Origin of the sequence: Marichromatium gracile, assembly GCF_004343155.1 — a bacterium.
In the GTDB taxonomy this organism is placed as follows: Bacteria; Pseudomonadota; Gammaproteobacteria; order Chromatiales; family Chromatiaceae; genus Marichromatium; species Marichromatium gracile.
On the sequence record NZ_SMDC01000003.1, the window covers coordinates 1 to 53,857 of the forward strand.

General features: G+C 68.2%; 55 protein-coding genes and 1 riboswitch (1 of these 56 cut by a window edge). Of the genes, 35 read left to right on the plus strand and 20 right to left on the minus strand.

Going from position 1 to position 53,857, the window contains the following annotated elements; all coding sequences use genetic code 11:
• The first annotated feature begins 245 nt into the window (after positions 1-245).
• A complete protein-coding gene (locus EDC29_RS05555; protein ID WP_132228946.1) occupies positions 246-1,376 on the plus strand; it encodes a DegT/DnrJ/EryC1/StrS family aminotransferase in 1,131 nt (376 codons plus the stop codon).
• 104 nt (positions 1,377-1,480) lie between these two features.
• Here EDC29_RS05555 and thiC read toward each other — a convergent pair whose 3' ends face one another.
• Positions 1,481-3,373: a phosphomethylpyrimidine synthase ThiC gene (gene thiC, locus EDC29_RS05560; RefSeq protein WP_123139593.1), complete on the minus strand. Its 1,893-nt coding sequence runs from the start codon at positions 3,371-3,373 to the stop codon at positions 1,481-1,483.
• Positions 3,374-3,554: 181 nt separating this feature from the next.
• Positions 3,555-3,697: riboswitch (TPP riboswitch) on the minus strand.
• An 88-nt stretch (positions 3,698-3,785) separates the two neighbouring features.
• Here thiC and EDC29_RS05565 point away from each other — a divergent pair.
• Positions 3,786-4,406 carry a hypothetical protein gene (locus tag EDC29_RS05565; RefSeq protein ID WP_223806176.1) on the plus strand — a complete coding sequence of 207 codons (621 nt, stop codon included), beginning with the start codon at positions 3,786-3,788 and terminating at the stop codon, positions 4,404-4,406.
• Between the two features lie 267 nt (positions 4,407-4,673).
• Here the strand turns inward: EDC29_RS05565 and EDC29_RS05570 are convergent, their stop codons facing one another.
• Positions 4,674-5,741 (minus strand): class III poly(R)-hydroxyalkanoic acid synthase subunit PhaC, encoded by a 1,068-nt coding sequence (locus EDC29_RS05570; RefSeq protein ID WP_123139591.1) that lies wholly within the window; start codon positions 5,739-5,741, stop codon positions 4,674-4,676.
• Between the two features lie 59 nt (positions 5,742-5,800).
• A complete protein-coding gene (gene phaE / locus EDC29_RS05575) occupies positions 5,801-6,865 on the minus strand; it encodes a class III poly(R)-hydroxyalkanoic acid synthase subunit PhaE (RefSeq protein ID WP_132228948.1) in 1,065 nt (354 codons plus the stop codon).
• A 251-nt stretch (positions 6,866-7,116) separates the two neighbouring features.
• On the opposite strand from phaE, the gene EDC29_RS05580 reads away from it, so the two are divergent.
• The 4 genes from EDC29_RS05580 (at position 7,117) to phbB (ending at position 10,417) form a co-directional block, all read left to right on the plus strand.
• Entirely contained in the window at positions 7,117-8,301 is a 1,185-nt protein-coding gene (locus EDC29_RS05580) for an acetyl-CoA C-acetyltransferase (protein ID WP_123139589.1), read from the plus strand.
• A 195-nt stretch (positions 8,302-8,496) separates the two neighbouring features.
• Positions 8,497-8,979, plus strand: coding sequence for a polyhydroxyalkanoate synthesis repressor PhaR (phaR, locus tag EDC29_RS05585; RefSeq protein ID WP_062273069.1), 483 nt, complete (start codon positions 8,497-8,499; stop codon positions 8,977-8,979).
• A 187-nt stretch (positions 8,980-9,166) separates the two neighbouring features.
• Positions 9,167-9,532, plus strand: a complete 366-nt coding sequence (locus tag EDC29_RS05590) for a phasin family protein (RefSeq protein WP_123139588.1) — start codon at positions 9,167-9,169, stop codon at positions 9,530-9,532.
• Positions 9,533-9,676: 144 nt separating this feature from the next.
• Positions 9,677-10,417 carry an acetoacetyl-CoA reductase gene (gene phbB, locus EDC29_RS05595; protein ID WP_123139587.1) on the plus strand — a complete coding sequence of 247 codons (741 nt, stop codon included), beginning with the start codon at positions 9,677-9,679 and terminating at the stop codon, positions 10,415-10,417.
• Between the two features lie 129 nt (positions 10,418-10,546).
• Here phbB and EDC29_RS05600 read toward each other — a convergent pair whose 3' ends face one another.
• Genes EDC29_RS05600 through EDC29_RS05610 form a run of 3 tightly spaced genes read right to left on the minus strand, consistent with a single transcriptional unit; the run spans position 10,547 to position 14,299 of the window.
• A complete protein-coding gene (locus EDC29_RS05600; protein WP_132228950.1) occupies positions 10,547-11,440 on the minus strand; it encodes a glycosyltransferase in 894 nt (297 codons plus the stop codon).
• Between the two features lie 4 nt (positions 11,441-11,444).
• Complete coding sequence (locus EDC29_RS05605) at positions 11,445-13,187, minus strand: asparagine synthase-related protein (protein WP_132228952.1); 1,743 nt, start codon at positions 13,185-13,187, stop codon at positions 11,445-11,447.
• The gene (locus EDC29_RS05610; RefSeq protein ID WP_123143154.1) at positions 13,175-14,299 is read right to left on the minus strand and encodes a hypothetical protein; all 1,125 of its coding nucleotides are present in this window, start codon (positions 14,297-14,299) and stop codon (positions 13,175-13,177) included. The genes EDC29_RS05605 and EDC29_RS05610 overlap by 13 nt, the downstream gene beginning before the upstream one ends.
• Before the next feature lie 108 nt (positions 14,300-14,407).
• On the opposite strand from EDC29_RS05610, the gene EDC29_RS05615 reads away from it, so the two are divergent.
• The 3 genes from EDC29_RS05615 to EDC29_RS05625 are packed head-to-tail and all read left to right on the plus strand — an operon-like array spanning position 14,408 to position 18,167.
• Positions 14,408-15,814: an O-antigen ligase family protein gene (locus EDC29_RS05615; protein WP_123143153.1), complete on the plus strand. Its 1,407-nt coding sequence runs from the start codon at positions 14,408-14,410 to the stop codon at positions 15,812-15,814.
• Positions 15,811-16,950 (plus strand): glycosyltransferase, encoded by a 1,140-nt coding sequence (locus EDC29_RS05620; protein ID WP_165913446.1) that lies wholly within the window; start codon positions 15,811-15,813, stop codon positions 16,948-16,950. Before EDC29_RS05615 ends, EDC29_RS05620 begins: the two co-directional genes overlap by 4 nt.
• A complete protein-coding gene (locus tag EDC29_RS05625) occupies positions 16,944-18,167 on the plus strand; it encodes a glycosyltransferase (protein ID WP_132228956.1) in 1,224 nt (407 codons plus the stop codon). Before EDC29_RS05620 ends, EDC29_RS05625 begins: the two co-directional genes overlap by 7 nt.
• Here EDC29_RS05625 and EDC29_RS05630 read toward each other — a convergent pair.
• The 6 genes from EDC29_RS05630 to EDC29_RS05655 form a co-directional block, all read right to left on the minus strand.
• Entirely contained in the window at positions 18,164-19,225 is a 1,062-nt protein-coding gene (locus EDC29_RS05630; protein ID WP_123143150.1) for an alginate lyase family protein, read from the minus strand. The genes EDC29_RS05625 and EDC29_RS05630 overlap by 4 nt on opposite strands.
• A gap of 25 nt (positions 19,226-19,250) precedes the next feature.
• The gene (locus EDC29_RS05635) at positions 19,251-20,723 is read right to left on the minus strand and encodes a lipopolysaccharide biosynthesis protein (RefSeq protein ID WP_132228958.1); all 1,473 of its coding nucleotides are present in this window, start codon (positions 20,721-20,723) and stop codon (positions 19,251-19,253) included.
• A 6-nt stretch (positions 20,724-20,729) separates the two neighbouring features.
• Positions 20,730-22,130, minus strand: coding sequence for a GumC family protein (locus tag EDC29_RS05640; protein WP_123143148.1), 1,401 nt, complete (start codon positions 22,128-22,130; stop codon positions 20,730-20,732).
• A 15-nt stretch (positions 22,131-22,145) separates the two neighbouring features.
• Positions 22,146-23,156 (minus strand): polysaccharide biosynthesis/export family protein, encoded by a 1,011-nt coding sequence (locus tag EDC29_RS05645; protein ID WP_223806148.1) that lies wholly within the window; start codon positions 23,154-23,156, stop codon positions 22,146-22,148.
• A gap of 31 nt (positions 23,157-23,187) precedes the next feature.
• On the minus strand, positions 23,188-24,573 hold the full coding sequence (locus tag EDC29_RS05650) for a P-loop NTPase (RefSeq protein ID WP_165913447.1): 1,386 nt from the start codon (positions 24,571-24,573) through the stop codon (positions 23,188-23,190).
• 349 nt (positions 24,574-24,922) lie between these two features.
• Positions 24,923-25,981, minus strand: coding sequence for a sugar transferase (locus tag EDC29_RS05655; RefSeq protein ID WP_165913448.1), 1,059 nt, complete (start codon positions 25,979-25,981; stop codon positions 24,923-24,925).
• 394 nt (positions 25,982-26,375) lie between these two features.
• On the opposite strand from EDC29_RS05655, the gene EDC29_RS05660 reads away from it, so the two are divergent.
• The 6 genes from EDC29_RS05660 to EDC29_RS05685 all read left to right on the plus strand — a co-directional run bounded on the left by EDC29_RS05660 (position 26,376) and on the right by EDC29_RS05685 (position 31,558).
• The gene (locus EDC29_RS05660; protein ID WP_123139574.1) at positions 26,376-27,128 is read left to right on the plus strand and encodes a Nif3-like dinuclear metal center hexameric protein; all 753 of its coding nucleotides are present in this window, start codon (positions 26,376-26,378) and stop codon (positions 27,126-27,128) included.
• Positions 27,129-27,332: 204 nt separating this feature from the next.
• On the plus strand, positions 27,333-27,926 hold the full coding sequence (gene petA, locus EDC29_RS05665; RefSeq protein WP_123139573.1) for a ubiquinol-cytochrome c reductase iron-sulfur subunit: 594 nt from the start codon (positions 27,333-27,335) through the stop codon (positions 27,924-27,926).
• Positions 27,926-29,170, plus strand: coding sequence for a cytochrome b (locus EDC29_RS05670; RefSeq protein ID WP_123139572.1), 1,245 nt, complete (start codon positions 27,926-27,928; stop codon positions 29,168-29,170). The genes petA and EDC29_RS05670 overlap by 1 nt, the downstream gene beginning before the upstream one ends.
• Positions 29,167-29,898, plus strand: a complete 732-nt coding sequence (locus EDC29_RS05675; RefSeq protein ID WP_132228964.1) for a cytochrome c1 — start codon at positions 29,167-29,169, stop codon at positions 29,896-29,898. The genes EDC29_RS05670 and EDC29_RS05675 overlap by 4 nt, the downstream gene beginning before the upstream one ends.
• Positions 29,899-30,256: 358 nt before the next feature.
• On the plus strand, positions 30,257-30,883 hold the full coding sequence (sspA, locus tag EDC29_RS05680) for a stringent starvation protein SspA (RefSeq protein ID WP_025275053.1): 627 nt from the start codon (positions 30,257-30,259) through the stop codon (positions 30,881-30,883).
• A gap of 213 nt (positions 30,884-31,096) precedes the next feature.
• A complete protein-coding gene (locus EDC29_RS05685) occupies positions 31,097-31,558 on the plus strand; it encodes a ClpXP protease specificity-enhancing factor (protein ID WP_123139604.1) in 462 nt (153 codons plus the stop codon).
• 12 nt (positions 31,559-31,570) lie between these two features.
• Here the strand turns inward: EDC29_RS05685 and EDC29_RS05690 are convergent, their stop codons facing one another.
• Entirely contained in the window at positions 31,571-31,888 is a 318-nt protein-coding gene (locus EDC29_RS05690; RefSeq protein WP_123139570.1) for a DUF3301 domain-containing protein, read from the minus strand.
• Positions 31,889-31,903: 15 nt separating this feature from the next.
• Here EDC29_RS05690 and EDC29_RS05695 point away from each other — a divergent pair, with 15 nt between their 5' ends.
• Positions 31,904-32,200, plus strand: coding sequence for a hypothetical protein (locus EDC29_RS05695; protein WP_132228966.1), 297 nt, complete (start codon positions 31,904-31,906; stop codon positions 32,198-32,200).
• A gap of 7 nt (positions 32,201-32,207) precedes the next feature.
• Here EDC29_RS05695 and EDC29_RS05700 read toward each other — a convergent pair whose 3' ends face one another.
• Entirely contained in the window at positions 32,208-33,269 is a 1,062-nt protein-coding gene (locus EDC29_RS05700) for an AI-2E family transporter (protein WP_123139568.1), read from the minus strand.
• On the minus strand, positions 33,266-33,712 hold the full coding sequence (locus tag EDC29_RS05705) for a hypothetical protein (protein ID WP_123139567.1): 447 nt from the start codon (positions 33,710-33,712) through the stop codon (positions 33,266-33,268). Before EDC29_RS05705 ends, EDC29_RS05700 begins: the two co-directional genes overlap by 4 nt.
• Positions 33,713-34,013: 301 nt before the next feature.
• Between EDC29_RS05705 and EDC29_RS05710 the strand changes: the two genes are divergently transcribed.
• Positions 34,014-35,213 carry a TraB/GumN family protein gene (locus EDC29_RS05710; RefSeq protein WP_132228968.1) on the plus strand — a complete coding sequence of 400 codons (1,200 nt, stop codon included), beginning with the start codon at positions 34,014-34,016 and terminating at the stop codon, positions 35,211-35,213.
• 17 nt (positions 35,214-35,230) lie between these two features.
• Here EDC29_RS05710 and EDC29_RS05715 read toward each other — a convergent pair whose 3' ends face one another.
• The gene (locus EDC29_RS05715; RefSeq protein ID WP_123139565.1) at positions 35,231-35,809 is read right to left on the minus strand and encodes a YqiA/YcfP family alpha/beta fold hydrolase; all 579 of its coding nucleotides are present in this window, start codon (positions 35,807-35,809) and stop codon (positions 35,231-35,233) included.
• Between the two features lie 23 nt (positions 35,810-35,832).
• Positions 35,833-36,774, minus strand: coding sequence for a hypothetical protein (locus EDC29_RS05720; protein WP_123139564.1), 942 nt, complete (start codon positions 36,772-36,774; stop codon positions 35,833-35,835).
• Between the two features lie 156 nt (positions 36,775-36,930).
• On the opposite strand from EDC29_RS05720, the gene EDC29_RS05725 reads away from it, so the two are divergent.
• The 5 genes from EDC29_RS05725 to EDC29_RS05740 all read left to right on the plus strand — a co-directional run bounded on the left by EDC29_RS05725 (position 36,931) and on the right by EDC29_RS05740 (position 39,111).
• On the plus strand, positions 36,931-37,695 hold the full coding sequence (locus tag EDC29_RS05725) for a spermidine synthase (protein WP_123143412.1): 765 nt from the start codon (positions 36,931-36,933) through the stop codon (positions 37,693-37,695).
• 119 nt (positions 37,696-37,814) lie between these two features.
• Positions 37,815-37,946, plus strand: a complete 132-nt coding sequence (locus EDC29_RS17610; protein WP_255419405.1) for a hypothetical protein — start codon at positions 37,815-37,817, stop codon at positions 37,944-37,946.
• A gap of 159 nt (positions 37,947-38,105) precedes the next feature.
• Positions 38,106-38,390: a peptidoglycan-binding domain-containing protein gene (locus tag EDC29_RS05730; RefSeq protein WP_123143411.1), complete on the plus strand. Its 285-nt coding sequence runs from the start codon at positions 38,106-38,108 to the stop codon at positions 38,388-38,390.
• 25 nt (positions 38,391-38,415) lie between these two features.
• Complete coding sequence (locus EDC29_RS05735) at positions 38,416-38,739, plus strand: YMGG-like glycine zipper-containing protein (protein ID WP_005224516.1); 324 nt, start codon at positions 38,416-38,418, stop codon at positions 38,737-38,739.
• Between the two features lie 3 nt (positions 38,740-38,742).
• Positions 38,743-39,111 (plus strand): hypothetical protein, encoded by a 369-nt coding sequence (locus EDC29_RS05740; RefSeq protein ID WP_132228970.1) that lies wholly within the window; start codon positions 38,743-38,745, stop codon positions 39,109-39,111.
• A 16-nt stretch (positions 39,112-39,127) separates the two neighbouring features.
• On the opposite strand, the gene EDC29_RS05745 is transcribed toward EDC29_RS05740, so the two are convergent.
• Positions 39,128-39,469 (minus strand): hypothetical protein, encoded by a 342-nt coding sequence (locus EDC29_RS05745; RefSeq protein WP_123143409.1) that lies wholly within the window; start codon positions 39,467-39,469, stop codon positions 39,128-39,130.
• 331 nt (positions 39,470-39,800) lie between these two features.
• On the opposite strand from EDC29_RS05745, the gene EDC29_RS05750 reads away from it, so the two are divergent.
• The 3 genes from EDC29_RS05750 to EDC29_RS05760 all read left to right on the plus strand — a co-directional run bounded on the left by EDC29_RS05750 (position 39,801) and on the right by EDC29_RS05760 (position 41,609).
• Positions 39,801-40,322, plus strand: coding sequence for a retropepsin-like aspartic protease family protein (locus EDC29_RS05750; RefSeq protein ID WP_132228972.1), 522 nt, complete (start codon positions 39,801-39,803; stop codon positions 40,320-40,322).
• A 195-nt stretch (positions 40,323-40,517) separates the two neighbouring features.
• Positions 40,518-40,931 (plus strand): nucleoside diphosphate kinase regulator, encoded by a 414-nt coding sequence (rnk, locus tag EDC29_RS05755; protein WP_062273124.1) that lies wholly within the window; start codon positions 40,518-40,520, stop codon positions 40,929-40,931.
• Positions 40,932-41,069: 138 nt separating this feature from the next.
• The gene (locus EDC29_RS05760) at positions 41,070-41,609 is read left to right on the plus strand and encodes a retropepsin-like aspartic protease family protein (protein WP_123142513.1); all 540 of its coding nucleotides are present in this window, start codon (positions 41,070-41,072) and stop codon (positions 41,607-41,609) included.
• Positions 41,610-41,630: 21 nt separating this feature from the next.
• On the opposite strand, the gene EDC29_RS05765 is transcribed toward EDC29_RS05760, so the two are convergent.
• Entirely contained in the window at positions 41,631-42,935 is a 1,305-nt protein-coding gene (locus EDC29_RS05765) for a DUF3422 family protein (protein ID WP_123139556.1), read from the minus strand.
• 190 nt (positions 42,936-43,125) lie between these two features.
• Between EDC29_RS05765 and EDC29_RS05770 the strand changes: the two genes are divergently transcribed.
• Both EDC29_RS05770 and EDC29_RS05775 read left to right on the plus strand, forming a co-directional pair.
• A complete protein-coding gene (locus EDC29_RS05770; RefSeq protein ID WP_132228974.1) occupies positions 43,126-44,640 on the plus strand; it encodes a formylglycine-generating enzyme family protein in 1,515 nt (504 codons plus the stop codon).
• A complete protein-coding gene (locus EDC29_RS05775; protein ID WP_243695632.1) occupies positions 44,630-45,544 on the plus strand; it encodes a PfkB family carbohydrate kinase in 915 nt (304 codons plus the stop codon). The genes EDC29_RS05770 and EDC29_RS05775 overlap by 11 nt, the downstream gene beginning before the upstream one ends.
• Positions 45,545-45,557: 13 nt before the next feature.
• Here the strand turns inward: EDC29_RS05775 and EDC29_RS05780 are convergent, their stop codons facing one another.
• Positions 45,558-46,589 (minus strand): NADP(H)-dependent aldo-keto reductase, encoded by a 1,032-nt coding sequence (locus EDC29_RS05780; RefSeq protein WP_132228976.1) that lies wholly within the window; start codon positions 46,587-46,589, stop codon positions 45,558-45,560.
• Positions 46,590-46,762: 173 nt separating this feature from the next.
• Here EDC29_RS05780 and djlA point away from each other — a divergent pair, with 173 nt between their 5' ends.
• The 8 genes from djlA to trpC all read left to right on the plus strand — a co-directional run.
• Positions 46,763-47,575, plus strand: a complete 813-nt coding sequence (gene djlA, locus EDC29_RS05785) for a co-chaperone DjlA (protein WP_123142517.1) — start codon at positions 46,763-46,765, stop codon at positions 47,573-47,575.
• A 577-nt stretch (positions 47,576-48,152) separates the two neighbouring features.
• Complete coding sequence (locus EDC29_RS05790) at positions 48,153-48,650, plus strand: hypothetical protein (protein ID WP_132228978.1); 498 nt, start codon at positions 48,153-48,155, stop codon at positions 48,648-48,650.
• Between the two features lie 82 nt (positions 48,651-48,732).
• Positions 48,733-49,425 carry a ribulose-phosphate 3-epimerase gene (rpe, locus tag EDC29_RS05795; protein ID WP_123139550.1) on the plus strand — a complete coding sequence of 231 codons (693 nt, stop codon included), beginning with the start codon at positions 48,733-48,735 and terminating at the stop codon, positions 49,423-49,425.
• The gene (locus tag EDC29_RS05800) at positions 49,425-50,117 is read left to right on the plus strand and encodes a phosphoglycolate phosphatase (protein WP_123139549.1); all 693 of its coding nucleotides are present in this window, start codon (positions 49,425-49,427) and stop codon (positions 50,115-50,117) included. The genes rpe and EDC29_RS05800 overlap by 1 nt, the downstream gene beginning before the upstream one ends.
• A 141-nt stretch (positions 50,118-50,258) precedes the next feature.
• Positions 50,259-51,758: an anthranilate synthase component I gene (gene trpE, locus EDC29_RS05805; RefSeq protein WP_123139548.1), complete on the plus strand. Its 1,500-nt coding sequence runs from the start codon at positions 50,259-50,261 to the stop codon at positions 51,756-51,758.
• A 2-nt stretch (positions 51,759-51,760) separates the two neighbouring features.
• On the plus strand, positions 51,761-52,345 hold the full coding sequence (locus EDC29_RS05810) for an anthranilate synthase component II (RefSeq protein WP_123139547.1): 585 nt from the start codon (positions 51,761-51,763) through the stop codon (positions 52,343-52,345).
• Complete coding sequence (gene trpD / locus EDC29_RS05815) at positions 52,345-53,385, plus strand: anthranilate phosphoribosyltransferase (RefSeq protein WP_123139546.1); 1,041 nt, start codon at positions 52,345-52,347, stop codon at positions 53,383-53,385. The genes EDC29_RS05810 and trpD overlap by 1 nt, the downstream gene beginning before the upstream one ends.
• 10 nt (positions 53,386-53,395) lie before the next feature.
• A protein-coding gene (trpC, locus tag EDC29_RS05820; protein WP_132228980.1) for an indole-3-glycerol phosphate synthase TrpC crosses the window boundary here: on the plus strand, positions 53,396-53,857 show its 5' portion. The gene runs 342 nt beyond the window's last position; only the first 462 of its 804 coding nucleotides appear in the window; its start codon is at positions 53,396-53,398; its stop codon lies beyond the right edge, outside the window.

Below are 53,857 nucleotides of genomic sequence, written 5' to 3' on the forward strand. Positions count from 1 at the left end.
TCCTGGCCGCTGGCCGCTGGCCGCTGGCCGCTGGCCGCTGGCCGCTGGCCGCTGGCCGCTGGCCGCTGGCCGCTGGCCGCTGGCCGCTGGCCGCTCGTTACCCTCGTCACGCAATTGGGTTAGGATTCAAGCACAACGATCAATCGCCCGTGCCGTGATGCCTGCCGTTGCCGTGCAGAGCCATTCGAGGGTAGCACCGGCGCGGTGAACTGGTCCTTCTGCACCCGAAATCAAAGGCGAGTTGAATGCAATTCATCGATCTGAAAACGCAGTACGCGCGCATCGAGCAGGACGTTCGGAGCCGTATCGACGCGGTTCTGAGTCACGGTCAGTACATCATGGGCCCCGAGGTCCAGGCGCTCGAGGAAGAGCTTGCGACCTTTGTCGGGGTCGAGCACTGCGTCGGGCTGTCGAGTGGGACCGATGCGCTGCTCGCGGCGATGATGGCGCTCGAGATCGGGCGTGGTGACGAGGTCATCACCAGTCCCTTCACCTTCATCGCCACCGCCGAGATGATCGCTCTGCTCGGTGCCCGCCCGGTGTTCGTCGACATCGACCCGGTGACCTATAACATCGATCCCAATGCGCTGGAGGATGCGATCACCGGCCGTACCCGTGCGATCATGCCGGTTTCGCTCTATGGCCAGTGCGCCGACATGGATGCGGTCAATGCCGTGGCCGAGGCACATAATCTGGCGGTGATCGAGGACGCGGCGCAGAGCTTCGGCGCGACCTACAAGGGCAAGCGCTCCTGTGGACTCTCGACCATCGGTTGCACCTCCTTCTTCCCGGCCAAGCCGCTCGGCGCCTATGGCGATGCGGGTGCCTGTTTCACCAATGATGCCGATCTGGCGCGCCAGCTGCGCGAGGTGCGCAATCACGGCCAGTCGCGTCGTTACTACCATCCGCGTCTCGGCATCAATGGTCGTCTCGACACCATGCAGGCGGCGGTGCTGCAGTCCAAGCTGGCGATCTTCCCCGATGAGGTCGAGGCCCGTGGTCGACTGGGTGCACGCTACAGCGAACTGCTGCGCGCGCGCGGCGCGGGAACGACCGCCGAGCCCGGCGAGAGCGGTGTGCTGACCCCCTCGATCGCTCCCGACAACACCTCGGTCTATGCCCAGTACACCCTGCAGGTGGCGGATCGCGAGGCGGTGGCCGAGGCACTCAAGGCGCGCGACATCCCCACCGCGGTGCACTATCCGGTGCCGCTCAACGAGCAGCCGGTGTTCCATGTCCCGGGAGCTCCGGCGACACCGGTCAGTGCCGAGGTGGCCGAGCGTGTGATCAGCCTGCCGATGCACCCCTATCTCACCGAAGAGGTGCAGCTCGAGGTGGTCGAGGCGGTGGCCGAGGCCTGCGGCCTCGAGGGCTGAGTGAACCGACCCCGGCGGTGATCGCCGGGGGGAAGGGTATGAACCCCGGTCCGTGCGCGGCGGATCGGGCGCCCGCCCCGCAATGGGGCGGGCAGGCGTCGGGCTCAGACCTCCTTGTAGAGCTCGGCGCCGGCCTCGCGGAACTCGCGGGCCTTCTCCTGCATGCCGCTCTCGACCGCCCGGTCGAGGTCCTCGATCTTCTGGCTGTTGGCGTATTCGCGCACGTCCTGGGTGATCTTCATCGAACAGAAGTGCGGTCCGCACATCGAGCAGAAGTGGGCGACCTTGTGCGAATCGTGCGGCAGGGTGCGGTCGTGGAACTCGCGCGCGCGCTCGGGATCGAGCGAGAGGTTGAACTGATCCTCCCAGCGGAACTCGAAGCGCGCCTTGCTCAGCGCGTTGTCTTGGATCTGCGCGCCCGGTAGGCCCTTGCCGAGATCGGCGCCGTGGGCGGCGATCTTGTAGGTGATGATGCCGCTGCGCACGTCCTCCTTGTCGGGCAGGCCGAGGTGTTCCTTGGGGGTGACGTAGCAGAGCATGGCGGTGCCGTACCAGCCGATGTTGGCCGCGCCGATACCCGAGGTGATGTGGTCGTAGGCCGGCGCGATGTCGGTGATCAGCGGGCCGAGGGTGTAGAAGGGCGCCTCGAAGCAGTCGACCAGCTCCTTGGTGACGTTCTCCTGGATCATCTGTAGCGGCACGTGACCGGGGCCCTCGATCATCACCTGCACGTCGTGCTCCCAGGCGCGCTTGGTCAGCTCGCCGAGGGTCTCGAGCTCGGCGAACTGGGCGCGGTCGTTGGCGTCGGCGAGCGAGCCCGGACGCAGCCCGTCGCCGAGGCTGACGGCGACGTCATAGGTGCGCAGGATCTCGCACAGCTCCTCGAAGTTGGTGTAGAGGAAGTTCTCCTGGTGGTGCGCCAGACACCACTTGGCGAGGATCGAGCCGCCACGCGAGACGATGCCGGTGACCCGATCGGCGGTCAGCGGGATGTAGCGCAGCAGCAGCCCGGCGTGGATGGTGAAGTAGTCGACGCCCTGCTCGGCCTGCTCGATCAGGGTGTCGCGCACCAGCTCCCAGGTCAGCTCCTCGGGACGGCCATCGACCTTCTCCAGCGCCTGGTAGATGGGCACGGTGCCGATCGGCACCGGCGAGTTGCGCAGGATCCACTCGCGGGTCTCGTGGATGTTCTTGCCGGTCGACAGGTCCATCAGGGTGTCGCCACCCCAGCGCGCCGACCACACCATCTTCTCGACCTCTTCCTCGATCGATGAGGTGGTGGCCGAGTTACCGATATTGGTGTTGATCTTCACCCGGAAGTTGCGACCGATGATCATCGGCTCCACCTCAGGGTGGTTGATGTTGGCCGGGATCACCGCGCGACCGCGCGCCACCTCATCGCGCACGAACTCCGGGGTGATCTGCTCGGGCAGCGGCTGGCCGAAGGCGTTGCCGGGGTGCTGGCGCAGCAGCTTGGCATAGCGCGGATCGGCGCGCAGTTCGTCGAGCCGCATGTTCTCGCGGATGGCGACGAACTCCATCTCCGGGGTGATGATGCCGCGGCGGGCATAGGCCATCTGGGTGATGGTCTGGCCGGGCTTAGCGCGGCGGGGGGTACGCAGATGTTCGAAACGCAGGTGGGCCAGCGCTGGATCACTCTGACGGGCGCGACCGAAGGCCGAGGTCGGACCGTCGAGCTGCTCGGTGTCGCCCCGCGCCTCGATCCAGCCCGAACGCAGATCGGGCAGGCCGGCCATCAGATCGATGCTGGCATCCGGGTCGGTATAGGGCCCCGAGGTGTCGTAGACCGGGATCGGCGGATTCTCCTCCGGCTCGCCGCTGGTGAGCGTCGGACTCTGGGCGACCTCGCGCATGGGCACGCGCAGATCGGGACGCGAGCCGGTGACATAGACCTTGCGCGAATTCGGGAAGGGGCGGGTCGCGGCCTCGGAGAGTTGCGCGGTCTTGTGGACGAAGTCTTCTGGAATGGCGCTCATCGGGTTTCCTCAGGACTGGAGCGGGGCGCTGGGCTCCACGCGATTGCTGGCTCGGCCAGCATGGGCTGCGGGTCGACCTCGATGCGCCGCATGGATGTTGGCGAGCGCCGTCGGGCAGGTGTGCGGCATGGTGGGAGCGGGTCGGGCGCGGGCACCGGGTGGGGTGCCGCAGGATCGCCGTCGGCTCCATTGCCTGCTTTCCTGCGCCGGCATGATCCGGGTCAGGTTCGAAGGGTCTCTTCTCAGCCCGTTCCGGCCCCGGCGCGCGCCGCGGATCTCGCGGTCGCCGCCCGCGAATCGGCGCGGACACCCCCAGCAGTGAATGTCACTCGAAGCTATAGAAAGGACGCCATGATTTCAACCGCGAATTCACGCGGTTGCCGTGATTTCGCCATCTCTGGAGGGTCGTGCCATGCTTGATCGAGAATCCGCCGCTGTCCCCCACGTTCACGCCGCGGCCAACGGATCGCGCCCCGCTGCCGGTGTCGGTCGGCTGGTGCTGACCCCGACCGATCCGCGTGGTCGTCCAGGGATGCGGCTGTTGGTCGGTCAACTGACCGAGGCCGGCTTCATCGGTGCGCCGCTGTGGCCGGGGCGACCGATCTACCGGGTCGGTGATGATTTCCTGGCGCTGGTGAGCTTTGCCGGTTGCGCGGTGCGGATCGATCCGACGGGTGAGGGCGAGGGGCCCTGGTGCCGGGTCGGGATCCCGCGCCCGAGTGCGCGGGCGCGCCCCTGCCTGGGGCACAACACCCGGGCGCCGCGCTGTCATGAATGCCGCTCGCGGCTGGAGGACTGGCCGCGTCGACTGGAGTTGTGGCACAGCCAGCCGCGCAGCGGTTGGCGTTGCGACGGTTGTGGTGTGGTCCGACCACCCTGGGGGTGGGACTGGGGGCGACGGGGCGGGTTCGGGCGGACCTTCGTGGAGGTCGAGGCGGTGTTCCCCGGCGAGGCGGTGCCGACCCCGGCGCTGCTCGATCTGTTGACTCGGGCCAGTGGCCTGAGCTGGCGTTACTTCTATGTCCAGGGTTGAATCAGTCGCCATTCGCCAGTCGCCATTCGCCAGTCGCGGGGTTGAACCGCAAAGCCCCACAGCACGCTAAGGGGGCGAAGATGTGCGGCTGAGGCCGGGGCGTGTGTGCGAGTCCATTGGTTTCTGCACCGGCGCCGTCGGCAGGCGCTGACGCTGGCGTTGGGGTGCCGAAAGGCGGCAACCCAACCGACGCGACGCCAGCGATCCGCCGCCAGCCGCGACAGGCCCCTGTTCAGAAGGGTGCCTGTCGCGCTCGATGGCGGTGACTCAGGTCCGGGCGTTGAGCCAGTCGCCGATCGCCGGGGTGACTTCCTTCTGCGCCTTGCCGCTGACATAGATGCCGATGTGGCCGCCGGGGAAGGCCAGCTCGGTGTAGTCCTCGCTGCCGACCAGGCCCTTGAGCGCGCGTGAGGCATCCGGCGGCACCAGGTGGTCCTGCAGGGCGTAGATGTTGAGCACCGGGCAGCTGATCCGGGCCAGATCGATCTCGTCCTCGCCGATCCGCACGCCGCCGTTGATGAAGCCGTTGCGCTGGTAGAAGTCCTTGATGAACTGGCGGAAGGTCTCGCCGGCTTGATCGGGGCTGTCGAATATCCACTTCTCCATGCGCAGGAAGTTCTTCACCTTGCGCGGGTCGTCGAGCAGGTCGACCATGTTGATGTATTTCTGCCCGGTCAGGCTGAACGGCTTGAGCGAGAGGAAGGTCCAGTTGAGCAGCTCGCCCGGGATGTTGCCCATGGTGTCGACGGCGAGGTCGACATCGACGTCCTGCACCCAGGCCGAGAGCAGGTTGTCCGGGGTCTGGAAGTCGACCGGGGTGACCATGGTGACCAGGTTGTTGACCTTGTCCTGGTGGAGCGAGGTGTACATCAGGCTGAAGGCGCCGCCCTGGCAGATGCCGAGGATGTTGACGCGGTCGATGTCGTGGGTCTCGCGGATGTGGTCGACGCAGCGGTCGATATAGCCGTTGATGTAGTCGTCGAGGGTCAGCGCGCGATCGGCCTGATCGGGATAGCCCCAGTCGATCAGATAGACGTCCTGCCCGGTGGCGAGCAGCCCCTTGATGGTCGAGCGATCCTCCTGGATGTCGGTCATGTAGGGGCGGTTGACCAGGGCGTAGACCACCAGCAGCGGGATCGGTTGGCGCGCCGTGCCCTCAGGTGCCTGATAGCGGTAGAGGGTCAGCTTGTCCTCCTGATAGACCGCCTCCTTGGGGGTCACGCCGGTGTCGATCTCGCCGGCGCTGATCAGGTTCTCCATGCCCTGGCCGAGCTTGCGATTGTAGTCGAGCATCTCCTGGGCGAGCTTGTCGGGTCGGATATCGATGGGGATCACGATCTCGTTCCTCTCAGTGTGCGGCGGGTGCGCGCGGCTGCGTCGGCGGGGCGACTCGGTCAGCTGCTCGTGGTCGGTTTGGCGGTGGTCTTCTTGCGCGCCGTGGTCTTGCGCGTCGCCGGGGTGCGCTTGAGCGCGGTGGCCGGCTCCTTCGCCGGCTCGCCGAGCGCGGCCTCCACCCGCTTCTCGAGCTGGTGCAGGCGGCAGCGCAGCTGCTTGTTCTCACGGCGGGTCTCCTGCAGCCGGTCCTGCAGGGTGCGCAGCTCGCTGCGGGTGGGCATGTTCAGTGCGCCGAGGTTCTCGTCGACGATCACCGACATGCGCTTCTTGAACCGCATCTGGGCGTTGATCAGCCGACCGTGGATGCGCGCGTACTCGGGGGTGGCGACCTCCTCGGCATAGACGCTCTCGCAGCACCCCACCCAGTTGTCGTAGAGCGCGCGGGCCGAATCGATGCTCTTGCCGGACTCGACCACGCCCTGGATGAAGCTGCCCATGCGCTCGACCGACTTCATCCCGAGCCGGCTGTAGAACCCGGTGTATTCCTGCAGTGCCGACTGATAGTCCATCGAGCAGCGCAGTAGCTCCTGGTACTGTGCCTGCTCCTCGCGGGTGTAGCCGAGCCCCGGCGCCGAGAGCGCCTGATCGAGACGGTCCCTGAGCTGGTCGTGTGGCATGTTGCGCAGGAAGTCGCCGGGGACCGGCGAGAGCGAGGACATCATCCGCTGCCAGTTGTCGAGCGGCAGCTCCCAGAACGCGCTCATCCGCTGCATCGCCTCGTTGCCGCCGTCGAGACCGCCGCTGAAGCGCCGCTGCATCTCCTCCATGGCCTTGAGCCAGGTGCTCATCGGGTCTTTGCTGTCGCCACCACCGTTGACGAACTGTTCACCCAACCCGAACAGGGTCTGACCCTGTTCGATCAGCTTGTCCATGAAGGCGCGGGTGTTGTCCGGGGCCGCGGGCGACATCGCCCGCCACCATTGCTCGACCGCCTCCGACCAGGCGTTGGTCGGCTTGGCGTGTTCCGTCGCGCCCATCGCCTTGCGGCTCATCTCGGTCCAGCCATCCCAGTACTTGCGCTGCAGTTCGAGCCAGTCATCGTCGAAAAAGATGCCCTTACTCATGCTATTGCCTTCCTCAGGATCGGGTTTGAACGAACGTTAGCATGCTGATTTGTGCACTGCAACAAAGGTGCGTAGAATCCCCTTTGAAACCGGACCGGCGCATCGCCTCGTGTCCTGAACCGGATAGTACAGGCTCGCGGGGGTTGCAATCCGGCGGTCATTGCGCAACGGTGCTTCGACCGGCGGTTGCCGGTATTCACAACCATTCGCCCGACCTAATCGATCAATCCAAGCGAGAGAGCGTATACACGATGAGTGAAGATATCGTCATTGTCGACGCCGGACGTACCGCCGTCGGCAACTTCGGCGGCAGTCTCTCCTCCCTGCCGGCCACGGAACTGGGCACGGTCGTGCTCAAGGCACTGCTGGCGCGCACCGGACTCGATCCGCAGCGGGTCGACGAGGTGGTGCTCGGTCAGGTGCTCGCCGCCGGCGTCGGACAGAACCCGGCGCGCCAGACCGCGCTCAATGCCGGGCTGCCGCATGGGGTGTCGGCGATGACCATCAACAAGGTCTGCGGCAGTGGTCTCAAGGCCGTCCACCTGGCGATGCAGGCGGTCGCCTGTGGCGACGCCGAGGTCGTGATCGCCGGTGGACAGGAGAGCATGAGCCAGTCGCCGCACGTGCTGCCGCGCTCGCGCGACGGCCAGCGCATGGGTGACTGGAAGCTCAAGGACACCATGCTGGTCGATGGACTGACCGACGCCTTCGATCAGTGCCACATGGGCATGACCGCGGAGAACATCGCCAGGCAGTACGGTTTCACCCGCGAGGCGCAGGACGCCTTCGCCGCCGACTCGCAGCGCAAGGCCGAGGCGGCGATCGAGGCCGGGCGCTTCACCGACGAGATCGTTCCGGTGAGCATCCCGCAGCGCAAGGGCGAGCCGCTGGTCTTCGACCGTGACGAGTTCCCGCGCGCCGGCACCACCGCCGAGAAGCTCGGGCGGCTGCGCCCGGCCTTCGATCGCGAGGGGACGGTGACCGCCGGCAATGCCTCGGGGATCAACGATGGCGCGGCGATGGTGGTGGTGATGCGGGCATCGACCGCCGCGGCGCTGGGGCTGACCCCGATGGCGCGACTGGTCGCCTTCGCCAGCGCCGGCGTCGACCCCAAGATCATGGGGACCGGTCCCATCCCGGCCTCCAACAAGTGCCTGGAGAAGGCGGGCTGGACCCCGGCCGAACTCGACCTGATCGAGGCCAACGAGGCCTTCGCCGCCCAGGCGATGTCGGTCAACCAGGAGATGGGCTGGGATCTCGACAAGGTCAACGTCAACGGCGGGGCGATCGCGCTCGGTCATCCGATCGGCGCCTCCGGCGCCCGGGTGCTGGTCAGCCTGCTCTACGAGATGCGTCGGCGCGAGGCCCGCAAGGGTCTGGCGACCCTGTGCATCGGCGGTGGTCAGGGGGTTGCGCTGGCCGTCGAGCGCGTCTGAACCCCTCGCTCGCTCCGGGTGAACGCCGCCCGGGGCGAGCGAGGGCGCAGTGGCAGCCAGTCGTCGATGACTAGGGTAAACTGTGTGCGCAACACCGGTCGCCGATATCGCCGGCGACCATTCCGATGACCCGGAGCGGTTCGGCCGCCTCAGTCTCCAGCCAATCGCAGATCGCCGAACCGGCGACAGGTGTCAATGGACAAATCGCGCATCATCAAGAAGTACCCCAACCGGCGCCTCTACGACACCGAGATCAGTCGTTACATCACCTTGGCCGACGTCCGTGCCCTGGTGATGGGCGGCGTCCCCTTCAAGGTGTTCGACACCGCCAACGATACCGACATCACCCGGGCGATCCTGTTGCAGATCATGCTCGAAGAGGAGAGCGGCGGCGAGCCGCTGTTCAGCGCCAACATGCTGGCGCAGATCATCCGCTTCTATGGCGGCACCCTGCAGGGCACCTTTGCGCGCTATCTCGAGGGCGCGCTGGACGTGTTCGCCAGGCAGCAGCAGGAGCTGACCCAGTCGTGGGCCGATACCCCGCTCGACACCATGACCCGCATGGCGCAGCAGAACGTCGAGCTGTGGGGCGAGCTGCAGCGCGAGTTCATGCGGAGCGCCGGCTTCGATCTCGGTCGTGATCGCGACAAGCCCAAGCCCCCCGACGACAGCGACTGATCCGCCTGCCTTGCCGATCGCGCCCGGTCCACGGGCGTGCCTCAGCGCGGCGTCGGTGTCGCGCCATCCCCGAAGATTGAATTTCGTCAATGCTGAAGATTAAAAAATCTTCATTGACGCTTCCGTGTACGGGGTCTATTGTGCACTGCAACAAATGCTGCAACGCACAAACCTTCGGAGATGACCCATGAGCACGAACGAAACCTTCAAGACCTTCAACGACATGACCACCAAGGGCATGGATCGCATGACCAGCCTCGGTGAACTCAACGTCAGTATCTTCGAGAAGCTCGCCAGCCGTCAGATGGACGCGCTGAACCTCTACATGGACCACTCGATGCGGCTGATGACGCTTGCCACCGAGTCGAAGGGGTACAATGAGTTCTTCAAGGGCCAGGTCGAGGCGACCAAGGCGTTGACCGAGCGTATGATGGACGAGAGCAAGGCCACCATGCAGGTGCTCGGCGAGACCCGCGAGGAGTATCGCACCTGGCTCGAGAAGAACATGGCCGAGATCGGCGCCGACGTGCGCAAGGGCGTGGCCGCGAGCTGACGTCCGCAGACCGCGCGGTCCAGTACCGGACCGCCATTGACAATGACCCCGGCCGGAGTGCCGGGGCGTTGTGGATGAAGGATGCGGGTCCGCCCCGAGACGGGGCGGACCCGAACGACGACAAGACCTGAGGAGGAAACAGATATGTCTCGTATTGCGCTCGTCACCGGTGGTATCGGCGGTATCGGGACCGCCATCTGCAAGCGCCTCGCCGCCGATGGCTGCGTGGTGATCGCCAACCACCATCCCGCCGAGACCGAGGTCGCCGAGACCTGGAAGCGCGAGCGCGCCGCCGAGGGGTTGGAGTTCGACACCATCGCCGCCGACGTGGCCGATCCCGAGGACTGCGCACGGATGGCCGCAGCGATCGCCGAGCGTCATGGTCCGGTCGACATCCTCGTCAATTGCGCCGGCATCACCCGCGACAAGACCTTCAAGCGGATGGAGCCGGAGCACTGGAACGCCGTCCTCGACATCAACCTCAAGAGCGTCTTCAATGTCACCAAGCCGCTCTGGGAAGGCATGCTCGAGCGCGGTTTCGGGCGTATCATCAACATCTCGTCGGTGAATGGCCAAAAGGGTCAGTTCGGTCAGACCAACTACTCGGCGGCCAAGGCCGGCATGCACGGCTTCACCATGGCGCTGGCTCAGGAAGGGGCCGCCAAGGGTGTGACCGTGAACACGGTTTCGCCCGGTTATGTCGAGACTGCCATGACCCTGGCAATGAAGGACGAGGTCCGCGAGAGTATCATCTCCGGTATCCCGATGCGCCGCATGGCGCAGCCCGAAGAGATCGCCGCCGCGGTCGCCTTCCTCGCGAGCGACGAGACCGCCTATGTCACCGGCGCCAATCTGCCGGTCAATGGCGGACTCTTCATCCACTGAATTCGGACGAGGTCCGGCGAAAAAAACACCATGCCGGACCCCAATGGTCCTACAGAGTCCTCCTCGTCTCTCTCACTATGAGACGTTTGCAGCCCGGCCCCGCGCCGGGCTTTTTTTTGTCTGCCCGAATCAGCGCGCGCGGTAGCGCAGCGCCAGGAGTCGCTTGAGTGCGGCGAGTGTCGGGGTGGTGTTGATCAGCAGCGGCAGCGCGCCCTTGAGGTTGCCGCGGTTGACCAGGCGGAGGAAGTCGCCCGGCGGTAGCGTCTCGCCGGCGAGGCGGCGACGCAGGATCTCGAGCGAGTCGAGGTGGCGCGGGGCGAGCTGGTCGCGATGCTTGGCGACGAAGCGTCCCAGTCCCTCGAGCACCCGGGTACGATCCCCGGAGATGCGTGCCAGCTCGTGGTCCTTGAACTGCACATAGCTCGCCTCGCGCAAGCGGTAGGCGGCGCCGCGCGCCGTCACCAGTCGTACCCAGGTGTCGTAGTCCTGCAGTGCCGGCAGCGCCGGGTCGAAGCCGCCGATCTCGCGCAGCCACGCGGTGCGGGTGAGGACCTGATTGCCCAGCCGGTTGTAATGGAGCATCGCCTCGAGGTCGATCCGCCCGACATCGACCCGGCGGGTGATGTCGCCCCGTGGGGTGCGCTCGCGGACGGAGCTGCTCACGCACGACCACTGCCCCTCGGCGAAGCGTGCCAGCAGCCCGCTCAACCGCCCTGGGAGGAAGGCGTCGTCGTCGTCGAGCCCGGTGATCAGCGCGCCGCGCGCATCGGCGATGGCGCGATTGCGCGCGGCGCAGGCCCCGCCCGGCTCGGGCTGGCGCAGATAGCGCAGCCGCGCGCGTGCCGGGTGCGCCGCGATCCGCGCCGCGGTGTCATCGGTCGAGGCGTCGTCGACCACGATCAGCTCCAGGTGCGGATAGTCCTGGGCGAGTACCGAGTCGATCGCGCGCATCAGCAGCGCGGCGCGGTTGCGGGTCGGCAGGTAGACGCTGATCAGCGGGTGTTCGGCGAGGATCTCGGGCATCGGGTCAGGGCAGGGGTTGGTCGCGCCAGGCGGCGAGCCCGGTCGCGCCGCGCGCCGGGTCGAGCTGGGTGGCGAGGTTGAGCAGGGCGAGCAATTGTGCTCGGGGGCGCTGGTCGGCGGTGGCGAGGAGCGGCCGCCAGGCGCCCGGGTCGAGCTCGGGGCAGTGTTCGAGCTGATGGCGCAGCAGCCCGATGAGCGGTGCCCTCGGGTCGAGGCCGCGTCGGCGTCGGATCAGCTGCTGGAGCCTGCGCGCCGGTCGCGGGTGCGCCTTGGCCAGCGTCTCGAGGCGGTGATGGATGAGAAAACGTGGCGAGCCCAGCGCCCCCGGGACCCCGGCGCGGGGTAGAGCGGCCAGCGTCGGGTCGAGCCGTTCGAGCAGGGCGCGATAGAGCCGGTAGTCGCGCTTGAGCGCGCGCGGCGCGGCGAGGGCGGCGCGCAGGAAGGGCAGTGAGTAGAAGGGGGTGAGGCTGGGGAACCAGTGACGGTTGCGGTCCTCGCCCTCGAACAGCCAGCGCCGGGCGCGCTCGTGGATGAGGAAGCGGGCATGGAGGGCGTTGCCCTCGTCCTCTGGATAGGCGGCGAAGTGCGCGCGCAGGGCGCGCTCCAGGTCCGCGCGCTCCAGTCCCGTCAGGGCGGCGCACTGATCGAGGGTGAAGCGCCCGCGGCGCGCCACGATGTAGTCACAGGCCGCGCGCGCGTCGCGCAGCGCCAGCCCGGCGCCGAGGTCGGGCAGCAGCTTGTCGCCGCCGTCGCCGGTGACATAGCTCATCGTGCTGCCGTAGCGCGCGCGGAGGTGATCGAAGAAGGGCAGGTGGAAGGCGAGATCGAGGTCGTTGAGTCCCTGCTTGATCTGCAACAGTCGCAGATAGTCGGCGCCGGTGCTGGGCGGTACCTCGAAGCAGTGCCAGGGGCGATCGAGGTGTTGCGCGACCGTCGCGGCGAGCCGTTGTTCGCTCGCGGCATACCAGCCGGCGCGCGCCATGCTCGCGCAGCTGAAGGGGGTGCCGGTGGCGGCGAGACCGGCGGCCACCGTGCGCGAGTCGAGCCCGCCGCTGAGCGCCAGCACCGGCGTGTCGGCGCGTCTGCTCAGTCGCTCACAGGCGGTGATGAAGTGATCGGCGAGTACCGCGGCCTGTTGGTTCAGGCTCGCGTCGCTGTGCGGCGTCTCGACGCTGAGTCGCGCCAGGGTGCGGCGCTCGGTGTTGGCCCCGGCGTCGATCCGCAGCAGCGTCGCCGGGGCGAGCAGGGCGATGGCGCGCCACGGCGTGCGCTCGCCCAGACCGTGACCGAACAGCAGCATCTCGGCGGCGCCCAGCGGGTCGGTGGTGCGATCGGGGTCGGCGGCGACGGCGCGGGCGATGTCTCGGCTGACGAGGATGGCGCCGGGGCGCTCGAGCAGATAGAGCGGGCGGCGTGCCAGCAGGTCGTTGACGATCAGCCAGCGCTCGCTCGCCTTGTCGTGGATCAGCAGCACGAAGTCGCCGTCGAGCGTCTCCAACGTTGCGCCGGCCGCCGCCCAGTCCTCGTCGAGCAGTGCCTCGATCAGGCGTCGTGGCGGTGCGTGGTCGCAGCCCTCGATCCAACCGTCGAGCAATACCCGTGTGCGATGATCCTCCCAGCTGCGCGTCGGCTCGCTCGCCGTCGGGTCGAGCTCGAGTGACGCGCCGGGAGCGGCGAGCACCGACTCTCGGGGTGTGAGTCGGTGCAGCCGCTGCGCCGGGTCGATGCGCAGCGTCAGGCCGGACATGGCGTGGTGGTCTCCGGTTCGAGGTCGGCGAGTCGGCGGGCCAGTCGGTCGGCGAGTTCAGCCGTACTTGCCTGCTCCGCGACCGCGAGACCGAATCCGGGGACACCCGCGAGGTTGCGCTCGAGCAGCGTGGTCAGATCGGCGCTGTCCGGGTCGGGATGTGCGTAGTCGCTCATCGCCTCGAGCGGCCCCATGCCCCCCAGATAGAGCCGCTCGATGGCGACCAGCTGGCGCAACAGGCGCGTCGCTGCGAGCGGTGCGCAGTCCTGCCGCTCCCCGGGGGCCAGCACGAAGAGCGCGTCGGGCCGGGCGCTGGAGAGGATCCGCGCGCTTGGCAGGTGTCTGGTCAGGTCCTGGGGGAAGGCGGGGTTGATCAAGGGTTGCAGCAGCGGTTGCAGCTTTTCGCTGATCGTTCGCGAGGCGACGTGCTGCAGCCGGTCGAGCAGCCGCCGCAGCGGCTGCGAGCGGATCGTTCGCGGTGCGTCGGGGCCGTCCAGCCGTTCCGCCAGCCAGGGCAGGGCGCTGAGATGATGGCGGCGGATGACCAAGCGGTGTTCGAACAGGTGCGCCCGCCCCTGGTGCAGCAGCAGCTTGTCATCGGCGAGATAGTCCCAGCCGCGATCGAGCAGCTCCAGTGTCAGGTGGGTCTTGCGGCTGCGTCTGGGGCCGAGCACGAGTGCGGTGCGACCGTGCGGATCGCGCAACGCCGCGGCATGGAGCAGCAGCCCGCCGCGCCGGGTCGCGCTAAGATGGATGGCGAACAGCAGCGCGTTGTAGAAGCGCTTGATGGCCCCGGCGCGGCGCGAGACCAGGAGGCGCACCGGGGTGCCCGGGTCGAGGATCAGGTCGGGATGGCCGCGATGGCTGTAGAGTAGGACGCGCCGCCCCTCGAACCAGACCGTGGAGACCTGCTGAGGGGCGACCCGCGGGGTGAGTTCGCGCAGCATGGCTGCGCTCTCCGGCAGCGGCGCGCAGAGGACGTCGGGCGCACCCCCGGTGGGCTCGACCCGGAAGTGGCCGAGCCGCTTGCGCACCACGGCGACATGGCTTGTGGAAAGCTGCTGCAGCCGAACATGGACCAGTCGGTGCAGCTCGAGTTCGAGATCGGTCATGCGAGGACATCCACGACAAACTGGTTGCAGCATACATCAGGGCGTGACCGACCATGACTCCGGCCTTGCCGGGCGGCGGGTCTGGGCGAACGCCACGGGCAGGGTGAGATGAGACGATCGAGCAGAGCCGCCGCCAACCCGCTGTGGGGCGGTTTCATCGTGCTGATGGTGGTCGCGACCCTGCTGCCGCTGTGGACCCCCTGGCCTGCGCTTGCGCTGCTCCCGGGGGTCGCCCTCGGCGCCCTGGTGCTGCTCGGGCGCGCGCCGAGCTGGGGGCTCTACGCGATCGTCTTCCTGATCCCCTTCGGTAACTTCCGCCAACTCGGCGGTCCGCTCGCGGACGTCAAGATCCACTGGGTGCTGGCGCTGGTGTTGCTCGTGGTGCTGGCGTTGCGATTGCTTCGCGAGCAGCAGGCCGTCGGCCTGCTGCGCTCCAATCTGTGGCCCTGGTGGGGGCTGTTTCTCGCCGTCAGTCTGTTCTCCACGCTGTGGTCGGCCTATCCGCTGGAGGCCGGTCAGCAGGTGGTGCTGACCCTGGTGGCGATGGCCTTCTTCGCCCTGGTACTGGTCTTTCTCGATGCCCACGCGCTGGTGCGACAGCTGCCGGTGGTGATCGTCGCTTCGGTCTCGCTCGGCTCGATGTTCGCGCTGATCGGCTATCTGTTCGGTGTGTCCTGGTTCGCGATCGAGGTGGGTGACGACTTCACCCGCAGCACCGGCGTGACCAGCGACCCCAACAATCTGGCGATGCTGATCATCTTCGTGTTGCCCTTCGTGGTGTTCTGGCTGGCCCATGGCCGTCGGCCACTGGTCCGGCTGGCGGCGCTGGTGCTGCTGGCGATCAACCTCGGTGCCATGGTGGTGAGCTTCTCGCGCAGCGGCGGGCTGGTGACGGCGCTGTTGCTGGCGACGCTGCTGGTGGTCAATGCGCGCGGACTGCGTCCGCGTCATCTCGGGTTGCTGTTCGCCGGCGGGGCGATGGCGTTGCTGGTGGCGTTGCTGCTGGTGCCGCAGGGTTACTGGGAGCGTCAGGCGACGCTCACCGCCTCGGACACCGACCGCTCGATCAACCGTCGTGCCTCCTATCTGGTGGTGGCCGGCGATGCCTTCGAGCAGCGCCCGCTGATCGGGCACGGCCCGGGCACCTTCCGCGAACTCTATGCCAAGACCGACTGGGCGCAGCGTTTCGATCGCGAGGGCGCGACCAATCGTCGCTTTGCCCACAACACCTATCTCGAGGTGGTGGTCGGCACCGGGGTGCTGGGGTTGATCTGCTTTCTCGGCCTGCTGGCGGTGGCGGCGCGCAACCTCTGGCTGGCGCGTCGGCTGTTGCTGGCGCGCGGTGATCCCTATCATGCCGCGCAGGTGTTGCACTATCTGCTCGCCTTCCTCTTTCTGTTGCTCTACATGGCGATGTTCAGCGACGTGTTCCAGAAGTACATGCTGCTCTCGCTCGGGGTGTCGCAGCTGTGGCTGCGCTTCGCGCTCAGCGTCGCGGACGAGGGGACGGGGTGACGGTGTCGCTCGTCATCCTGCTGTCTGTCGCTGCCGCCATAGCCATCGCTGCGCTACTGGCGCTGCCCGCGCTGCTGACCCTGCTGCCCGAGCGTGAGCCGGGCGCGAGGCTGGGCGGCGGATTGCCGGGGACGGTGTCGCTGATCGTCCCGGTGCACGGCTCGGGCGCGGCGCTCGCGGCCAAGCTCGACTCGCTGCGTGGTCAGCGCTGGGGTCCGGGTCGGCTGGAGCTGATCCTCTCGCTCGACGGTCCGGTCGCCGACCTGCCAGTACTCCCCGACCTGCCCGGGGTCGATTGCCGGGTGCTCCGCAACCCGCGTCGCGGCAAGTACGGCGCGCTCAACGCCGCGGTCGCGGCGAGTGCGGGCGAGTTGCTGCTGTTCTCCGATCTCGACGCCCGACTCGCCCCCGGTGCGCTGGCGGCGATGGTCGCGGTCTTCGCCGAGGCCGATGTCGGCGCCGCCTGCGCGCGTGTCGCGGTCGATCGTGAGGACGGGCTGATGCAGGCGCGTTACTGGGACCACGAGAGCCGGCTCAAGGCGCGCGAGATGGCCCGGCTGGGCTCGATCACCGCGAGCAACGGCACCCTGCTGGCGATCCGGCGCGTGCTGTTCCGACCGATCCCGGCAGGCGTGGTCGACGACCTCTTCGTCGGGCTGTGCGCCGTCGGCGCCGGGCGGCGCTTCGTCTTCGTGCCCGAGGCGGTGGCGCTGATGCCGCCGCCGGCGCGCACCCTGCGCCGGGTGTTCGCGCGTCAGCGGCGCATCGTCTGTCGCGGGCTCAACGCCCTGCGCCACTGTCCGCAGGCGCTCTCGGTAAGACGCCACGGTCGTTATGCGCTGGCGCTGATCGCGCACAAGGTGTTGCGCCGCGCCTTTCCGCTGGCGCTGGTGCTGGGGCTCGCGGCGCTGCTCGCGCTGGCGCTGCACGACGGCGGCGGCTGGCTGGTGCTGGCGCTGGCGGCGCTGGGCGGGCTCGGGGGCGCGCTCGGGCTGGTCGCGGCGCTCGGGCTCGATCGTGACCCCGGGCGCTGGCCGCGGGTGCTGACGCTCGTCCCCTGGGCGCTGTGCGTCAACGCCGGGATCGCGATGGGCTGGTACGACTTCCTGCGCGGGCGGCGGGTGACCCAATGGTGAGGGTCGGCTATCTGGTCTCGCGCTTCCCCACCTTCACCGAGACCTTCGTGCTCGACGAGATGCTCGCGCTGGAGGCGCTGGGCGCCGAGATCACCCTCTTTCCGCTGCTGCGCGAGCGTCCGCGCGCCACCCATCCGCAGCTGGCGCACCTGCGCGCCGAGGTGGTCTACAGCCGCTTCGTCTCGGGGCCGATCCTGCGCGCCAACCTGGCGCTGGCGCTGCGCCGTCCCTGGCGCTATCTGCGCACCCTGATCGAGACCTTCGCGCGGGTCGCACCCAGCCGCAATTTCACCCTGGGCGCGGCCGGGATCTTCCTCAAATCGGTCTATATCGCCCACGAGGCCGAGCGTCGCGGCATCGGTCGGCTGCACGCGCACTTCTGTACCCATCCGACGCTCGCCGCCTGGATCGCGCACCGGCTCACCGGGGCGCGCTACAGCTTCACCGCGCACGGCAGCGATCTCCACGTCGATCAGACCATGCTCGCCGAGAAGCTGCGTCGTGCCGACTTCGCGGTGATGATCTCGCGCTACAACCGCGACTTCACCCTGGCGCGGGTGGGCGCGCGCTGGGCCGAGCGGCTGCGGGTGATCCACTGCGGTATCGACACCGGCGCCTTCGCCCCGCTGCCACCGCGCGCCGATGCCGGCGACGGGGTGCTACACATCCTCTGCGTCGCCTCGCTGCGCCGGGTCAAGGGGCATGTCCATCTGCTGCGGGCCTGCGCCCAGCTTGCGGCCGAGGGGCGGGACTGGACCCTGACCCTGGTCGGCGACGGCCGGCTGCGCGCCGAGCTGGAGGCCGAGTGCCGGGCGCTGGGGATCGCCCCGCGCGTCCGTTTCCTCGGCCAGCTCACCCGGCCCGAGGTCACCGCCTGTCTGCGCGATTGTGACGTGGTGGCGTTGACCAGCGTGCAGGACGCCCGGGGGCGGCGCGAGGGCATCCCGGTGTCGCTGATGGAGGCGCTGGCCGTCGAGCGCCCGGTGGTGGCCAGCCGGCTCTCGGGGATCCCCGAACTGGTCGAGCACGGGCGCACCGGCTTGTTGGCCGCGCCGGGCGAGCCGGCCGCGATCGCCGCGGCCCTGGCGCGGGTGGCCGATCATCCAGAGGAGGCGCGCGCGCTGGCACGCGCCGGGCGCGCGCGGGTGCTCGCCGAGTTCGATCTGTCCGACAACGCCGCGCGGCTCCATGCCGCGTTGGCCGCCTCACCCGGCTAGTCGCTCGGCGCCCAGTCGGCGTGGGTCCAGTCGGTATAGCCGATGTTCTTGCCCGGGCGGCTCGGCACCGGGGCGGGGAAGTCGCGGTGATAGAAATGATTGATCAGGTGCGGCTGCCAGGTGTCGTCGCCCTCGGCGGGGAAGTCGGCCTGCTGGTGCAGCCACTCGAAGGCGCGCAGCAGGGCCTGGTCCTGCCAGGCGAAGACGTCGTAGCCGGCGCGCTCGAGGATCACCGCCTGGGCCAGCGCGCCCTGCAGGGTGGAGTAGATGTAGTTCTCGTGCGGTGGCGGCCAGTCGAAGGGGCCGCTGCGTCTCAGCCCCTCGGCGATCGCGCCGTCGATGCTGTGGCCCGCGCGCTGCGCGCCCGAGGGATTGATGCCGACCGGGCGGCGCGGATCGGCCTGCCAGTCGAGGTCGCCGTAGCGGAAGTCGGCGTAGGCGGCGCGGTCGCCGAGCCAGCCGCGGAAGATGCGCGCGACCTCGGCGATCTCCTCGGGCTCGTCGAGATAGACGGCGATCGCCAGCCGGGTGGCGCCGGCATAGGTGCCCCAGCCATTGGGACGACGCTCGTGGGTCTGGCGCAGGGTCCGCCCCTCCGACATCGGGACGTCGCGCACCCGCGCCAGCCAGTCGCGAAACAGCGCGTCCTGCTCCGCAGTGAGGCCGACCAGATCGGCGGCGAGGACATAGGCCATCAGCTCGCGCCCGAGCGCGAGCGAGCTGGCGCCCTGCTCGCTGCCGATGATGTCGAGACAGGCGCGGCGCACCGCCGCGGCCATCAGCGGGTCGCCGGTGCGGGCGTGGACCAGCGCCTTGGCGAAGACCCGCACGTTGCTCGGGTCGTTCTGATCGGAGAGGTCGGGGTCGGGCACCAGACGCTCGGCATCATCGCGCACCGCCTCCCAGGCCGCGCCCGTGGTCGGCAGTTCGGCAAGTCGCGCGCGCGCGATCCAGGGACCGGCGGCGAGGCGCTCCATGTCGGGCGGTGGCGCGGCCCGGGGCAGGGCGGGGACGAGCAGCACGGATGCCAGCAGCAGGCGATGAACGAGACGTGACATGAGGCCCCCTCTCGGGTTCGGTGGATCAGCGCCTGAGCCGCAACAGCCGTCGCCAGGGCAGCGGCGAGAGCAGCGCGAGCCGGGTGCGCGCGAGCCGGTGGAGCAGCAGCAGCAGAGCGATGTGGACGAGGATGCGCAGCGCCGTCGCCACCGGGCCATGCCCCAAGGGTAGCAGCGACAGCGTCCAGATCAGCGTGCCGTTGAGGACGAACAGCGGCCAGATCCAGTCGAGCTGGCGCCGCTCGCTGCGCTCGAGGTGGTCGAGCTGTGGGCGCAGGATGCGCCGAAACAGCATGAACAGCAGCGCAAACCCCAGCACGCTCGCGCCGGCGATGCCGGGCAGTCCCCAGCCCAGGCGCACTGCCAGCCAGGCGCTCATGCCCTCGCCGACGAGCACCACTGGGACCAGCAACGCGGCACGACGCTGCTGCTCGAAGGCGACCACCAGGCTGCGCAGCACCAACGCGAGGGCGAGGAAGTGGATCCCGCAGGCGAGGATCTGGGTGGGGACGATCGCCGCCTGGTAGCGCGGCAGCAGCCAGTCGATCGCCAGCGGGGTGGCGAGGGCCACCGGGCCGATCAGCAGCGGCATCAGGAAGACGGCGTTGAGCGCCGGGCGCAGCAGATGTTCGCGCAGCAACTGGTTGCGGTCGGCGTCGGCGAGTTCGCCCATCAGCCGCGGCTCGAGGATCTCGCGGGCGGTGCCGGGGATGTTGCGGAGGAAGCCGACGATCATCACCGCCACCCCGTAGTGACCGAGTGCACCGGCGCCGAGCAGCACCCAGGCCATCACCCGATCGGCGGTGACCACCAGCATCATCGCCAGCTCCAGACTCATGATCGGCCAGCCACGCCGGATCATCTCGCCGCCGAGCCGGAGTGGTCGCGCCGGCCAGCGTGGGACGATCCCGGCCTGCTGCCAGAGCAGCACCCCGACCGCAGCCTCGGTGATCAGCAGCGACAGCAGCAACCCGGGAAAACCGAGTGTGGGCAGCAGCGCCAGGGTAGTGGCCAGCAGCAGCGCGGACTCGAGATAGTTGGCGCGACCGATCAGGTCGAAACGGTGACGCGCCTTGAGCGCGGCGAAGGCGGTGTGGTGCCAGGCCTGGAGCAGCACCACACCAGCCATTGCCGTCAGCCCCAGACGCAATGCCTCGCCCTGGCCGCCGCGCAGTGCGATCAGTATCAGCGCGCCGGCCACCAGGAGGTCGAGCAGCAGGGTGGTGAGGATGGCCCCGGAGACCAGCGACTCGGCGCGTTCGCCCTCGCCCCGGGCGAGGTGCCAGGGGTAGTAGACGCGCAGCGTGGTACGCGCGCCGAGATGGGCGTAGCTGGCGTATTGCGGGACCAGCTTGAGCAGGGTCCAGACCCCGAACAGCTCGGGGGTGAGCAGTCGGGGTCTGAGGAAGGCGGTGATGGCGCCGATCAACTGGCGAGTGATCTTGCTCGAGAGATAGCGGGTCAGGGTGGTGCTGAAGTCGGCGCGGCGTGGCTCCATCGCGGGCTAGCGCGGTGGCGGTTGCGATGGCTCGGGAGACGGTGCGTTGACCGCCGGGATCGAGAACAGCAGCGGCAGGCCGGAGAACTGCTCGACATCGCGCGCGGTCTTGAAGGTGTGGTCGAAGAACTCGCGCACGAAGCCCAGGCTGAAGCCGGTGACGAAGCCGGCGAGCAGCCCGATCACCAGCAACACAGGGCGGTTGGGGAAGACCGGTTGGCCGGTGGAGAAGGCAGGGCTGAGGATGCTGACGAAGAACAGCGACAGGGTGGAGTCGACCCCGGCGTTGATCTCGGCCTCCTCGCGACGCTTGAAGAAGGTGCCGAAGGACTGGCGCAGCAGCTCGGCCTCGCGGCTCAGCCGGTCGCTCTCGATGCCCTGGCGCTGCAGCTCGAGGTTGCGCGCCTCGATCTCGGCGAGGCGGCGCTGCAGGATCAGCTGTTGCTCACGCAGTGCGGCGAACTCGCTGTCGAGCTGGTCGCGATAGTCGGCCACCTCCTGCTTGAGCTGCTCCATGGTGGTGGCGATCTGGGTGTCGATCGCCGCGACCGCGTGGGCGTCGGGCTCGTAGTGGCGCGCGGTGCGGCCGCGCTCGATGCGCAGGTCGATGATCCGCGCGGCGATCTCGGCGACGGTCTGGTTGGTGATGAAGGCGTAGTTGCGCAGATGGTCGGTGGCGAGGGTGCGATCGAGGTGCTCGAGCTGTTCGCGCAGGGTCACGGCGCGGGTGTCGAGATCGAGCAGGCGCTCCTCGACGTTCTGCTTGATCAGCAGGTTGAGCTCGATCTCCTTGGCCGGGTTGGGGGTGCCGGTGGTGTTGGCCAGCTCGATCAGCGCCTGTTCGGTGGTGCTGATCTGATCGCGGAAGCGCTCGACCTGGTTGACGAAGAAGTCGACCGTGCCCTCGGGGTAGAGGATCTCGGCGCGCCGCTCGATATAGGCGGCGAGGATGGCGTCGAGGATGATTACCGCCGCGGTGGCGTCGGCATGCTGGAACTCGACGTTGATCACCCGCGAGTCGGGCACCAGCTCGATCTGCAGTCGGTTGCGCACGCGGTGCCAGTCGAGGGTGTCGCCGAGTTCGGGGTGGCTCTCCTTGAGTCGGGCGATGGCCCCTTGCTGCACCGCCGGCGAGCGCAGCAGCTCACGCTCGGAGCGCAGGTCCTCCTCGCTGACCTTGAACGAGCGGACCTCGGTCTCCTCGAGCGACTGCGGGCTGCGCTGGAGTTCGCTGGCGCGCAGCAGGATCGCGCCCTGCGCCGAGTAGATCGGCGGGGCGAGGAAGGCGATCGCCGCGGCGGCGAGGAACACCGCCAGGGTGGTGAGCAGGATCAGTCGCTGCTGGGCGAAATAGATCTGCAGCAGTTCGCGCAGATAGTTCTCGGTACGAAGGTGGGGACGTTCCACGTCAGCTTGTCCTGGTCAGAGTTCGTCGATCGAGACGCTCTCGACGGTGATGTGCCAGCCACGGAACATCAGCGCCTCGCTCACCTGTCGGGCGATCTGCGCGGCCTCGCTGATGCGGGTGCGCGGCACGAACACCAGATCGTCGGGCATCAGATAGAACATCGGCTTGCGCCCGCCGAGCGCGCCGGAGCGGCTGAGATCGATACGGGTGGCGATCACCTTGCCCTGATGATGACGGGCGACGATCACCGAGTCGAGCTGGGCATCATCGTTGTAGCTGCCGGCCAGCGCCAGCGCCTGCGCCACCGAGATCGGCTTGACGATGGTGAAGGCGCCCGGCTCGTTGACCGCGCCGAGCACATAGACCAGCGAGCCTGAGTGTCGCTCGAGGAAGAGGTCGACGTGCAGCCCGGAGATCAGCTGTTCGTAATCGCGATTGAGCTCGGTGTTGAGCGCCTCGATGGTGCGCCCGGCGGCCATCACCTCGCCGACCATCGGGAAGGTGACATAGCCGTCGGGGCGAACCGTGACCAGACGGCTGAGTCCGCGCGGGGCGGTGTGCAGATCGCGCTTGAGCTCCTTGATGGCGGACTGGAACTCGGGCACCTGGACGTAGATCTCGGGGTCCTTGAGGATGCCGGCATAGGCCTTTTTGAGCTCCTGCTCGACCTGCTTCGGGGTCTTGCCGACGACATAGTACTCGCCGATGTAGGGCAGGCTGATCATGCCGTTGGGGCGGACCAGCTGCTCCTCGTTGAGCTCGGGGGTGTAGATGAACTTGACCGCGACGGTGTGATCGACCGAGATGTTGAAGGTGTCCTTCTCCAGCCAGGTGCGGATCTGGAACAGCACGTCGAGGGTGTCGCCGGGCGAGACGGTGTACTTCGGCATCAGGTCGAACTTCTCGCCCTCGGTGAAGGAGAAGGACTGACGCGCGACCACGACCTCCTCGTCGACCTCGAGTACGGTCTGCTGCTGGGCGCAACCGACGAGCAGCATCAGCAACGCGAGGACGAGGACCGGCAAGGCCGGCGTCGGCCGGGATCGGGATCTGGACTCAGGCATACAGCCCCCTGGGGATGTAGTACTTGCGCTTGTTCAGCACCGCGCCGAGCAGCCGCGCCCCGGCCGATTGCAGCCGATCCTGGGTGTACTGCATCACCTCCCAGCGGGTGCGCTCGCTCTCGATCACCAGGATCACGCCGTCGAAGGCGGTGGCGCCGATGGTCAGGTCCTGCTCGCCGAGGCTGCTGGGTCCGTCGATCAGCAGCAGATCGTAGCGCTCGGCGCCGGCGCCGCGCAATGCGTCGAGACGGGCGCGCAGGCGCTGCGGGTCCTGGCGTACCAGCATGTCACGCTGATGGAGTCCCAGGGTGACCAGGTCGAGCCCCGGGGTGTCGGTGGGGCGGATGACCTCGTCGGTCTGGGCCCGCCCGGCGCAGAACTCGCACAGCCCGGGACCCTCGTCGGTCTCGAACAGGCTCGCCAGGTGTGGGTGAGTGGGGTTGGCGTCGACCAGCAGCACTCGCAGGCCGATGTCCTGGACCCCGGCATAGGCCAGTTGCAGCGCCACCGTGGTCTTGCCGGCGCCGTCGTTGCAGCTGCTCACCAGCAGCGAGCCGAGCGGTGGCTGCTGGCGCAGCCGGATCAGGCTCGAGGCGGCCGTGTTGCGGTTGAGGGTGCGCGCAAGCTGCAGCGGGTCGAGCGCCTGGGCGTTGTCCGGCTCCGCTGTGTTCGGGGTCGGCGTGTCCGGCGGTCGTGACGGCGGTGCGTCGTGGTCCTCGGTCCTGGTGTGCTCGGTGTGTGCGAGGGTGGAGGCCGAGAGCCGCTGCTGATGGGCGACGAAGTAGTCCGGGGACTCGGCGTACCACTTGCCGAGCGCCTCGATCGGGGTGTGGGCGCCGAGGATCGGTTGGGGCTGATGATGGTTGTAGTCACGCGCCGCCTGGCGCAGTGCCCGTTTGAGCGGCTGGGCCTCGAGCCTCTCCTCGGCGCCGTCGAGACGCGCCTCGAGCAGGGTATCGAAGCCGTGCAGCAGGGTCGTCGCGCTGACCGGCTCGGCGGTCTCCTGATGATGGGCGATGTCGAGGCTCTCGCACAGCTGGGCGAGCGCCTCGGTGTCGGGCAGCATGGCCCCGCCGTCGGTCTGGTCGGACGGGGTGATGGTGATCAGCTCGCGCACCAGGATCGGACAGGTCTTGAGCAGTGTCTTGAGAAAGGCGCGGGTCGCGGCCGGGCTGAGCTCGTGGGTGACGCGCACGAACAGCCAGCGGGTGGCCTGGTCGATGGCGACGAAGAGATACCACGGGCGCGGGTCATCGACCGGCTGGGGCAGTGTGCGGGTGGCCAGGTAGAGTCGACCGGGCTGGACGTGGGGCGAGGGGCTGGGCGCGGACTCGACAGGCGTCGCGGGGGGGGCGATCGTCTCGCTTGCCGGCGCCATCGGCGTGGCGCGCTCCTCGACCAGCATTGATGTCGGGGTGGCGGCGACGCTGTCCTGGCGGGGGACGTCCAGGCCCTCCGCGGCGCGCCCGCCGTCCTCGCTCGCCGGGGCCGATGGCCGTTGTGCGCCGGGTGCTTCCGTGGTCGGGGCGTTCGTCTCGGGTCCGTCCTGGGGCGAGGGTCGCGCCCTGTCTGCGCTGGACGATGAGCGTTCGTCAGGGGTGATGGAGTCAACGCTCAACGGTGAATGCGGGGGTGTCATGGATGCGTCCATCTCCAAGAGGTGCGTCTGCTGTCCGTGGACCGCAGTGGGGGACCTGCCGGACTCGACTGGAGGTCGATGACCCAATTTAACAGAGGCTGGAGAGCAGGAAGTATTTTTGGAGCTTGAAGGCGTTCAAAGGTGTCGCCGGTCGGATCTGCAGCACATAGTCATGATAGCCCTCCAGCCCGGGGCTGGCACGCTGCATGGTCAGCTGGGCCTCGCACCGCACGATCCGGCGCTTTCTCGCGCTGCCGCCGGGGTGACTGGCCTGGCGTTCGAGTCGCAGTCGCGCGAGCTGGGGTGGGGGCTGGTGCCCGGGCGGGCAGCGGATCAGCACGGCCTCGTCGTTGAGGTCGACGAGCGTGCAGGCACAGGCGTGCTCCTCGTCTTCGAACCACACCAGGGTGTTGTCCGGTGCGATGCGTTCGCGGAGGCGCCGTTCGTCACGTACGCGCTTGCGCCGCAGTCGTTGTCCGAGCGCGGCGAGCAGGGTGCGCAGGAACCTCAGGCCGAGCGCCCACAGCGCATAGGCCAGCAGTTGCAGGTCGTTGCCGATGCGCTGGTTGCGGATCAGGTAGAAGCTGTCGATCAGCGAGCGGATACGCTTGGGGCTGCCGTGCGGGGTGAACAGCTGGGCGTAGCCGATCAGCCCGGGACGGGTCTGGAAGCGCAGGTCGTAGCCGGGGATGTCGCGACACAGGCGCTCGTAGATCTCCGGGCGTTCCGGGCGTGGTCCGATCAGGTCCATGTCGCCCTTGATGACGTTGATGAGCTGCGGCAGCTCGTCGATCCGGGTCTCGCGCAGGAAGTGCCCGATCGGGGTCTCGAGCCGCTGTCCGCGTCCGAGCAGGGTGGCGCCGATGGTGCGATCGGCATCGGACTTGAGGGTGCGGAACTTGTACATCGCGAAGGGGCGCTTGTGACGTCCCAGGCGGATGCTGGAGTAGAACACCGGACCGCCGTCGGCGAGCTTGATGGCGATCGGGATCAGTACGAACAGTGGTGCGGTGCAGATCAGCAGCAGGGTGCCCACCAGAACGTTGAGCACCAGACCGGTGAGGGTGTTGAGCTTGCGATAGCCGCCGCTGAAGCGTGGCTGGGGGGCGACGTGCTCGGCGGGGGAGCGGGGAACCTGTGCGTGCATCGCTACCGGATCTAGTGCGCTGTCGGTCCACGGCATCCGATGCCGGGTCTCCAGCATGTTGTTGTGAGCTGCCGCGACGATCAAAGCAATCATCATGCTCTTTTCGTGTGCCGTCGGTCGGCGCCTGTCCCCGGCATGCTAACGCGCCGGATCAGCGAGTAGAAGAGCAAAAAATACGCCGAAGCTAACCGATGAATGTTATGGTTTGCGGGTCCCTTGTCCCTGCCGTTCCCGGGGCGTTCGTTTCAGCGACGCCACGAGGCCTGCCCGCGAGCGTGCCTGTCAGTCTGTGACAGGATCGTCCGACAGGTGGCCTGCCGGCTGTCGGGATCGCGTTGCGCGTGGATGATGCCGATGCGCGCCGTCTCAGGATCGACTCTCAGAGGTAAGCGTCATGTGCCAGCCGCACGAACTGGTCGCTTTCTGCGATCAGTTGCTCGATGCGTCGGCCTTTGCCGACTACTGTCCCAATGGTTTGCAGGCCGAGGGGGAGCGCGAGATCGCTCTCCTGGTGAGCGGGGTGACCGCCAGTGCAGCGTTGATCGAGGCCGCCTGCGACCTCGATGCCGACGCCATCCTGGTCCATCACGGTTGGTTCTGGAAGAACGAGCCGCCCTGCCTGACCGGGATCAAGGGGCGACGTGCAAGGACGCTGCTCAAGGCGGGGATGAGCCTGATCGCCTATCATCTGCCGCTCGATGCCCATCCCGAGGTGGGCAACAATGCCACCCTGGGGCGTGAACTCGGCATCCTCGACGCGGCGCCGGCGTCCGTTGGTGGTGGCTTGCTGTGGACCGGTCGACTGGCCGCGGCGCAGGCCCCCGAGGCCGTCGCCGCGCAGGTGGCCGAGCGCCTCGGGCGTGTGCCGTTACTGGTCGGCGAGCACGCTCGAGCGGTCGAGCGCGTGGCCTGGTGCAGCGGCGGAGGGCAGGGCCACATTGAACTGGCGGCCGACTTGGGGGTCGATCTGTTTCTGAGCGGAGAGATCTCGGAGCAGACCACCCATCTGGCTCGCGAACTCGGGCTCTCGTACCTGGCTGCGGGACATCATGCGACCGAGCGTTATGGTGTCCAGGCGCTCGGTACACGGGTCGCCGAACACTTCGGATTGCGCCATCAATTCATTGAGATCGCCAACCCGGCCTGAGTGCCTGGTGTGGTTAATGTGGTAAAATGGTGCTTTTTCCGAGTTTTTCTTGACCCGTCGCGTCAAGATCAAGGAAAATGCGCGGTCGGTTCTGTAGCCAATCGTCATATTCTTATCTTCCATCTAAACCTTTCGTCCAATCTGCGTGTGGTGTCTGCCTGAATGCCGTCGGCAGCCTCCGCACCAGTCGGGGGTAGCTAGCCTATGAGCGCGCAAGGCGTGAACAAACTGAGGCGACGAGTACTCGTCGCTGCGACCAGCGCGGTCGGTGCCGTCGGTGCCGGCTTCGCTCTCGTCCCGTTCGTCTCATCCATGAACCCGAGCGCGCGCGCCCGGGCCGCGGGTGCGCCGGTCGAGGCCGATGTCAGCAAGCTTGAGCCCGGTGCACTGCTGCGCGTCAAGTGGCGCGGCAAGCCGGTGTGGGTGGTGCACCGCACGCCGAAGATGCTCGAGGCACTGGCGAGCAACGATCCCAAGCTGGTCGATCCGGGCTCCGAAGTGCCGCAGCAGCCCGAGTACTGCCAGAACCCGACCCGCTCGATCAAGCCCGAGTATCTGGTCGCCATCGGCATCTGTACCCACCTCGGCTGCTCGCCGACCTACCGCCCCGAGTTCGCCCCGGAAGATCTCGGCGCCGACTGGAAGGGTGGCTTCCACTGTCCCTGCCACGGCTCGCGCTTCGACCTCGCGGCACGCGTCTTCAAGGGTGTGCCGGCCCCGACCAACCTGGTCATCCCCAAGCACACCTACCTCAACGACACCACCATCCTGATCGGTGAGGATGGAGGAGCTGCCTGATGAGTGCGGAAAAGACTGAAAACCTCGACTGGCTGAACCAGCGCTTCCCGCTGGCCAAGACCTGGCGCGCGCACGTCGCCGAGTACTATGCGCCGAAGAACATGGGCTTCTGGTCCATCTTCGGCTCGCTGGCGCTGCTCACCCTGGTGATCCAGATCCTCACCGGCATCTGGCTGGCAATGAGCTACAAGCCTGCCGCGACCGAGGCCTTTGCCTCGATCGAGTACATCATGCGTGATGTCGACTGGGGCTGGCTGATTCGTTACATGCACTCCACCGGTGCCTCGGCCTTCTTCATCCTCATCTACCTGCACATGTTCCGCGGGCTGATGTGGGGGTCCTACCGCAAGCCGCGCGAGCTGCTGTGGATGATCGGCCTGGTGCTCTACCTGGTGATGATGGCGACCGCCTTCTTCGGTTATCTGCTGCCCTGGGGCCAGATGTCCTATTGGGGCGCGCAGGTCATCGTCAACCTCTTCGCCGCCGTGCCCGGCATCGGCGAGGACCTCTCGGTCTGGGTGCGTGGTGACTATGTGATCTCCGACGCCACCCTCAACCGCTTCTTCGCCTTCCACTTCCTGCTGCCCTTCGTGCTCGCCGCGCTGGTGTTCCTGCACATCGTCGCGCTGCATCACGTCGGCTCCAGCAACCCGGACGGCATCGAGATCAAGAAGGGCCCCAAGGGCAACCGCTGGGACAAGAACGCCCCGGCCGACGGCATCCCCTTCCACCCCTACTACACGGTCAAGGATCTGGTCGGCGTTGCCATCTTCCTCGCGCTGTTCTCGCTGGTGGTGTTCTATGCCCCGACCATGGGCGGGCTGTTCCTGGAAGCGCCGAACTTCCAGCCGGCCAACCCGCTGCAGACCCCGGCGCACATCGCTCCGGTGTGGTACTTCACCCCCTACTACGCGATGCTGCGCGCAGTGCCGCCGATGTGGGGTTCGCAGTTCCCCGGCGTGGTGGTGATGTTCGGCGCCATCCTGATCATGTTCCTGCTGCCCTGGCTCGACCGCAGCCCGGTCAAGTCGATCCGCTACAAGGGTCCGATCTTCAAGGCTGCCCTGGGTATCTTCGCGGTGACCTTCGTGGTGCTGGCATGGCTCGGCATGCGCCCGGCCTCCGATCTCTCCACGTTGCTGTCGCAGATCTTCACGGTGCTGTACTTCGCCTTCTTCCTGCTGATGCCGATCTACAGCTCGCTGGACAAGACCAAGCCCGTTCCTGAGAGGGTGACCTCATGAGAAAACTGATCATCGCCACCCTGCTGCTGCTCTCGCCGGTCACGCTGCTGGCCTCGGGTGGGGGCGCGCATCTGGAAGACGCCGACATCGATCTGCACGACAAGGCCTCGCTGCAGCGCGGTGCCAAGTACTTCGTCAACTACTGCATGGGGTGTCACTCGCTGCAGTACATGCGCTACAACCGCATGGCCGAGGACCTGGGCATCGACGAGATCTCGCTGCGCGAGAACCTGATCTTCGGTGACGCCAAGCCGGGCGACCTGATGACCAACTCGATGCGTCCCGATGACGGCGAGAAGTGGTTCGGCACCGCGATCCCGGACCTCACCCTGGTGACGCGCTGGCGTTCGCCCGACTGGGTCTACACCTACCTGAAGAGCTTCTACGTCGACGACACCCGTCCTTACGGCGTCAACAACGTGCTCTTCCCGCTGGTCGGCATGCCCCACGTGCTCGGCGGCCTGCAGGGTGTGCAGCAGCCGGTGATGTCCGAGTCGCATGACGGCGGCGAGGCGATCGCGGTCGGTGTCGAGCTGGTCGAGGAGGGCACGCTCTCCACCGAGGAGTACGACACCATGGTGCGCGACATCACCGCCTTCCTGACCTATGCCGGGGAGCCGATGAAGCTCGAGCGTCAGCGTCTGGGGCTCTATGTCCTGCTGTTCCTCGGCGTGTTCTTCCTCATCGCCTACTTCCTGAAGAAGGAGTACTGGAAGGACATCCACTAGTCGCTGACTCGTGGAGCCCGGTCGCACGAGGCTGAACTCTGCGACCCTCGAGGCCCGTCACTCTAGCGAGTGACGGGCCTCGTCGTTTGGGACGGCCTAGCATGTCCGGGGTGCCTTGTCGAGGGGGTGTGGGTGAAAAAACACCCCGGTGAAAGCCGGGTCAGAGTATACTCTCCGGGTTGGTGTCCGCCCTCCAGGCATGGCCAAGGCGTGCGGGCTCGACATGACGGTGTCGCGTAGATGCGCGCGCATGGCGCGGTTTTCGCGCGAGGCTGGTGGTGCCGCTGCCAGGGTAGGCTGGCGGTCTTGACTCTTTGGAGCCCTGCCGGGCTCAGCCGACGCGCTGGAGAAGGGAAGAATGGCAGTGGCTGCGAGCAGACGAGCTGTGATGACGCTATATTCGGATCCTGTTTGTCCTTATTGCCATCGGGTGAGAATGGTTCTCGCCGAGAAGGGAATCAGCGTTGACGTGGTCGACGTCGACGCCCACGATCTGCCCGACGAGGTCATGGACTTCAACCCCTATGGTACGGTCCCGACCCTGGTCGATCGTGACCTGCGCCTCTACGAGTCGCAGATCATCATGGAGTATCTCGACGAACGTTTCCCGCATCCGCCGCTGCTGCCGGTCGATCCGGTCTCGCGGGCCAATGCGCGTCTGTTCATGTATCGCATCGACCGCGACTGGTACGCGCTGATGCGGCGCATCGCCATGGGCGATCAGAAGGAAGCGGCGCAGGCTCGCAAGGAGCTGCTCGAGAGCCTGATCGTGACCGCCCCGGTGTTCGGTGCCCATCCCTACTTCATGAGCGAGGAGTTCTCCATCGTCGACTGCTGCGTGGCACCGCTGCTGTGGCGTCTGCCGCGTCTCGGCATCGAGCTCCCGGCGCAGTGCGCGCCGATCCGCGCCTACATGAAGCGGATCTTCTCCACCGACGCCTTCCGTCAGAGCCTCAGCGACGCCGAGAAGGAAATGGCCGCCTAGCGGGCTGAGCCGACCGTCGGTCCCCGAGTCGCCCCGGCATGGCGGCGGCTGCTACTCTTGTAGGCGGTCCGGGCGCGTCGCTACACTGAGCGTCTCGTCCGGGCTTGGCCGGTGAGTGCCGTGTGCGGTGTGCCGGAACACCATTCCGTGCGTCAGGCGCCGCCGATCCAGGCCTTCCCGGATCGCCCAGACCTCCAACACCAGACCGCTATGATGACCTCGACCAAACCCTATCTGATCCGCGCCATCCACGAGTGGATCCTCGACAACGACATGACCCCGCACCTGGTCGTCGACGTCAGCTACCCGGGCATGCGTGTCCCCACGGAGTTCGCCGAGGATGGCCGCCTGGTGCTCAACATCTCGCCCTCGGCAACCCGTAACCTGCTGATCGGCAACGAGTGGATCGAGTTCAACGCCCGTTTCGGTGGCGTTGCCCGCGATCTGCTGATCCCGGCCGAGGCGGTGATCGGCATCTTCACCCGCGAGAACGGTCAGGGCATGGTGTTCCCGGAGCCCGATGCCCCCGAGGAGGACCTGCTGCTCGACGACGAGCTCCCGGTCGAGAGCGGTCCGACACTGCGTCCGGTCGAGAGTGGCGAGGGTGCGCGCGATGAGGCGCCGTCGCGTCCGGCCAGGAGCAAGGGCGGCCCGACCCTCAAGGTCGTCAAGTAACGCGACTTGCGTTCAGGCGTCCTCGCTGCGCGCCGGCAGGCCGAAGCTCAGCTCCTCCAGCGCGATTCCGCGCAACACCAGATAGCCGCTGCGCCGTCCGGTCCCTTCCTCGCTGAACTCGAAGCGATAGACCCGGCGCAGTCGCACCCCGCCGGCGCCCCAGCTCAATCCGATCCGGCGCAGCGCGACCGTCTGGTCGAGCAGCTGCAGGTCGCGCTGGGCGCAGCCGCGATCGCACAGGACAAGTGCTCGCTCGCGGGCGCGCAGACCATCGGCCCAAAGCCCGGCGAGCGCGGCGAGCAGCAGGATCGCCAACAGCTCCTCGCTCATCCCCCGATTCCCGTGATGGCGCCGCTCCGGCGCTGCTGGCCGTTGCTGCTCGCCGTGCTGTTGTCCGGCTGTGGCGGCGGTGATCCGGGCGCGCCCGCCGATGCTGCGCAGCTGCGCGCGCTGCATGCCCTGATGGTCGAGATCCGCGCCGATCTCGCCGCGGCCCGCGTCGCCGAGGCGCACGCCGGGCTGCCAGCGCTGCGGCGTCTGGGGCACGGGCTGACGGCGTCGCAGCAGCGTTCGGTCGAGCGCTTGACGGCGCTGGTGGAGACCGAGTGGCGCTGCGCGCGCCAATGGCGTTGCGACGATTGACCGGTCCTCATTCTGCGTGCGCCTCGCGGGTGTCGCCGGTGGTGACCTCGGGGCCGAGCAGGATCGCGATCGGTCGGGTCTGCGGGGTGGCGTCGAGCGCGATCTTCAGCGACATCGTCAGCGGCACCGAGAGGAACATGCCGACCGGCCCCAGCACCCAGCCCCAGAACACCAGTGAGACGAACACCACCAGGGTCGAGAGCCCGAGTCCGCGGCCCATGATCCGGGGCTCGAGGATGTTGCCGACCAGGGTGTTGATGGACACATAGCCGAGCGCCACCAGCAGCGCGCTCTGCAGGTCGAGCTGGACCAGCGCCAGCAGCACCGCCGGGATCGCGGCGAGGATCGAGCCGATGGTCGGCACGAAGTTGAGCAGGAAGGCCACCGCCGCCCACAACACCGCGAAGTCCACCCCGAGGATCGCCAGCCACACCCAGACCGCGAAGCCGGTGCCGAGGCTGGTGACGGTTTTCAGCCCCATGTAGTGATTGACGCTGTCGAGCACGTGCTTGAGCCGCGCGATCGAGGCCTCCGGGGTCTTGAGCGCGAGGGTGAGCTTGGCCGGCAGGTTGGTGGCCTCGAGCAGGATGAAGACCACGGTGAGCAGGATCAGGAAGGTATTGGTCAGCGCGCCGCTCAGCCCGGAGATCAGCTCGCCGGCGAAGCCGAGCGCGCGCGCCGGGTCGATATAGGTCTGCAGCGCCTCGCGCGAGGTGTGGATACCGATGCCGTCGAGCCAGCCGACCAGTTCGCCGGTGAGCTGCTTGAGCCGCTCCTGGTACTCCGGCAGGCTCGCCTCGAAGCCGCCGAGGGAGCCTGCCACCAGCACCCCGGCGATGCTGCCGACCCCGACCAGCCCGAGCATCACCGCCACCAGCGCCAGCCCGTTGGGCAGGCCGCGGCGGCGCAGATAGCCGAGCGGCGGGCTGGCGATCACCGCGATGAACACCGCGAGCAGGAAGGGGGCGATCAGCGACGAGGCCGCCTGCATCCCGGCGATGACCACCACGAAGGCGCCGGCGACCAGCAGCAGCCGGGCTGCCGAGCTGAAGCCGATCTCCTCGCTCATCGCTCGCGCGCTGCCGGCAGCTCGAACTGCGGCAGCCCGGTGTGCAGCCACCAGGTCTCGCGCTCGGCGTCCCAGCGCCAGGTCTGGGCGTCGCTGACCTGGCGCAGCACCTGGGTGTCCTCGTGCAGGTAGTCGATGAGCACCAGCTGGTTGGCGGTGTCCTCATCGGGCAGGTTGAGCGGGCGTATCACTTCGTAGCCGGTGACGCGGACGCCGGAGAGATCGGGCATCGGCGCCTCGGCGCGCAGCTCGGGGTCGAGCATGCCGTAAGCGGTATCGAAATAGCTCCAGCGGATGGCGGTGTGATAGCGGTAGGTGGCCGCCTGCAGGCTGTTGTTGCGCTTGTCCCTCTCGACCGTGGCGCAACCGCCGGCGAGCAGCGCCAGCACGACGGCGGCGAGGACCAGCGAGACGAAACCTGGGGTCGATGAGCGAGGCTGCATGTGGGCTCCGGGGTTCCTGTGCTGCACCGTCGAGCGATGATAAGCCATCGGGCGCGTTCGACCAATCCGCGACCGGGGGGGTATGATGCCGGCCCTCATCGACACCGGGATGTGTCGCCGCTGTCCGCGCCGCTCGCCGCGTTTGTTCGTCGGTTCGCCGAGCGCACCCTGGTTCGGCGGGACTCGACCCGCGGCTGCCAACGTCCGCGGCCATGAACCGAATGAGCCTGATTCCGTGCCGCTGTCCTCCAGGAACGGGGCTGCGGTGTCCTTTTCTGTTGCTGTCCGCGGTGAACCCCTGATGCCCGAGATCGCTGAACCCAATCACGAAATCGTCCGAGACGGGGTCCACTACACCCTGCTCGGCACCGCCCACGTCTCGCGGGTGAGCGCCGAGCAGGTGCGTCGACTGATTCGCAGCGGCGACTACGATGCCGTTGCGGTTGAACTCTGTCGCAGCCGTTACAAGGCGGTGATCGACCCCAAGTCGCTGTCACGGATGGACCTGTTCTCGGTGATCCGCCAGAACCGGGTCTACATGGTGGTCGCCAATCTCGCGCTCTCGGCCTATCAGCAGCGTCTCGCCGATCAGTTCGGCATCGAGCCCGGCGCCGAGCAGCGCATGGCGCTGCGTCTGGCCGATGAACGCGAACTGCCGGTGCTGCTGATCGACCGCGAGATCGGGACGACGCTGCGGCGGATCTCGGCCAATCTCGGTTGGTGGCGGCGCTATACCCTGTTCACCGGGCTGCTCGCGGCGATGGTGACCTCCGAGCAGGTCACCGAGGAGGAGGTCGAGCGGCTCAAGGAGGGCGATGTGCTCGAGACCACCTTCGCCGAGTTCGCCGCCGATCGTCGCGATCTCTACCAGCCGCTGATCGAGGAGCGCGATCGCTACATGGCCGCCAAGCTGCGGCGCGAGGCCGAGCGCACCGGTGCCAAGCGGGTGCTGGCGGTGATCGGTGTCGGCCACCTGCGCGGCATCGGGCGCTGTCTGGCCGAGGAGGACGAGTCGCCCGACCAGGTGACCGCCGAGCTTGAGCGGTTGCCGCCTCCCAACCCCTGGCCGCGTCGCCTGCCCTGGGTGCTGGTGGCGCTGATCCTCGCCGGCTTCGGCTATGGTTTCGCGATGAGCCCGGAACTCGGCTGGGAACTGGTGGTGAGCTGGGTGGTGATCAACGGCGGGCTCTCGGCGCTCGGCGCCCTGGTCGCCGTCGCGCACCCGCTGACCGTGCTCTCGGCCTTCGTCGCCGCGCCGCTGACCTCGCTCAACCCGACCATCGGCGCCGGCATGGTCACCGGCGCGGTGGAGTTGTCGGTGCGCAAGCCGAGCGTCGGCGACTTCAGCCGGCTGCGCGACGACGTCGCCTCGCTGCGCGGCTGGTGGCGTAACCGGGTGGCGCGGGTGTTCCTGGTGTTCCTGCTCAGCTCGCTCGGTTCGGCCCTCGGTACCTATATCGCCGGACTGCGTATCGTCGGCCAGCTGGTCGAGGCGCACTGAGCGCGCCGGCGCCCGGCTCAGGCGTCGGCGTCGAGCTGGGCGCGGATCAGCGCCACCGCTTCGTCGAGGTGCTGGAAGGCGTGATCGCCGCCGTCCCAGACCCGCACCCGGGCGCCGGCGCCGCACTCGCCATAGAGACGTTCGGCGATGCGATGGTCGATGACCTCGTCGCCGCGGTCGAGGAAGACCGTGGTCGGGACCCCGTCGCAGGGCTGCTCGACGGCATAGCGCCGGGTCTGTTCGGTCTGCTCGCGACTGACCTGATAGCGCTCGCCGTCTGCGGTGGTCAGGGTCTGGCCGGCATAGTCGTCGAAGAAGGCCCAGGGGGTGAGCGCGGGGTTGATCAGATAGAGGTGCGAGAAGCGGAAGCGGCGCGCCAGATACTGACCGTAGAAGCCCCCCATCGAGCTGCCGACGACCGCCGGGGAGGGATGGTCGAGCCCGGCGAAGAAGCGCTCGAGGGTGGCGATTGCGGCATCGGGGCGATGGGCCGGGTAGTCGATCGCCCGCACCGGGTGGGGGGCGAGGTGTTCGCGCAGGAAACCGGCCTTGAACGAGCGGCTGGAGCTGTTGAGGCCGTGGAGATAGACGAGCATGGCGGGGTGGTTCCGGGTCGGGGTCAGCGGATGGTGGGCGGGCTCTGGCGTTCGTCGGCGGTCGGGCCGAAGAAGGTCTGGCGGAACTGGGCGCAGCGCTCGATGTACTCGCGCGTGCTCTTGGGCATGGGCACGCGGGCGCGGACGATGAAGCGGACCAGCTCGGCCCCTTCGCACAGCAGCCGCGATCCCTCGAGCGCCTCGCGGATGGCCAGGGTGCCGGCATTCGTCGGGAGCTGGGGCTCGAGTTCGCAGAGTCGGTCGCTGGCGACGGCGAAGGCGGGCCAGACGTCGAAGATGGTCGGGTCGGTGCGCAGGATCTCGCACTTGCGCTTGGCCGTCTCGGCCAGGGCATCGACCGGCGCGGCGATCTCGGGGAGCTGACGACTGGCGGCGAAGCCATCCTTGATCGCCCCGGCGATGCGGTCGATGTCGCGCATGGTCATGGCAATCTTGACATAGCGGCTCTCGTAGAAGGCGGCGATCGGCATCGAGAAGGCCTTGAAGGGCTCGCCCCAGAGTTCGTCGATCCCCTCGTCGCCGCCGCGATGACGGACGATCTTGCCGAGTTCGAGCGCCTCGAGCAGATACTGTCCGCACTCGCGCATCAGGCTGTTGTCGGGGCCGATCTCCACCCCGGTGGCCTGGAGCTCGACGAGACAGCTGAAGATGTCGGCGGCGCGGTTGAACAGGGCGCCGGCGAGCATTGCGCCGTTGACCCGCTTGCGCTCCGGATGGCATTCGGCGGCATAGGCCGCGCGCGCCTCGTCGAGCCGGGCGCCGGGGATGTTGATGCCGTGCTCGACGTGGTTGAACAGCCTGCGAGTCAGCGCCTGGATCAGCTGGCGCTTGGTCTCGAGGGTGTCGGCGGGTGGTTCGTAGTACTTGATCCAGTACCCGTCGTAGTGCACCCGGGTGTCGCCGTCGATCTTGCGTCTGGTGCCGTTGGCGATGGTCTGGGACATACGTCGCTGGGATCGAAATGACCGGAATGGGGCGCAGTGTAGAGAAGAGCTTGCGCGCCGTCAGCCCTTGCCGAGTCTAGACTGATGCCATGGGGCGGCAATCGGGTTCGCTACCGCTGCCGGGCCGCCTGGATCCATGCTGTCGAGAGAGCATCAATGCAACATAGGGACAAGGTCGCGGCCATCTTCATGGGGCTGTTCGTCTGGGGGTTCGCCGGTGCGCTGTTCGGTGCGCTGTTCGCGGGCCTGTATCAATTGCTGGTCGGGTTGGGGATTGCGGGCTGGCTGCCGCTGCTGATCGCCGCCACCATTGCCGCCACCACCACCTCGGCCTTCTACAGCGCCATGCCGGTGGCCCTGGCCGGGGCCATGGCCGGGGTGCTGGCCTCGATCGCCTATCTGATCGCCACCGGGCATCAGGTCGAGCTGCCCTTGATCGCCGGCCTTGCCGGTCTCGCCGGGGTGCTGGCCGGCGGTTTCTATGCCTGGGCCATCAGCAGCGGTGCCCGCCCCCTGGCGCAGACCTTCAGCGGTCTGCTCGCCGGTCTGCTCGCCGGGACGGTGCTGGCGCTGCTCCTCGGGCTGAGCGGGATCGAGGTCGGGATGTTCACGCTCGCCGCCGGGGTCGTGGCGCTGGTCGGCTCGATCTATCAGTTCTCGGTGCGTCGGTTGGCGCATGCCGCCGACTGGCTGCCGGGCGGGCTGTCGGCGCCAGTGGTGGCGGGCTTGATCGCCGCGGTGGTCGGCGCCAGTGTGTGGATCGTCGGCGGTACCACCGCCGGGCTGCATGCCGCGCCCGGCGCGGCCTTCGAGGCGATTCTCGCTGAGGTCCCGGCGGGTCTGCTCGGCGGCGCGCTCGGTGGCGCGCTCACCGGTCTGCTGCTGGAGTCGCTCGGTATCGATCTGCAGGCGATCGCTTGAGCGCCTGCCTCGGGAACGAATCGGGCACTTATGGGCTAGGCTCAGGTCTACAACCCTGGTTGCTGAATGGTTGTATTGGTTCCACTTTCTTGCATCTCGTTGATGAGGAGGTCTTCATCATGTTGTATGTCCTGCTACTCCTGGCCGTCGGGATCGTCATCGGCTGGAACTGGCCGCAGCCGCAGTGGGCGCGTGATTTCCAGGCGCGCGTGGTTGGCACGGTGCGCTCGCTCACCGGCAAGGCCAGGTAGGACGCGCGGTGCGCTGAGGAGCCAACCGCGCGTCACTGGACGCGCGGTTGGCCCCGGGCGGCTTCAATCGGTGGGGTGGGACGGCTAGACTGCCGATGCCGGTGGGTCACTCGATCCACGCATACATCCATCCAGTTCATCCGAACCGCGAGGGAATCCATGCGCAGTATTCCAAAACGTCTCGCCCTGATCTCCGCGATCCTCTGTCTGGCGGTGCTGAGCGCCCCGCTGCATGCCGCGCCCTTCAACGTCCAGCGCGGCCAGATCGCGCTCCAGGAACTCGGCTATGCCCCCGGCCCGGCGGACGGGATCTACGGCCCGGCCACCCGCTCGGCGATCAAGCGCTTCCAGCGTCATCACGGGCTGGCGGTCACCGGGCGCTTCAACCAGGCCACGGTGGCGCGGCTGCGTCATCTGATGCAACGACGACACATGCGTCGTTGATCGTCCTTCTGTGAGGTGTTGTCCCATGTCCATCCGATTCGGTGCAGCGGCGCTGTGCCTGCTCGCTTCATTCCTCTCGGCCGGTTGCGCCACCCAACCCGGGCGCGCCACCACCGGCGGCGCGCTGATGGGGGCGGCCACCGGCGCTGCGATCGGCTCGTTGAGCGCCGACGCCGGCAAGGGTGCGTTGATCGGTGCCGGTGCCGGCGCGCTCGGCGGCTATCTGATCGATGCCGAGAACGCCTCGCGCCGTCCGCCGCCCTCGCGCTATGGGCCGCGCCCCTATCAGGGGCAGCCCTGTCCGCCGGGGCTGGCGCTGGGGCGTGGCGGGCGCTGCGTGCGTTACTAGGGGATGGAGCGTTTCGCCCTGGCGCGGGTCGCGCTCGCGGCCCAGACGTTGCAGTCACGGCTCGGGATCGCCGAGCTCGCCGACTGCTGCGCCAGCATCGACCGGGTGCTCTGGCATGATGGCGCCGAGGGCGAGCTCTACTGTCTGTGGGGCCAGTTCCTGGTGCGTCGCGAGTGTCTTCGTGGCGGTGTGCGCTTCGCCCTGCCGGAGTGCCCCAATGCGCTGGCCTGGACCCTGACCGAGACGATCGATGGCGGTGCGGTGATGATCCACTGCACCATCGCGCGGCACGACCCCGAGCCGGAGTTCGTCGAGTCGATCGAGACCTTCGTCGAGGACTGGCGCATCGGGCTGGAGCGCTGTTTCGGCTGAACGCCCGAGGCTCGGCTCAGAGCACCTCGAGCGCGCGGACCAGGGCCTCGAGTTCGGGGTCTTCGGCGAGCGCGCCCTCCCAGACCCGGTAGCGTCGCTGGGTCGCCCCCTCGCCGATGCTCAACTCGACGATGAACCCCGAGGTGTCGGTCGGCGCCGGACGTTCGTCGGGTGCGCCGAGGGCGCTCGTCAGCCGTTGCAGACGCGCACGCTGTGTCTCGTCGAGACAGCCCCGACGCGGGGCGTGGCTGGTGTAGTCACCGTTCTCGATGCGGTAGTCGCCAGTGGCGTCGATACGGATCTCGACGGCATAGTCGTCCTGGCCGATCATGCGGTAATGCAGGGGTTCCAGCGGCATGGCGGGATCTCCGTGGCGGCGTTGCCGATTCCGGCCCGACGGCTGTCCGGCCGGTCCTGCGTTCAGCATAGTGCAGTGGCCGGTCGCGGCCCGCTTGCTTTTGGGCGCGCCGCTTGGCACCCTCGATTCGAGATGGGCGCCGTGGTGTCGGCGTCAGTGGGCGATGTCACCTGCATCGTGCAGGTTGCCCGCCCCGCTGGCCGGGGGTGAGAGCCCCTGCGCGCACCGTGGCTGGGCGCGCTCGCGCATCCGCGTTGCCGGTCACGACCGGGGGCGGTCGGCCAGGCGCCCGTGAAATCCGGACTCCCGCACCCCAGGTCGTCAGATATCGATGTCACGCCCCGAGGAACTCCCCCGCCGGATCGGTCGGGCGATGCTGCTGGCCGCCTGGGTCGTCGCGCTCGGGCTGTTGGCGTGGCTGTTCGATGATCTGCTCGATCGCGATCGAGCACCGCCGCTGCGGGTGTTCGTCGCCCCCGACGGGGTGCCGAGCGTGGTGCTCGAGCGCAATCGCGCCGGGCACTATGTCGCCGACGGTCGGATCGACGGCGAGCCGGTGCGATTCCTGGTCGATACCGGCGCCACCGATGTCGCCCTGCCGCTGGCACTGGCGCGCCGCCTGGGCCTGGAGTTGCGTCCCGGCGGGATCAGCCGCACCGCCAACGGCGAGGTGCGGGTATGGCGCACGCGGCTGGCGCGCGTCGAGCTCGGGGGGCTGATCGCCCATGACGTGCGCGCCGCCGTACTGCCGAACATGCCGGGGGATGAGGTGCTGCTGGGGATGAGCTTTCTCGAGCGCCTCGAACTCGTCCAGCGCGGCGAGACCCTGACCCTGAGGCCTGCGTCGGGCTGATCCCCTACGCCCCCTGTTGCCGAGGCGTCGCCGTCAGTGGCGACGTGTTCGTTCGCGCGTCGGTCGGAGAGCCCGGCGCCGGCAGCGCGAGCTGCAAGAAATCCGGGGCCGCGCGCTTGGCGCGCCGGCCCCGATCCCTGATGTCGAGCGCCCCATGAGGGGGCGCGGACTGGTCTTTTCCATCGAGATGACACCGTGAGCCAGAAACCACCCCTGATCGTTTCGGAAACCGATTTCGAGCGTCTGCAGCGATTGCTCGATACCCTGCCTGCCGATGGCGTCCCGGGACGCGACAACCTCGAGGAGGAGCTCGAACGCGCCGAGATCGTCGCTTCGGAGCAGGTGCCCGCAAACGTGGTGACCATGAACTCCCGGGTGCGGGTGCGGGTCTCGTCCTCCGACGAGACCTTCGTGCTGACCCTGGTCTATCCCAAGGACGTCGACCCCGAGGGCGGCACCGTCTCCATCCTCGCGCCGGTCGGCAGCGCGCTGCTCGGGCTCGCCGAGGGCGCCGAGATCGACTGGCCGCGTCCCGGTGGCACGCTGATGCGGGTGTGCATCGAGGAGGTCCTCTATCAGCCCGAGCGCAGCGGCGAGTATCACCGCTGAGGGTGGCCACGCCTCGCCTGGGTTACACTCCGGCCGTCTCCGCCGCGCGCGAGACGTCGCCGGGGTTCGCCCAGGCGGGCCCGGATACCGGCGAGACCGCCGTCTCCTCTCCCCAGTTCGTCCAGGGACATGCCCGTGATGAAACCTTCGCTCCGCCCCGTCACCCTGCCGCCGTCGCTGCGCCGTCGCTTCGGCTCGTTGCTGCTGCTGGCCGCGGCGCTGACCCTGGTCGCCCTGGTCGGGACTCAGCTCGGCCAGCGCCATAACCCCAATCCGCGTCCGGTCGCCTATCTCGGTAGCGACGGCGTGCCCGCGGTGGTGCTCGAGCCCAACCAGGTCGATCAGTACGTCGCCACCGGGCAGATCAACGGCCATCCGGTCGACTTCCTCGTCGATACCGGCTCGGCTGATGTCGCCATGCCCTACCTGCTCGCCCAGCGTCTCGGCCTGAGGCTGAGGAGCGGCGGTTACAGCAAGACCGGTAACGGCAACGTGGCGACCTGGCACGCAACCCTCGAACGGGTCGACGTCGGCGGGTTGGCGGTCACCAACGTCAAGGCCACGGTGCTGCCCAACATGCAGGGCGAGGAGGCGCTGCTCGGCATGTCCTATCTCAAGCACATGGAGGTGGTGCTGCGCGACGGCACCCTGTCGCTGCGTCCCCTGGGCGGGGACTGAGCGCTGTCGCGCCCCGTCCGCTCAGTGGTGACCGTCGAGCAGCCGGCGCTTCATCCGCTTGAGTCCGAGCCAGGCGGCACCGACCACGATCGGCACCGAGAGCCCCATGCCGAGGGTCGCGTCGATCGGTAGCAGCCCCTGGGCCTCCAGACCCTTGAGGGCATAGCCGACCAGGCCGACGCCGTAGTAGCCGATGGCGATCACCGACAGCCCCTCGACCGTCTCCTGCAGCCTGAGCTGGATCCGGGCGCGCCGGTCCATCGATTCGAGCAGCCCGCGGTTCTGGTGCTGCAGGTCGACCTCGACACGCGCGCGCAGCAGGCTCGCCAGCCGTGCGGCGCGCTTGGCCAGGTCCTGTTGCCGCTCGCGGGTGGAGTCGCAGGTGGCGATCGCCGGGGCCAGCCGCGCCTCGAGGAACTCGGTGAAGGTCTGCAGCCCTTCGATACGACGCTGACGCAGCTGTTCGAGCCGCTGCTGGACGATGCGGTAGTAGGCGCGCGAGGCCTCGAAGCGATAGATGGTGCGCGCGGCGACGGTCTCGATCTCGGTGGCCAGGGTGGTGAGCTCGGCGAGCAGTTCGCTCTCGCTGGCGCCGCGGTCGTGGTCATTGCCCTCGGTCATGCGCGCGGCCAGCGCCACCAGGCGGCGCTCGGCCTCGCTCAGCGCGCGCGTGGCCTCGCGTGCCGCCGGCAGCCCGAGCAGCGCCATCGCGCGGTAGGCATCGACCTCGAGGATGCGCTTGGCCAGGCGCCCGGCCTGGTTCTCCGACAGCCCGCAGTCACGCAGCAGGATGCGTGAATAGCCGTCGCTGTGGATGCGCAGGTCCGACCAGGCGCGGCTCGAACCACCGACCACCTCGGAGCCGATGAAGGGGTTGCCCTCGAACAGCGCCAGCAGCTCGTTGCTGCCGCGCTCGGGCATCTCGCACGACTCCAGCGCCAGCGCGGTGGCGGTGACCACCTGTCCCGGGATCTCGCGCAGCCAGTCCTGTGGCAGCTCGTTGATCAGCGGGTCGGTGAAGGGGTGGTTGAAGCGTTCGTGACGGCTGAAGGTATAGGTCACGAACTCGGTATGGCGCTCCCAGCGCAGCCACAGCCCGCCGCCGAGATCGACCGCATAGTACTGCCCGACCTGCTCGGGGCGACGCACGCCGAAATGATCGAGCAGTCGCAGCAGGTGCTCGGCATTGGCCCCGCTGCGTCGCTCGCCACAGACCGCGGCAAGGTGGAAGACGCGTGCAGGGGAAGGCAGCGGGTCGAAGGTGCGCGCGTGCAGCTCGGCGGTGACCGAATGACGCAGCGGGTGTTCCTTGAAGGCCGGGGACATCGATTGAAACAGGCTCGTTGTTGACACGGGTGCTCAGAGTAGCGGAAAAGGATGACCGGCGCGCGTGGGCGAGGTTCCGTCGCCCGCCTGGCAAAATCGGATGGGTGCCCGGACAATGGGTGTCCGATAGCGTTCGCGAAGGCCCTTGGTGGCTGGCGGGCGCGCCGCTCAAGAACGACGACGACTCACCATGTCCGAACCAACTGAGGAGACCGGTGTCGGCGAGGCCCGGACCCTGCGCGACTCGCTCGAGCAGATGCGCGAGCAGGCTGCGCGCGAGATCGACCGCCTCAACCGTCGCCTGGTGGCGCGCGAGCAGGCCGTCGAGGACAGCGTGGCCTCCGAGACCGAGCGCCTGGCGCTGCAGCAGGAGCTGACCCTGTTGCGCCAGACGCTGGGCGTGAAGGAGCAGGCGCTGGCGCGGATCACCGACGAGTGCCAGCGGCTCGAGGACCTGCTCGAGGATCGCAATCTCGCCTTCGACGGGTTGCAGCAGGCCTTCGAGCAACGCGACAGCTCGCTGCGCGAGACCCAGCGTGAGCTCGAACGCATGCGTCAGGAGATGGCCTGGCTGCAGAAACGTGCCTATGGTGCGCCACTCTCGCCGCCCCCGGCTGCGGCCTCACCGCCGTCGCCCCGTGCAGCCCCAGCCCGTGCAGCCCCAGCCCGTGCGGCGGCGCCGCCGCGCCCACCGGTCTCGTCGCCGTCGCCGTCGTTGGCGTACGTACGGGGGCAGCGCGAGGGACGGCTGGTCATCGGTCTGGTACTGGTGGTGCTGGTGCTGATCAGCCTCGCGGTCTTCCTGCCGCAGTTGCGTGTCTGGTTCTCGGCGATGTCGCTCTCCGATGGACCGGCCGAGCTGATCTGGGCCGAGCCGCCGGAGCCGGCCACATCGTCCCCGGCAGCGCCCGCGCCGCCGCCGACCGTGACCGCGCGCCCCTTGATCCCGGCCACTGCGCCGCCGCGCGCCGAGCAGATGCCGCTGCTGCTGCGCGACCGGTTGGCCGACGGCGCCTTTGGTCCCGAGCTGGTGGAGCTGCCCGGGGGCAGCTTCCGCATGGGCTACAACTCGCTCGCCCGCACCGACCACATGCCCGCGCACCAGGTGAGGGTGGACGCCTTCCTGATCGGCGCCTACGAGGTCACCTTCGCCGACTACGATCGCTTCGCCCGCGCCAGCGGACGTCCCTTGCCGGACGATTACGGCTGGGGGCGTGGCGACCGGCCGGTGGTCGGGGTGAGCTGGGAGGATGCGAGCGCCTATGTTGCCTGGCTCTCGCGCGCGAGCGGTCATCGCTACCGGCTGCCCTCCGAGGCCGAGTGGGAGTATGCCGCCCGCGCCGGCGGGACGGGGTCCTACTGGTGGGGGTTCGGCAAGGAGCCGGGGCGTGCGGTTTGTTTCGATTGCGGCAGCGAGTGGGATCGACGCTCCAGCGCCCCGATCGGCAGCCTGCGGGCCAACCCCTTCGGTCTGTTCGATACCGCCGGTAATGTCATGGAATGGGTTGCCGACTGTTATGTCTTCGGCTATCAGGATGCACCCGTCGACGGCAGTCCCCGGGTCGACGGTGGTTGTACCGAGCGTGTCGCCCGCGGTGGCTCCTTCAGCCAGCCGTCGACGGCGATCCGCACCTATGCGCGCCAGCACTTCCCGCCGCGGACCCAGCTCAACATGCTCGGTTTCCGGGTCGCCCGTGACCCCTGAGTCCGGTTCGCGGGTGCTTGCCGTCGGTGTGGCCACGCTCGATCTGATCAACGAGGTCGCCGACTATCCGCCCGAGGATGCCGAGGTGCGCGCCCTGGCGCAGCGTCGGGCGCGTGGTGGCAATGCCACCAATACCCTGGCGGTGCTGGCCCAGCTCGGGTGGCGCTGTGCCTGGAGCGGTACCCTGGCCGACGATGCCGGGGGACGCTTCATCGCCGCCGATCTGGCGCGGCGCGGGATCGCGCTCGCCGCGGTGGAACGGGTCGCCGGGGCCGCCACCCCGACCTCCTACGTCACCCTCAGCCGTGCTTCCGGCAGTCGCACCATCGTCCATCATCGCGATCTTCCCGAGCTCGATGCCGCAGGCTTCGCCCGCGTCGGACTCGACGGGTTCGACTGGGTGCACTTCGAGGGCCGCAACCCCGCCGAGACCGCCGAGATGATGCGCCGGGTGCGGCGACTGCGTCCGCGGGCGCGGATCTCGGTCGAGCTGGAGAAAGCGCGTCCCGGGATCGAGTCGCTGGCCGCGCTGGCCGACCTGGTGCTGGTCGGGCGCGATCATGCGCGCGCCGGTGGTGGCAAGACGCCGGCGCGGGCGCTCGCGACCTTGGCACCGCTGGCGCCACAGGCTTGCTGGGTGCTCGGCTGGGGCGAGGGCGGTGCCTGGAGCCGGGTGCCCGGCGCCGCCCCGCGTCATCATCCGGCCTGGCCGCTGGCGCGGGTGGTCGACAGCCTGGGCGCGGGCGATTGTCTCAACGCCGGGGTGATCGACGGCCTGCTGCGTGGGCTCGAGCTGGCGGAGGCGAGCGCGCGGGCGGTGCGGCTGGCCGGGTTCAAGTGCGCCCGGCCCGGTCTCGACGACCTGATCGATGCGGCGCTCGCGACCGCCGGCGTGCTCGACTGAACCCTGGGCCGGCTCAGGGGGATGGGTTGGGCCAGCGGGTCTGGATCGCCTCGATCTCGGCGAGCAGTGCGGCGTCGAGCGTGATCTCGAGGCTGCCGAGGTTGTGCTCGAGCTGCTCGAGCGTGGTGGCGCCGAGGATGGTGCTGGAGACGAAAGGACGGGTGTTGACCCAGGCCAGCGCCATCTGCGCCGGGTCGAGACCGTGGCGACGGGCGAGGGCGACGTACTCGGCGGTGGCCGCTTCGGCCTGGGGGTTGTTGTAGCGCTTGAAGCGCGAGAAGCGCGTGATTCGCGCCCCGGCCGGGCGCTGGCCGTCGAGATACTTGCCCGAGAGTACGCCGAAGGCCAGCGGCGAGTAGGCGAGCAGACCGCAGTCCTCGCGCAGTGCGACCTCCGCGAGGCCGATCTCGAAGGTGCGGTTGAGCAGGTTGTAGGGGTTCTGGATGCTCGCCACCCGGGGCAGACCGTGCTGCTCGGCCAGGGTCAGGGCGTGCATCAGCCCCCAGGGGGTCTCGTTGGAGAGGCCGACATGGCGGATCTTGCCGGCGCGCACCAGCTCGGCGAGCGCCTCCAGGCTCTCGTGCAGCGGCACGCTGTCGTCGATCTCGGTGGGGCTGTAGCCGAGCCGACCGAAGAAGTTGGTCTGACGATCCGGCCAGTGCAGCTGGTAGAGATCGATCACCTCGGTTTGCAGGCGGCGCAGGCTGCCCTCGATCGCGCTGGCGATGTTGTGCCGGTCGAGCCGCCGGGTCAGATGCGGCAGCCAGTCGGCAGGACCGGCGACCTTGGTGGCGAGCACCATCTCGTCGCGACAGCCGCGCTGTCTGAGCCAGTTGCCGATATAGGTCTCGGTGCGCCCCTGGGTCTCGCCGCGGGGCGGGACCGGATAGACCTCGGCGGTATCGATGAGGTTGATCCCGGCGGCGCGGGCGCGGTCGAGCTGGGCGTGCGCCTCGGTCTCGCTGTTCTGCTCGCCGAAGGTCATGGTGCCGAGACAGAGTGCGCTGACCTCGAGGTCGGTGCGGCCGAGTCGTCTGTAGTGCATCTGGGTCTCCTGTGACCGCTGCGAAGTGGTGATCGCACCATCTTAGCAACCCCTCCAAACCGGACGGGTTAGGCCCGCTGTGCCGTGCTAGTCTTGCGAGCCTGCGCCGGCCCCTGGTGTTCGTGGGCCCGGCCCGACATCCTGATCTCGCAATCATCATACGGAGTACATGCATGCGCTGGTTCGGTACGGCCGTCGCCGGCGGTCTCGGGTTGGTGTTCGGCGGTCCGCTCGGTGCCCTGTTCGGCGCCGCGCTCGGGCGTGGCGTCGATCGTGGCTGGAGCGCCAAGGGGGGAGAGCGGCTCACCCTGGAGCAGCGTTCGCGTATCCAGCAGCGCTTCTTCGAGGCCGGGTTCCGTGTCATGGGGCATGTGGCCAAGGCCGATGGCCGGGTGAGCAAGGCCGAGATCGCCTATGCCGAATCGGTGATGACCCGGATGGGATTGGGCGCGCCTCAGCGCCAGAGCGCGATCGCGCTGTTCGGCGCCGGCAAGGCGCCGGAGTTCGCGCTGGCGCCCGAGATCGCGGCGCTGCACGAGGTCGCCGCCGGTCAGGGGCCGATGCTGCATCTGCTGCTCGAGGTGGCGCTGTCGATGGCCTATGTCGACGGTCCGCCCTCGCGCGCGCAGCGCGCCGCGCTCGAGACCATCCGGCGCGGGCTCGAGGTCTCCAACGGCGCCTATCGACGCATCGAGCTGCTGGTCTCGCTGCAGCGTCGGGTCCGCGATGCCGGTGGCGACAGCTCCGCCGGGCCTGGCGCGGCGCCGCGGCGCGAGCTGCCGCTCTCACGCGCCTATGCCGTGCTCGGCCTCCGCGCCCGGGCGAGCGACGCCGAGGTCAAGCATGCCTATCGCCGGTTGATGAGTCAGCACCACCCCGACAAGCTGGTCTCGCAGGGGGTGAGCGAGGCGCAGATCCGCGCCGCCTCGCAGAAGACCCAGGAGATCCGCCGCGCCTACGAGACCATCACCCGCGCCCGCGGGTGAGTGCCGCCGCTTGGCGCTTGCCAGCCGCCAGGAAGTTTGAACCGCAAAGGGCGCGAAGGGATTCAAGCCATCAGCCATCAGCCATCAGCCATCAGCCATCAGCCGCCAGCCGCCAGCCGCCAGCCGCCAGCCGCCAGCCGCCAGCCGGGAGGATTGAACCGCCAAGCCGCAAAGAGCGCAAAGGTGTTCAAGTTGTCAGCGACCAGCGGCCAGTGGTCGCTGGTCGCTGACACCGGCGCCAAGGTGATGGCAGGCCGTGCTGCTGCCGAGGACGCACACCCACTGGTGACTGGAGCCTGGTCGCTGGAGGCTCTACCTTTCCTTTGCGTGCTTTGCGGCTTTGCGGTTCGAATCAGCTTCCAGCGATCAGCATCCAGCCTCCAGTAGGCGAGGCTGGTGTGCATGATCGGCGATTGACGGGCAAGACGGTATCTTGGCGGTTCAATCTCCTGTTCGCTGTTCGCTGTTCGCTGTTCGCTGTTCGCTGTTCGCTGGCGCCGGCCTGTCATTGCACCCGTGTGCGGGCTCTGCCTATACTCGGGCGCTCTAAGGAGATGACCAACGGCGGTACTGTAGGATGAGCGGTAGAGCGAAAGGGTACGGTTTGATCGGTGCGCTGGCGCTGCTGTGTGGAGGCCAGGCGCTCGCCGCCGGACTCGATCAGGCACTCGGTGGCATGGACTGGAACGATGACCGCCCGGCGGGCTTCGAGGTGCTGCACCAGGAGCGTTTCCAGGGCCGCGAGTTCACCCTCTGTGTCGATCCCTCCGCCGCCCCCACGGTCGGCGATGTGCGCTTCGATCAACGCATCTACCGCTTCGTCGATGGTCGTCTGGCGGCGATCTCCTTCATCAAGGAGGACGCCGGGCTCGACTGGTATCGCGCCAGTCGCGATCAGCTCGAATCGACCCTCGGTGCGCCCAGTCAGGTGCTCGACAACCCCATGCTCGAGTTCTATCAGACCTATTGGCGCGACGCCCACAGCATGGGCTCGCTCGAGTGGGAGGAGGGCGACGCCGAGTATGACGAGGCGCCGGGCGTGTCCTTCACGCTGTCGCCGCCGCTGGGGCTCTGAGGCCGCGCGACGCGCGCATCGATCCAGTCCGCGCCCTACCCGGGGCGCGACGCCGAAAAAACGAATCCAGGGGGACCTAGCCATGACTCGAGACCTGATTGCGCCATCGATCCTCTCGGCCGACTTCGCCCGGCTCGGCGAGGAGGTCGATCAGGTGCTGGCCGCCGGCGCCGACATCGTTCACTTCGATGTCATGGACAACCATTACGTGCCCAACCTCACCATCGGCCCGCTGGTGTGCGAGGCGCTGCGCAAGCACGGGGTCGAGGCCCCGATCGACGTGCACCTGATGGTCAAGCCGGTCGATCGCATCATCCCCGACTTCGCCGCCGCCGGGGCGAGCTACATCACCTTCCACCCCGAGGCCAGCGAGCACGTCGACCGCAGCCTGCAGCTGATCCGCGACCAGGGCTGCAAGTCGGGGCTGGTGTTCAACCCGGCCACGCCGCTGAGCTATCTCGACTATGTGATGGACAAGGTCGACATGGTGTTGCTGATGTCGGTCAACCCCGGCTTCGGTGGCCAGAGCTTCATCCCCGCGACCCTCGACAAGCTGCGCGAGGCGCGCCGTCGCATCGATGCCAGCGGTCGTGACATCCGTCTCGAGATCGACGGCGGGGTCAAGGTCGACAACATCGCCGAGATCAAGGCCGCCGGCGCCGACACCTTCGTCTCCGGTTCCGGCATCTTCGGCAAGGGCCGCGTCGAGGACCCCAACCGCTACGACACCATCATCGGCCAGATGCGCGAGGCGCTGGCCGGGGCGGGGCGCTGATGACCGCCGCCGCCTCGCTCCTCCGCCCGCAGATGGTGCTCTGCGATCTCGACGGCACCCTGGTCGACAGCGTCCCCGACCTCGCCTACTGCGTCGATACCATGCTGGCGCGTCTGGGCCGTGCGCCCTGTGGCGAGGCGGCAGTGCGCAACTGGGTCGGCAACGGGCTCGAGCGGCTGGTGCGCCGCGCCCTGGTCGGCGCGCTCGATGGCGAGCCCGATGCGAGCGAGTTCGACCGCGCTTATCCGATCTTCCTCGAACTCTATGCCGAGTACACCTTCGAGCGCGCCGCGCTCTATCCCGGGGTGCGCGAGGGGCTGGATTTCCTCAAGGCGGCCGGTTATCCGCTCGGGTTGGTGACCAACAAGGCGGCGCGCTTCACCGGGCCGCTGCTGCGTCATCTCGGGCTCTACGAGGACTTTGGCATCATCATCAGCGGCGATACCCTGCCGGCGTGCAAGCCCGATCCGTTACCGCTGCAGCATGCGGCGCGTCATTTCGGCGCCGACCCGGCCGCCTCGCTGATGGTCGGCGACTCGGTGAGCGATGTGCGTGCTGCACGAGCGGCAAAATTCGGTATTATTTGCACCAGCTATGGGTACAATCACGGCCAGGACATCCGCGACAGCGGTCCCGACGCGGTCATCGACTCGCTGACCGAATTGACCGGGATACTGGCCCCGTCCCGCTGAGCGCGGGGCGACGACACGGCAAACGGACTCTGACACATCATGTGGATCGACGCGGCTCGAGTGACGGTAGGGTGGCGATGGCGACGCTAAGTCGCCTTCGTCTGACCCCTATCGTCCAAACTCAGCCGTCAGGAGATCCACATGACTCCCGAGACCTTTTGTGCCCTCGCCGAGCAGGGCTATAACCGCATTCCGCTCGTCAGCGAGGTCCTCGCCGACCTCGAGACCCCGCTGAGCGTCTATCTCAAGCTCGCCGCCGGCGCCAACTCCTATCTCTTCGAGTCCGTCCAGGGCGGCGAGAAATGGGGACGCTACTCGATCATCGGCCTGCCCTGTCGCACCCTGCTGCGGGTGCGTGGTCACGAGGTCAGCCTGGAGCGCGACGGCGCCGTGATCGAGTCGCACCAGGTCGCCGACCCGCTGGCCTGGATCGAGTCCTATCAGGCGCGTTTCGAGGCCTTCGACGTCGAGGGGCTGCCGCGTTTCACCGGCGGTCTGGTGGGCTATTTCGGTTACGACACCATCCGCTATATCGAGCCCCGGCTCGGCGACTCGCCCAATCCCGATCAGCTCGACACCCCGGACATCCTGCTGATGGTCTCCGACGAGGTGGTGGTGTTCGACAACCTCAGCGGTCGGCTCTATATCGTCCTCCACCTCGACCCCACCGCGGGCGACACCCTGGAGTCGGGGCAGGCGCGGATCAACGCGCTCACCGAGCGCATGTGTCGACCGCTGGTGCCGCACCACAGCGGCGAGCGCCGCCAGGTCGACGAGAGCGACTTCGTCTCCGGCTTCACCGAGCAGGGCTTCAAGGACGCGGTCGAGCGGACCAAGGACTATATCCTTGCCGGCGACTGCATGCAGGTGGTGCTCTCGCAGCGTCTGTCGATCCCCTTCAAGGCCCCGCCGCTCGATCTCTATCGCGCACTGCGCGGGCTCAATCCCTCGCCCTACATGTACTTCCTCGACTTCGGCGAGTTCCAGATCGTCGGCTCCTCGCCGGAGATCCTCACCCGGCTGGAGGAAGAGGAGGTGACCGTGCGCCCGATCGCCGGGACGCGCAAGCGCGGCGCCAACGAGGCCGAGGACCAGGCGCTCGAACGCGACCTGCTGAGTGACCCCAAGGAGCTGGCCGAGCACCTGATGCTGATCGACCTCGGGCGCAACGACGCCGGCCGGGTCTCGGAGATCGGCAGCGTGCGCCTCACCGACAAGATGGTGATCGAGCGCTACTCGCACGTCATGCACATCGTCTCCAACGTCACCGGGCGGTTGCGCGAGGGGATGAGCGCGATCGACGTGCTGCGCGCGACCTTCCCCGCGGGCACCGTCTCCGGCGCGCCGAAGATCCGCGCCATGGAGATCATCGACGAACTCGAACCGGTCAAGCGCGGGATCTACTCCGGCGCGGTGGGCTATCTCTCCTGGAACGGCAACATGGATACCGCCATCGCCATCCGTACCGCGGTGATTCGCGACGGGACCCTGCACATCCAGGCCGGCGCCGGCATCGTCGCCGACTCCCAGCCCGAGCTGGAGTGGCAGGAGACCATGAACAAGGGGCGCGCCATCTTCCGCGCGGTGAGTGCCGCCGAGATGGGCATCGATCGTTACGGCTGCGGGCTGAAGGGGGAATGACCATGTTGCTGATGCTCGACAACTACGACTCCTTTACCTACAACCTGGTGCAGTATTTCGGTGAACTCGGCGCCGAGGTGCGGGTGGTGCGCAACGACGAGTGCACGGTCGACGAGGTGGTGGCGATGCGCCCCGAGCGCATCGTCATCTCCCCCGGACCCTGCACCCCCAACGAGGCGGGGATCTCGATGGCGCTGATCGACGCCATGGCCGGGCGGGTGCCGATCCTCGGCGTCTGTCTCGGTCACCAGTCGATCGGTCAGGTGTTCGGCGCGCGCATCGTCCGCGCCCGCGAGGTGATGCACGGCAAGACCTCGCCGGTGTACCACCGCGCCTGCGGGGTGTTCGCCGGGCTCGCCGACCCCTTCGTGGCGACCCGCTATCACTCGCTGGTGATCGACCCCGAGAGCCTCCCCGAGTGTCTCGAGGTGACCGCCTGGACGCAGACCGAGGACGGCGCGCTCGATGCAATCATGGGGGTGCGACACCGCACCCTGCCGATCCAGGGGGTGCAGTTCCATCCGGAGTCGATCCTCAGCGATCACGGTCACGACCTGCTGCGTAACTTCATCGAGGATCGGGACTGATGGACATCAAGGACGCCATTGCACACTGTATCGAGCGACGTGACCTCGACGACGCGCAGATGCGCGCGGTGATGCACACCATCATGACCGGGGGGGCGAGCGCGGCACAGATCGCCGGCTTCCTGGTCGCGCTGCGGATGAAGGGCGAGTCGGTCACCGAGATCGCCGCCGCCGCGGCGGTGATGCGCGATCTCGCCGCCGGGGTCGAGCTCGACGGTCTCGATCATGCCGTCGACATCGTCGGCACCGGGGGCGACGCCTCGGGGACCTTCAACGTCTCCACCACCAGCATGTTCGTCGCCGCCGCCGCCGGTTGCCGGGTGGCCAAGCACGGCAACCGCTCGGTGTCGAGCAAGTCCGGCGCGGCCGACGTGCTCGAGGCCGCCGGGGTACGTCTCGATCTCAGTCCGGCGGAGGTGGCGCGCTGTGTCCACGAGGTCGGGGTGGGCTTCATGTTCGCCCCGGGGCATCACAGCGCGATGAAGCACGCGGTCGAGCCGCGTCGCGCGCTCGGGGTGCGCACCCTGTTCAACGTGCTCGGTCCGCTGACCAATCCGGCACGGGTCTCCAACCAGGTGCTCGGGGTGTTCGCCGAGCACCTGCTCGAACCCCTGGCCGAGGTGTTGCGCCGGCTCGGCAGCCGTCATGTGATGGTGGTGCACGCGCGCGACGGGCTCGACGAGATCAGCATCGGCGAGCGCACCGACATCGCCGAGCTGCGCGACGGTGAGATTCATCGCTACAGCGTGCGCCCGGAGGACTTCGGATTGACCCGCGCCGCACTCGAGCAGGTGCGGGTGTCGGGACCGGAGGAGAGTCTGCGGGTGTTGCGCGGGGTGCTCGACGGCGAGCCGGGCGCGGCGCGCGAGATGGTGCTGCTCAATGCCGGCGCGGCGATCTATGTCGCCGGGCGGGCGCCTTCGTTGGCGGCGGGGGTGGGGCGCGCCGCCGAGGTGATCGACAGCGGCGAGGCGCGTCGCCGGCTCGATCGACTGTGCGCCCTGACCGGCGGTCTCGAAGCCGCGCTGGCCACGACTTGAGGACGAAGAGATGCGAGAGACCCCGGATATCCTGAAGAAGATCGTCCACCGCAAGGCCGAGGAGGTGAGCGCGCGCGCCGCGCGTCGCCCGCTCGCCGAGTTGCGCGCCGCCGCCGCCGAGCAATCCCCGGTGCGCGGTTTCGCGCAGGCGCTGCGCGCGCGTGTCGCCGCCGGCGACCCGGCGGTGATCGCCGAGGTGAAGAAGGCCAGCCCGAGCAAGGGGGTGCTGCGCGAGCACTTCGTCCCGGCCGAGATCGCCGCGCGCTACGCCGCCGCCGGCGCCGCCTGTCTCTCGGTGCTCACCGACGCCGACTTCTTCCAGGGCAGCGAGACCTATCTGCGCGAGGCGCGCGCGGCCTGCGCGCTGCCGGTGATCCGCAAGGACTTCATCATCGACCCCTATCAGGTCGTCGAGGCGCGTGCCATCGGCGCCGACGCCATCCTGTTGATCGCCGCCTGTCTCGACGACGCC

What these genes read in the sequence shown, in the direction of transcription:
- EDC29_RS05555 (WP_132228946.1), top strand. Translation starts at nt 246, where the DNA reads ATGCAATTCATCGATCTGAAAACGCAGTACGCGCGCATCGAGCAGGAC.
- thiC (WP_123139593.1), bottom strand. Translation starts at nt 3,373, where the DNA reads ATGAGCGCCATTCCAGAAGACTTCGTCCACAAGACCGCGCAACTCTCC.
- EDC29_RS05565 (WP_223806176.1), top strand. Translation starts at nt 3,786, where the DNA reads ATGCTTGATCGAGAATCCGCCGCTGTCCCCCACGTTCACGCCGCGGCC.
- phaE (WP_132228948.1), bottom strand. Translation starts at nt 6,865, where the DNA reads ATGAGTAAGGGCATCTTTTTCGACGATGACTGGCTCGAACTGCAGCGC.
- EDC29_RS05580 (WP_123139589.1), top strand. Translation starts at nt 7,117, where the DNA reads ATGAGTGAAGATATCGTCATTGTCGACGCCGGACGTACCGCCGTCGGC.
- phaR (WP_062273069.1), top strand. Translation starts at nt 8,497, where the DNA reads ATGGACAAATCGCGCATCATCAAGAAGTACCCCAACCGGCGCCTCTAC.
- EDC29_RS05590 (WP_123139588.1), top strand. Translation starts at nt 9,167, where the DNA reads ATGAGCACGAACGAAACCTTCAAGACCTTCAACGACATGACCACCAAG.
- phbB (WP_123139587.1), top strand. Translation starts at nt 9,677, where the DNA reads ATGTCTCGTATTGCGCTCGTCACCGGTGGTATCGGCGGTATCGGGACC.
- EDC29_RS05600 (WP_132228950.1), bottom strand. Translation starts at nt 11,440, where the DNA reads ATGCCCGAGATCCTCGCCGAACACCCGCTGATCAGCGTCTACCTGCCG.
- EDC29_RS05605 (WP_132228952.1), bottom strand. Translation starts at nt 13,187, where the DNA reads ATGTCCGGCCTGACGCTGCGCATCGACCCGGCGCAGCGGCTGCACCGA.
- EDC29_RS05610 (WP_123143154.1), bottom strand. Translation starts at nt 14,299, where the DNA reads ATGACCGATCTCGAACTCGAGCTGCACCGACTGGTCCATGTTCGGCTG.
- EDC29_RS05615 (WP_123143153.1), top strand. Translation starts at nt 14,408, where the DNA reads ATGAGACGATCGAGCAGAGCCGCCGCCAACCCGCTGTGGGGCGGTTTC.
- EDC29_RS05625 (WP_132228956.1), top strand. Translation starts at nt 16,944, where the DNA reads ATGGTGAGGGTCGGCTATCTGGTCTCGCGCTTCCCCACCTTCACCGAG.
- EDC29_RS05630 (WP_123143150.1), bottom strand. Translation starts at nt 19,225, where the DNA reads ATGTCACGTCTCGTTCATCGCCTGCTGCTGGCATCCGTGCTGCTCGTC.
- EDC29_RS05635 (WP_132228958.1), bottom strand. Translation starts at nt 20,723, where the DNA reads ATGGAGCCACGCCGCGCCGACTTCAGCACCACCCTGACCCGCTATCTC.
- EDC29_RS05650 (WP_165913447.1), bottom strand. Translation starts at nt 24,573, where the DNA reads ATGGCGCCGGCAAGCGAGACGATCGCCCCCCCCGCGACGCCTGTCGAG.
- EDC29_RS05655 (WP_165913448.1), bottom strand. Translation starts at nt 25,981, where the DNA reads ATGCACGCACAGGTTCCCCGCTCCCCCGCCGAGCACGTCGCCCCCCAG.
- EDC29_RS05660 (WP_123139574.1), top strand. Translation starts at nt 26,376, where the DNA reads ATGTGCCAGCCGCACGAACTGGTCGCTTTCTGCGATCAGTTGCTCGAT.
- petA (WP_123139573.1), top strand. Translation starts at nt 27,333, where the DNA reads ATGAGCGCGCAAGGCGTGAACAAACTGAGGCGACGAGTACTCGTCGCT.
- EDC29_RS05670 (WP_123139572.1), top strand. Translation starts at nt 27,926, where the DNA reads ATGAGTGCGGAAAAGACTGAAAACCTCGACTGGCTGAACCAGCGCTTC.
- EDC29_RS05675 (WP_132228964.1), top strand. Translation starts at nt 29,167, where the DNA reads ATGAGAAAACTGATCATCGCCACCCTGCTGCTGCTCTCGCCGGTCACG.
- sspA (WP_025275053.1), top strand. Translation starts at nt 30,257, where the DNA reads ATGGCAGTGGCTGCGAGCAGACGAGCTGTGATGACGCTATATTCGGAT.
- EDC29_RS05685 (WP_123139604.1), top strand. Translation starts at nt 31,097, where the DNA reads ATGACCTCGACCAAACCCTATCTGATCCGCGCCATCCACGAGTGGATC.
- EDC29_RS05690 (WP_123139570.1), bottom strand. Translation starts at nt 31,888, where the DNA reads ATGAGCGAGGAGCTGTTGGCGATCCTGCTGCTCGCCGCGCTCGCCGGG.
- EDC29_RS05695 (WP_132228966.1), top strand. Translation starts at nt 31,904, where the DNA reads ATGGCGCCGCTCCGGCGCTGCTGGCCGTTGCTGCTCGCCGTGCTGTTG.
- EDC29_RS05700 (WP_123139568.1), bottom strand. Translation starts at nt 33,269, where the DNA reads ATGAGCGAGGAGATCGGCTTCAGCTCGGCAGCCCGGCTGCTGCTGGTC.
- EDC29_RS05705 (WP_123139567.1), bottom strand. Translation starts at nt 33,712, where the DNA reads ATGCAGCCTCGCTCATCGACCCCAGGTTTCGTCTCGCTGGTCCTCGCC.
- EDC29_RS05710 (WP_132228968.1), top strand. Translation starts at nt 34,014, where the DNA reads ATGCCCGAGATCGCTGAACCCAATCACGAAATCGTCCGAGACGGGGTC.
- EDC29_RS05715 (WP_123139565.1), bottom strand. Translation starts at nt 35,809, where the DNA reads ATGCTCGTCTATCTCCACGGCCTCAACAGCTCCAGCCGCTCGTTCAAG.
- EDC29_RS05720 (WP_123139564.1), bottom strand. Translation starts at nt 36,774, where the DNA reads ATGTCCCAGACCATCGCCAACGGCACCAGACGCAAGATCGACGGCGAC.
- EDC29_RS05725 (WP_123143412.1), top strand. Translation starts at nt 36,931, where the DNA reads ATGCAACATAGGGACAAGGTCGCGGCCATCTTCATGGGGCTGTTCGTC.
- EDC29_RS17610 (WP_255419405.1), top strand. Translation starts at nt 37,815, where the DNA reads ATGTTGTATGTCCTGCTACTCCTGGCCGTCGGGATCGTCATCGGCTGG.
- EDC29_RS05730 (WP_123143411.1), top strand. Translation starts at nt 38,106, where the DNA reads ATGCGCAGTATTCCAAAACGTCTCGCCCTGATCTCCGCGATCCTCTGT.
- EDC29_RS05735 (WP_005224516.1), top strand. Translation starts at nt 38,416, where the DNA reads ATGTCCATCCGATTCGGTGCAGCGGCGCTGTGCCTGCTCGCTTCATTC.
- EDC29_RS05740 (WP_132228970.1), top strand. Translation starts at nt 38,743, where the DNA reads ATGGAGCGTTTCGCCCTGGCGCGGGTCGCGCTCGCGGCCCAGACGTTG.
- EDC29_RS05745 (WP_123143409.1), bottom strand. Translation starts at nt 39,469, where the DNA reads ATGCCGCTGGAACCCCTGCATTACCGCATGATCGGCCAGGACGACTAT.
- EDC29_RS05750 (WP_132228972.1), top strand. Translation starts at nt 39,801, where the DNA reads ATGTCACGCCCCGAGGAACTCCCCCGCCGGATCGGTCGGGCGATGCTG.
- EDC29_RS05760 (WP_123142513.1), top strand. Translation starts at nt 41,070, where the DNA reads ATGAAACCTTCGCTCCGCCCCGTCACCCTGCCGCCGTCGCTGCGCCGT.
- EDC29_RS05765 (WP_123139556.1), bottom strand. Translation starts at nt 42,935, where the DNA reads ATGTCCCCGGCCTTCAAGGAACACCCGCTGCGTCATTCGGTCACCGCC.
- EDC29_RS05770 (WP_132228974.1), top strand. Translation starts at nt 43,126, where the DNA reads ATGTCCGAACCAACTGAGGAGACCGGTGTCGGCGAGGCCCGGACCCTG.
- EDC29_RS05780 (WP_132228976.1), bottom strand. Translation starts at nt 46,589, where the DNA reads ATGCACTACAGACGACTCGGCCGCACCGACCTCGAGGTCAGCGCACTC.
- djlA (WP_123142517.1), top strand. Translation starts at nt 46,763, where the DNA reads ATGCGCTGGTTCGGTACGGCCGTCGCCGGCGGTCTCGGGTTGGTGTTC.
- EDC29_RS05790 (WP_132228978.1), top strand. Translation starts at nt 48,153, where the DNA reads ATGAGCGGTAGAGCGAAAGGGTACGGTTTGATCGGTGCGCTGGCGCTG.
- rpe (WP_123139550.1), top strand. Translation starts at nt 48,733, where the DNA reads ATGACTCGAGACCTGATTGCGCCATCGATCCTCTCGGCCGACTTCGCC.
- EDC29_RS05800 (WP_123139549.1), top strand. Translation starts at nt 49,425, where the DNA reads ATGACCGCCGCCGCCTCGCTCCTCCGCCCGCAGATGGTGCTCTGCGAT.
- trpE (WP_123139548.1), top strand. Translation starts at nt 50,259, where the DNA reads ATGACTCCCGAGACCTTTTGTGCCCTCGCCGAGCAGGGCTATAACCGC.
- EDC29_RS05810 (WP_123139547.1), top strand. Translation starts at nt 51,761, where the DNA reads ATGTTGCTGATGCTCGACAACTACGACTCCTTTACCTACAACCTGGTG.
- trpD (WP_123139546.1), top strand. Translation starts at nt 52,345, where the DNA reads ATGGACATCAAGGACGCCATTGCACACTGTATCGAGCGACGTGACCTC.